The organism is Acidobacteriota bacterium (genome assembly GCA_039683095.1).
Classification (GTDB): Bacteria; Acidobacteriota; Aminicenantia; order Aminicenantales; family Saccharicenantaceae; genus RBG-16-66-30.
On the sequence record JBDKSB010000009.1, the window covers coordinates 57,672 to 115,342 of the forward strand.

Sequence of the window (57,671 nt, forward strand, 5' to 3'; positions counted from 1 at the left end):
CCGAGCGTCGAGCGGTAGTCGTCCGGCCCGAACTTCTCGCCGGCTTCGTGCCGGCCGCCGAGGAGGCCGCTCGCCAGCGGCACCCGGGCCAGGATCCCCAGGTTGTAGCGGCGGGCCGTGGGGAAGACCTCGGTCTCGGCCCGCAGGTCGAGCCGGTTGTAGATGACCTGGAGGACGCCGTAGCCGCGGGCGAAGGCCTCGCGGACCTGGACCTCGCTCCCGGCGCCGCGGATGGACACGCCGAGATTGCGGACCATGCCCGCCCGCCGGGCCTCTTCCAGGGCGGCCGTCAGCCCGTCGTCGAGGAATGCCTCGTCGCCCGACGAGTGGAGCTGGTAGAGATCGATCCGGTCCGTGCGCAGGGCCCGGAGCGAGGCGATCAACTGAGCCCTGACGTCCGCGGCGCCGAAGGCGTTCGTCCGGTCCATGAAGCCGTTGAAGCGGTGGCCGAACTTGGTGGCCACGACCCAGCGGTCGCGCTCGTGGCGGGACAGGTAGTCGCCGATGAGACGCTCGGCCAGATGGTCGCCGTAGCATTCGGCCGTGTCGATGAGGTTGACCCCGGCCTCCGCGGCCCGGTCGAGGATGGCGTCGACCTCGGCCTGGGTGAAGGTCTTGCCCCACTCCCCGCCCAGCTGCCAGGTGCCTATCCCGACGACGGAGACCTTGAGGCTCGTCCGGCCCAGGGTTCGGTATTTCATCGGCGGACCATCCTCTTCATCCCTCCAATGCCCGCTATTTTAGTCGAATGACCCGCATCAGACAACCGGTGCCCCGGGGAAGCCGCCACGGGGGGGCCGGATGCAACCTCCGGGCCCGCGCCCGCGTTGATATCGACGTGGGTGTTAAAATATTAGCATAAGCGCTTGACAGCCCCCTGTCGAGGTGCTAATAATTTAGCATGCTAAGAAATTAGCACTGCAGCCGGGGCCAACCTGACCGGGGAGACGCGCATGAAGAGCGAGAAAAGCCTGAGCCGCCGTGAGCGCGAGATCATGGACATCGTCTACGAGATGAAGGAGGCCTCGGCCCAGCAGGTCCTGGAGCGGCTGCCTTCGCCGCCGAGCTATTCGGCCGTGCGGGCCCTGCTCCGCGTCCTTGAGCAGAAGGGACACCTCCTCCACCGGCAGGACGGCCCCCGCTACGTCTTCGTTCCCTGCCTGCCCAGGGACAAAGCCCGGCGGAGCGCCCTGGCTCACCTCAAGCGGACGTTCTTCGACGGCTCGACGGCCGACGTCGTCGCCGCCCTGCTCGACATCTCCGAAGAGGACCTGTCCGAGGACGATTACCGGGCCCTGGCCGAGATCATCGACAGGGCCCGCAAGGAAGGACGCTGACATGGCCGGTCTCGCCTCCGGAATTCCCGGCCTCGCCGCCGGGTATCTCCTCAAGACCACGGCGGTGATGGCCCTGGCCCTTCTGGCAGCCGCGGCCGCGAAGAGGCGGTCCGCGGCCTTCCGGCATTTCATCCTGTCAGCGGCCCTGATCGGCCTCGTCCTTCTCCCGTTCCTCTCGCTGGCCCCGGTCGGCTGGAAGGCCCCTCTCCTTCCCTCCTGGATGGCGGCGCCCTCGTTCACGCCGGCCGAAGCGGCGAAAGAGCCGGGCGGCAGCGGCGCCGTAGGAGTCCCGATCCCGGGCATCCCGCTTATAACTGCCGTCGGTCCCGGATCCCAGGCCTTTTCTTCCGGCACGGCGCCCGGCGGCCCCGCGATCGACGCGGCGCCCGGCCTTTCGCCCGATCCGGCGTCCGGCCGCAGTCCAGCGACGGATCCATCCCTCCTCGCCGCCGGGGCCGCCGATAGATCGAAAACGCCTTCCCCCGCCCTCGGGCTCCTGCTGGCGATAGCCTGGGGCGCAGGTCTCGCGGCGCTCCTCGTCCGGCTCGCCTTCGGCCTGGCCGGAGCGTCGCGATTGACGGCCCAGGGCGCGCCCCTCGACGGTCCTTCCTGGCGCGCTCTCCTCGAACGCTTCCTCGCGCTCCTGCCGCTCCGGCGCCGGGTCCGCCTCAAGTCGCATCCCCAGGTCCCGGTGCCGCTGACCTGGGGCTGGCGCAGGCCGGTCGTGCTCTTCCCGGACGGCGCGGAGGCCTGGAGCGACGACGAGCGATCGTCGGCCCTTTGCCACGAGCTCGCGCACGTCAAGCGGGGGGATTTCCTGGTCATGCTCCTCGTCCGGGCGGGCCTGGCCCTGTTCTGGTGGAACCCGCTCTGCTGGCTCGCCTACCGCAGGCTCCTCAAGGAGCAGGAGATCGCCTGCGACCAGCTGGTCCTGCGCGCCGGCATCCGGCCGTCGGCCTACGCCGCCAGCCTGCTCGCCTTCCGGCGCTCGGCCGGGCTTCGCTGGAGCCCATCGGCGGCCCTGCCGGGCATCCTGGGGCGGTCGCCGTTCCAGGAGCGCCTGGCGGCCATCCTCAAACAAAAAATGACATTCATGGAGGTCAAGATGAAAACCAAGATCACCGTTGCCCTGGTCCTGGTCGCGGCCGTGGCCCTGGTCGGAACGGCCCGCCCGGCTGCTGGACGCGACGCCGCGGTCCCGAAGACGGTCCTGGCCGAGACGGCCGCGCCCGCGGCGGTTTCGTTGACGCCCGTCCTCGAAGCCCGGGCGACCGCCGGGACGGCCGCGTCGCCCGCCGCCGCCCAGGAAAAGGCGAAGGAACAGGAAAAGGCCCAAGCCGCCGCGAAGGCCAAGGAGGCGGAGAAGGCCGAAAAGGAAAAGAAGGTCGTCGAAGAGACGGTCGTCGTCCGTTCGAAGGGCGACAAGTCGCCGATCCAGATCACCATCAGCGAGGGCGGCCGGGTCAAGAAGCTCCTCCTCGATCACTCGGTGACCATCACCAGGAGCGCGGACGGCGATGCCCTCCTGCTGACGCCCGAAGGCAAGGAGCCCATCGTGCTCGAGGGCGAGCCCCTGCGCATCGAGATCATGGGCGGCCGGCTCGAGTTCGCCAAGGAGGGCCGGCTGCTGGAAGCGAGCGAAGACGGCGGGTTGCGGGTCATCCTGGAGGGCGACGCGAAAGACGGCCGGACTGTCTATCGCGCCGCGCCGGGCGCGAAAACCGAGCCCCGGACGGTCAAGATCGTGACCGAGGACGGCAAGACCGTCGTCCTGACGCCCCGGCCCGGGCACGCCGAGGGCCAGGCCTTCTCCCTCGCCAAGGAGGCCGGCGGGGTCTGGACCGCGGTCGAGGCCAAGCCGAACAAGGCCGTCTGGATCGCCGAACGCGACGAGGAGATGCTGAAGAAGATCCAGGCCCTCGAGGAGCAGGTTCAAGCGATCAAAGCCAGGAAGATGGACATCTCGGCCCTCGAGGAATCGCTGAAGAAGCTCGAGGCCGAGCTCAAGGCCAGGGAAGAGAAGCTGAAGACGCTTGCCCGCAGGATCGAGGAGGAAAACGGCCCGGAGCCGGGCCTCGTCGACGTCAAGAAAAGGGTTGTCCGCGAGGCGCCGGAGAAAGGCGACGCCTCCGAGATCCGGGAGCGGGACGAGGAGGCCGTCAAGAAAGCCAAGGTCATGGTCACGGCCGGGAACGGCGGCGACATCTCCCTGGTTTTCACGGGCCAGGAAGGACCCGAGGGGCGGAAGGCCTATGAGCGGGCCGTCGCCCGGCTGAAGCAGGAGCTTCCCGAAGGCTGCAGGATCACCTCGCAGGAATACGACCCGGAGACGGGCGCCATGACCTTCAAGATCGGGACGCCCAAGGACAAGAAGACCGACGAGGCGCTCGTCAGGAAGCTGGTCGACACCGTCCGTTCCGAGATCGAAAAGAAGTAAGCGCCTGGACCTGTTCGGGCGGCCCCGGCGCCCTTGATTTTTCGCTGGACATTCGGGATCCCTTCCATTATTTTATCCATGTTCAGGGGGTGAGATCGCCCGTCGTCGAAAGAAGGGGCGCCTGTCTCATTTTCAGGCTCTATCCAGCCCGGGCGGCGCCCTGAGCTGATCCGGAGCGAGGGATCTGCCGGGATCGGGATAAGAAGCGAATATCAGGGCGGATATCGCGACGCGAGGAGGTTCTGCGGAGGATTCTCCATGAGAGGGAGCTTCGCATGAGCAGGGCTCCTTGACGCTGACCTTCGTTGTTCGGCCCTTGATCTTCTTTATGTCATCGAAGAAGGAAAGGAGGCCATCAATTGAGGATCAAAGCAATATTCGCGATTGCGCTGGCGCTGGCCGTGATATCCCCTCTCGGCGCCCAGCTGAGCAAGCAGACGGGCACGATCACGGGCTCGATCAGGGACGAGCAGGGCGTCCCCCTGCCCGGCGCCGCCGTCACGGTCGCCGGGCCCAAGCTGCTCGGCCAGGCCACCGACGTCTCCCGCGCCGACGGCACCTACGTCATCCGGGCGCTTCCGCCGGGCGTTTACACGCTGACCATCGCCCTGCCGGGCTTCGCCACGGCCAAGAAGGAGGGCATCGACGTCCACGTCGGCATGACCCTCGAGCTCAACTTCAGCATGAAGCAGGGCGCGCTGGCCGAGGAAGTCACGGTCGTCGGCGTCGCGCCGACCGTCGACGTCAGGAGCACCAAGACGACCCTGATCATGGACGCCTCGTCCCTGACCCAGCTGCCCCTCAACCGCAGCGTCTTCAACGTCATCGCGGCCGCGCCGGGGGCCTACCAGAACCCGGACGACAGCCAGCAGTTCCTGGTCCACGGCGGCACCGGCATCTCCAACACCTTCGACGTCGACGGCGTCAACACGAACTGGGCGGCCGACTACGGCGTCTGGTTCAGCGAGATCGGCTATGACTCCATGGACGAGGTCGAGGTCATCACGGGCGGCATCGCCGCCGAGGACACGGTGCCCGGCGGCGCCCTGATCAACGTCGTCACCAAGTCCGGCGGCAACGCCTTCCACGGCCAGGTCCAGGCCTACTACACCTCGGAGCACCTCAGCCAGTACCAGTTCACCAAGGAACAGCTCGACATCTTCGGCCTGTCCCGGCCGGCCGTGTCCGTCTACGAGGTCGAACCGACCTTCCAGCTGGGCGGCCCGATCATCAAGGACCGGCTCTGGTTCTTCACCGACGTCGGCCTGCAGAAGTCCAACCGCCACAGCGGCTTCGTCCCGACGACGATCCTGGGCAATTCCTACTCGCCCTATGACCAGGCCGAGACCTTCACCAAGGGCTTCCTCAAGCTGACCGGCCGGATCACGGACAAGCTCCGCATCGCGCTCTACGGGTCGTACATCAAGGACCGGGCCCCCCACAACTGGGGCGGCGAATACACGACCGAAGAGGCTTCGTACGACTACACCGACAAGCGCTGGAAGTTCAACGCCTCGGCCAGCTGGTTCCTCGACAAGAACTCGTTCTTCGAGTTCCGCAGCGGGGCCAGCGGCATGGTCGATTGGATGCTCCCCCAGCCCGGCACCGAGGACAGCGCCAGCTACTACGACTATTACACCTACTACAGCTGGGGCCGGAACTGGCGCGAGCGCCACTCGAACAGCACCAACTGGCAGAACACGGTCGACTTCACCCATTTCGCCGATTCCGTCCTGGGCGGCGACCACGAGTTCAAGGCCGGGTTCATCCACCAGTTCATCTTCTACAACTGGCCCTGGTTCCGGAAGAACCCCCTGGACGCCTACTACTGGGACGGCAGCCCCTACCTCTTCGACGCCTGGTACGGCTCGGACGTCTACGGCGACGCGCCCCTGGGCGTCCTCTTCTGCGGCCCCAACGACGGCGACACCTACTCCCGGGGCAACATGCTCCGGCTGGGCGGCTACGTCCAGGACTCGATGACCATCAAGAACCGGCTGACCCTGAACTTCGGCCTGCGCTACGACCACTACATGGGCTACCTGCCCGCGGCCGACAAGAAGGCCGTGGCCGGCATCGGCCTGGCGATCGGCGAGGCCGCCCTGACGCCGCTCTTCGGCTTCAACGCCCTTGACGACATGCACATGAACGCCTGGAAGCCGGCCCTCCAATGGGGCGCCCTGACGCCCCGGCTGGGCTTCATCTACGATCTCTTCGGCAACGGCAAGACGGCCGTCAAGGGCAGCTTCTCCGTCTACTCGGACTTCATGTCGACGATGTATTTCGACACCTCCCACCCCTTCCGGGAATGGGAGATCTTCTTCAGCTGGTGGGACGACAACCACAACGGCGACTACGACGCGCCGGGGATCGACAGCTATGCCTGGCTCGACGGCTGGGGCAAGAATCCCCTCGAGTTCTCGCCGGACTATTACCAGAAGACCGTGGCCAAGCACATCAAGTCCCCGCTCTATTACGAGTACACGGCCGGGCTCGACCACACCCTGGCCCGGGACTGGAGCGTCCGGCTGAAGTACATCCACAAGACCAAGGTCCACACGGTCGACACCGTCTATTACGACCCGGACAGCGACCGGGTCTGGAACACCTACGAGTCGGCGACCGATTGGTGGGTGCCGTTCACGACCGTCATCCCCGCCGTCGGCGGCTACCCGGAGAAGACGGTGACGATGTACTTCATGTCCAACGACGCGCCCGCGCCGTTCTACCAGTTCCGCAACGTCCCCGGGGCCAAGCGCAACTACGACGCCGTCGAGCTCGCCTTCGACAAGAAGATGTCCCGGGGCTGGTCCTTCGGCGGCTCCGTCATCCTCTCCAGGACGAGGGGCAACAACGCCGGCGACTACGGCTCGGTCTGGGGCTACGGCGCGGCCTATGACGACGCCAACTGGTTCGTCAACCGCTATGGGCGGGTGCCCGAGGACGTGCCCCTGGGGATCAAGCTCTACGGCGCCTTCAAGCTGCCCTACGGCTTCATGGCCTCGTTCTTCGCCCAGGCCTTCAGCGGCCAGCCGTACCAGCGCACGGTGACGGTCTACGCCCCGCCCGACTGGGCCGAAGCCCACAACGTCAACACCCTGTTCTACTACACGATCAACGTCGAGACCCAGGGCGCGCGCCGCCGCGAGTCCCGGAACAACGTCGACGTCCGGCTGGAAAAAGAGTTCGCCTTCCGCCGCATCGGCACGCTCAGCTTCTTCCTCGACGTCTTCAATCTCCTCGGCGACAAGCACATCGTCGCCGGACTCGATCCGGCCGGTTACTGGTATCCCGACGCCGAGAACACCAGCTCCGGGTCCTACTCGACGGATTACTACTATGGCAAGGTCACGGGCACGACCGGCCAGAGGGTCGTCAAGCTCTCGGCCCGGTTCTCGTTCTAGCTTCGCGCTCATCCGGGAGGGCGGTCCGGCCCGGGCCGCCCTCCCCTTCCCTGTCCGCTACTTGCGGACGCGGACCGGATAGGGCGGGCGCTTCGGCCTGGCCGGCGGGTTCGCCTTCAGCTCGTCCATGACGACCTTGATGGCCGCCTCGAGCTGCGGATCATGCCCGGCGATGACGTCTTTCGGCGTTTGCTCGACCTCGAGGTCGGGCGGCACGCCGACGTTCTCGACGATGAAGCCGTCTTCCGTCCAGATGGCCAGGTTGGGCGCCGTCACCGAGCCGCCGTCCATCAGCAGGGGGAAGCCGAGCATCCCGACCAGGCCGCCCCACGTCGTCGTGCCGACGATCTTGCCCAGGCCGAACTTCCGCCACATGTAGGGCAGGAGGTCGCCGCCCGAGCCGGCCGACTCGTTGACGATCATGACCTTGGGCCCCTGGATCGAGGCGCTCGGCGTCTTGAGATCGGCGCCGTAGCGCATGGCCCAGTAGGCCGAGACGGGCTTGCGCAGCCAGTCGAGGTAGTAGTCGGCGACCAATCCTCCCCCGTTGAAGCGCTCATCGACGATGATGGCCTCCTTGTCGGCCTGGGGGAAGAAATAGCGCTTGAAGTAGACATGGCCGAGGGTCGCCGTGTTGGGGACGTAGACGTAGGCGACGCGGCCGCCGGTGGCCTCCTGGACCCTGCTGATGTTGCCCTCGACCCAGTCGCGGTTGCGCAGGGCCGATTCGTCGGGGACGGGCACGACCTTGACCGGCCGGGCGCCCCGGCCGTCCGGGGACGGGCCGACCGTGATCTCGACGATCTTCCCGGCCGTGGCCTCGAACCGGGCGAAGAGGTTGTCCGGCGGGACGAGCGGCCGGCCCTCGACGGCCAGCAGGTACTCGCCCGCCTCGACCTCGGCGCCGGGCTCGGCCAGGGGCGCCCGCAGCTCGGGCGTCCAATTGAGCCCGCCGTAGACCTTCTTGAAGCGATAGCGTCCGTTCTCGACGGCGTAGTCCGCGCCGAGCAGTCCGCCGGGCACGCGGGCCGGCGAAGCGGGGAAGTCGCCGCCGGCGAGGCGGTGGTGGCCGACGACCAGCTCCGAGCACATCCACTGGATGAGCCGGTTCAGGTCGGCCCGGCAGGCCAGGTCGGGCAGGAAGGCCGCGTACTTGGCCTTCATGGCCTTCCAGTCTGCGCCGTGGAAATTCGGGTCGTAGAAGAAATCGCGGTTGACGCGCCAGGCCTCATCGAAGATCTGCGGCCACTCGGCCGACGGCACGACGCGGACCTCGACGGCGTCGATATCGAGCCGGCCCTTGCCCGGCTCGGGCTTGCCGGACGCCGGCAGGATGGACCATCCGCCGGCGGAAGCGACGAGCATCTTCTTGCGGTCGGCCGTCAAACGGAAGGAGATGTTGGCCGGCCCGGCGGCTTCGTCCCTGCGGGAGGCGAGGTCGAAGACACGGATGGAGGAATCGCCGGGACCGCCAGAGGTCGAGGTGGGCGGCGGGTCGGCCTTGCGGTAGAAGATCTTGCCGCCCTCGCCCGCCTGGAGATTGCTGTAAACGCCGGCCAGGAGGGGCGCGGCGACGATGCGATGGGAGAAGCCGTCGAAGTCGATGCGGACAAGCGCCGGCCCCGGGGCCGGCGCGGCGGCCTTGGCCTTGTCCGCAGCCGCGGTCCCCTTTCCCGCAAGCTTGTCGGCGGCCGGTTTTTCGTCCTTGGGCTTCTCCTCGTCGCTCTCCCTGGCCAGCGGATTGGGCAGGTCCTGGCGCAGGACCGCCAGATAGAGCGACACGGTCCGGCGGGCGTCCTCTTTCGACATGTCGAACCACTGGTTCGCCGGGCCGGCGTCGGTCGAGGCCAGGAACCAGAGGTACTTGCCCTCGGCGTCGAAGGTCGGCTCGTCGACGTCGCTCAGGCCGTCGGTGACCGGGAAGGACTTGTCCTGGTCGAGCGAGTAGATATGGACGCGGCGGAAGTAGGTCGGCGTGCCCAGGGTGTAGGCGATCCACCTGGAGTCAGGGCTCCAGGACGTGCGCATGGCCGCCACGACGCCGATGCGATAGAGCCCCTCGGAGGCGATCTTCCTGACCGCGCCCGTTTTGATATCGAGCCAGAACAGGGTCAGCGAATTGTCGGCGAAGGCGATCTTGGCGCTGTCGGGCGACCAGTTCGGCGAGCCGTAGAAGCCGGCGCCCCCGAGCGTGAACCTGCGGACCTCGCCCCGGCCGTCCTGGGCCCGGATGTGCAGGGCGTATTCGCCCGATTCGTCGGAGAAGTAGGCGATCAAGCGGCCGTCGGGCGACCAGGCCGGGTTGCGCTCATGGACGCCCGGGGTCATGGTCAGGTTGCGGGGGTCGCCCTGCTCGGCCGGGACGGTGACTATCTCGCCCCGGAACTCGAAGACGGCCCGGGCCCCGGTCGGCGACACGCCGTCGGCGAAGATCCACTGCGGGCCCTTGGCGTAGCGCTCGCGGAGCTCCGGCAGGTCGGCGGCGACGCCGATCTTGAGGCGGCGGTCGCGGCCCTGGGCGACGTCGTAGATGTGGAGCGCGCCGGCCTGCTCGAAGACGACGCGGCCGGCGCCGGCCGAGGCCGAGAGCACGGGGAAGTCCCGGAAATCGGTCAGCTGCTCGACCTTCCCGGCGGCCGGATCGAAGGCGAACAGGTTGAACTCGCCGTTGCGGTCGGAGCGGAAGATGATCTTGCCGCCGACCCACATCGGGTCGACGTCGTTCGACCGGCCAGCCGGCTGGGGCAGCTTCTCGATGCCGTCATCCCGGGTGTCGAAGATCCAGATCCGCGAGAACCGGCCGCCGCGGTAGTTCTTCCACTGGCTGAAGGCCTCGGGGAAGGGGGTGTAGGCGATGAACCGGCCGTCGGGCGAGATCTCCGCGTCAGAGGCGTACGGCACCTTGACCCTCTCGGGCCCGCCGCCGGCCACGGGCACGGTGAAGAGCTGGGTATAGGCCCGGTTGTCCGAAAAGCGGCTGGAGACGAAGAGCACGGACCGGCCGTCGGGCGTGAACCCGGCGACGAGGTCGGCCCCCGGGTGCCAGGTCAGGCGCCTGGGCACGCCGCCGCCGGCCGGCACGACGAAGACGTCCGTATTGCCGTCGTACTGGCCGCTGAAGGCGATGAGCGAGCCGTCGGGCGAGAAGACGGGGTTCGTCTCCGTCCCGGGGTTCGTGGTCAGCTGCCGGACGTCCCGGCCGTCGAGGCCGGCCGTCCAGAGATCGTTGGCGTAGACGAAGACGATGCGGTCGGCCGAGACGGCCGGCTTGGTCAGCATCCTGGTGTCGACGGTATCGACGGCCCCGAGCCCTCCGGCCAGGGCCAGGATGAGCGCCGCGGCCGGGACGAGCGTCGAAACCGGGGCCCTGGGATTCCTTTTCTTCATCGGGACCTCCTCGCGGGACTGGGAATGCAAAGGGGAGACTATACACGGGCCCGGGCGAGCCTGTCAAAGAGAGGCGGCGCGCCAGGCCCGGGGGCCAGCCCAGGGCGCGGATCGTTCAGGCCTGTCCGCTGCGGGGGGCCTTGTCCTGGAGGATGCGGACCACGGTGGAATCGACGAAGGCCATGCCCTCGAGGGAGATCCGGCTGAGGTTGCGGATGGACTCCTCCGCCGACATCCCCAGCACGCCGTCGTCATGGGACAGGCCGTAGCCGGCCAGGGCCATGAAAGCGGAGCGCATGGCCGATTCCGCCCCGGTCGTGATCTTCATGGCGCAGCCGGACTTGGCCCCGTCGCAGATTATGCCGCAAAGGTCGCCGATGACGTTGTCGATCGAGAAGGTGATCCTCTTCATGTCGATCCCCGCCTTCTGGTAGACGATCGCGATCGACGCGGCGATGCTTGCCGCGATGGCGCAGCCGCAGATGACCGAGAGCTCGCCGGTGAAGCACTTGATGTAGGAGTTCACGGCGTGCCCGACGGCGACGCTTTCCTGGATCCGGGCCAGCTCGACATCCTGGTCGCGGCCGACGATGTAGGGGACGAGGGTCGTGAGCACGCCCTGGTTGCCGGACCCGCCGCTGGTCATGACGGGCTCCGGCAGCCCGCCCATGCGGGCGTCGACCGCCGAGGCCACCTTCTCCGTGGCCCGGCAGAAGAGATCGTCCGCCTTGAACCCTTGTTTCATCATCTGCCGGAGCTGATAGGCGTTCCTTTTAAGGTCGACCCCCTTCTCGGCCGCGGCCAGGTTCATGTCGATGCCGCGCTGGATGTAGGCGCGGTCCTCGGCGTCCAGGGCGGCGGCTTCCCGCAGGACCTGGGCCAGGGTCATGGACCTCATGCGGGCCCGGTAGCCGCCGTCCGCGGCGGGGACCCGGGCGGAACCGCCGACGATGATCCGGCCGTCCTTCTCCAGGAGAACGATGTTCGCATGCCCGCCGGCCACCACGCACCGCGACCGCGCCGCGCCGCCCTCGACCCTGGCCTCGATGTAGAGGCCCTTCTCGTCCTCCTTGCAGGCATAGGACGCGGTGCCGCCCTCGACCAGGGCCATCGCCCGGGCCAGGACGCCGGACGGGACCTCCCTGAGGACCTCCAGGCGAAGCCCGGGCCGGGCGATGACCGCGCCCAGGGCCGCCGCGACCAGGTTGCCTTTCCGGCTGCCGCTGTTGGGTATGGTGACCGCGGCGCCGTTCTTGTAGGTGCCGGGATCGACGGTGAGCGCCAGCTTCTCGACCGGAAGGCCGAGCGCGCCGGCCGCTGCGGACATGGCATAAGCGCAGGCCACGGGCTCCGTGCAGCCGACGGCCGGGAAGACCTCGTGGGCCAGGATCTCTTTAAGCAGGGTCATCTTATAATTGTACCGACTCTGCCGCTCCCCGGCAAGGACGGCGCCGCCGAGCCCCCGGCCGGGCCGGGCCCCGGCCGGAGATTGACCGGGCCGGCGGCTTTCGATTAAGATGTCCGAAACGCCATGGCCGGTCCGCCGCGCGACTTCTACGAAATTCAGCAACGGCAACGCCGCCGGAGCCTGCCCCTCTTCGCCGTGGTGCTTCTCTTCCACTTCGCATTGCTCGGGCTCATCGGCCTGGCCCTGCTGGCCACGGTCGGGCTCTTCGCCGGCCTGGGCCTTTTCAGCTCGCCTGGTTTCTGGCCCCGCTTCCTGCTCGGCGACCTGGCCGTCGCATCGGTCGTGGCCGTCCTCCATTTCCAGGACGCGCGCAAGAACGGCCCCCGCGTCATCCTGCGGCGCCTCCAGGCCGCGACGCCCGACGTCGCCGACCGCTACCACGTCCAGTTCCTCGACACCCTCGACGAGATCCGGCTGGCCGCAGGCCTGCCCCGCGTCAACGCCTACGTCCTGCCCTCGTTCGCCGTCAACTCGCTGGCCCTGATCGACGCCGACGGCACGCCGGCCGTGGCCGTCACCGAGGGCCTGCTGGCCGAGGGGACGCGCGACGAGCTCCAGGCGGCGGCCGCCCACGAGCTGGCCCACATCGCCCGGGGCGATGCCTTCTACGTGACCCTCGTCTGCTCGCTGGCCAATCTCTTCGAGACGTTCAAGGACGCCCTCGGCGCCGCGGCCGACGACGACGGGGATCAGCGGCGAGGCCGACGGGGCGCCGGCTTCCCGCCGGTCCTGTTCTACGGCGCCGTGGTCCTGTCCGCCCTGGTCATGCGCCTGCTGAGCATGCTCGTCAGCCGGGAGCGCGAGCTGCTGGCCGACGCCGCGGCCGTCGAGTTCTGCCGCTCCCCCGAGGCCCTGGCCCGCATCATCACCAAGGCCCATCTCAAGAACGCCTTCGTCGGCGATTTCGCCTCGAGCTACGCCCCTCTCTTCATCGTCCCGCCCGGCGCCCGAGACGTGCCCGACACCCTGGCCGGCCGCATCTTCAGCTCCCACCCGCCGCTCATGGCCCGCCTCGGCGCGCTGGCGGCCATGGTCCACAAGAAGCCGCAGGATCTCATCGAGTCGGTGCGTGAGGAAGAGCGGACCCGGGACCGGGCCCGCGGCGTGCTCCATTCCTACGAGGAGCTGCGCCGGCCCCAGCTCGAGCTGTTCGCCGGCCGGGGGGGGGCGCCCGGGGATGCCGCGCCGGCCGCCGCCGAGGAAGCCCGGACCTGGATGCTGGCCGGCGCCGGCGAAGGATCCTGGGAGGGGCCGTTCACCATCGCCGAGCTCCTGGGCCGGCCGCGCTTCTCGGCCATCATGAAGGTCCGGAACACGCAGGAGGGGGTCGAGGCCCTGGCCCGCGAGTTCCCGCAGGTCCGGATCGCCCTCCACGACCTGGCCCGCAAGAAGCCGCTGGCGCCCGGACGGCAGAACCTCTGTCCGCGCTGCCGAGTTCCCCTGGCCGAGGCGTTCTACGAAGGGGTCGGCGTCCGCCTCTGCCCCCGCTGCGGCGGCAAGCTGGTGGACGCGGCCTCGGTCGACCGGATCGTGGCCCGGCGCGAGGTCGATTTCTCCGAGGCGCTGCGCGAGAAGGCCAGGCGCTTCAAAGAGGCGGCCGTGCGCAATCCGCTCCGGCGCCAGAAGATCGAGTCGGACCTGGCCGCGGGCCTGCCCTGCCCGAACTGCGGCTTCAGGCTGGCCGCCCGGCCGTACAGCTACCAGGATTTCGTGCCGGTCGACAAGTGCCTGTCGTGCGGCAAGATCTGGTTCGACGCGGACGAGCTCGAGATCCTCCAGATCCTCATCGAGGACCGGGCGGCGAAGTAGGCGCCGGCCGCCGCGGCCTCAGTCGAAGACCTTTTCCAGGTCCTGATAGCGGCCGTGGATCTTGAGGACCGCCTGCTCGACGGCGGCGCCGTCGGCCTTCGGCCCGAGGCCGGCCAGGACGTCGGCCGCCTTGACCAGCTCGCCCGCGGCCTTGGCGAAGGCCTCGGCCTTGGGCTGGAGCCTGGCCGACAGCTTGGCCTGGGGGATGGCCTCGGCCTTGGCCTTGAGCTCGGGCGCGGCGGCCCGGACGGCCGCCCAGTCCTTGGCCGCGAGGTTCGTGTGGTAGACGACGTAGAGGACCTTGTGGAAGGCGTCCATCTCCTGGAGCACCGGCCGGATGATCCGGACGAGCATCTCGTACTTGGCGTGGAGCGCTTCCGCGGCCTCGAGCATGGCCTTGTCGTCGGAGCCCTTGGCCGCCGCGTCGTAGGCCTCGACGGACCTGCGGAACTCGGCCAGGCCGGCTTCGTACTTGACCTGCTTCTCGCGCAGGATGCCGGGCAGCTTGGCCGCGAAGACCTTGGCCGCCAGCTCGTCGACCTGCGGCGCCAGGCTCTTCAGCATGGCGATGTCCTTGTCGGGATAGGCGGTGTGCCAGACGGGATAGATGACTTCGTGGAAGGCGGCCAGCTCGGGCACGCTGCTCTCGGTCTCCTGGGCCCGGGCTGCGAGAGCGGCGGCGGCGAAGAGAACAAGGGCGATGGCGCATGAGCGACGGAACATCATGAGGTCCTCCTGCGATGGATGATAGCGAGCGGCCATTATATCGGAACAGTCTCAGATTTTGAACTCGCCGGTGTCGATCCAGTCCTTCTTCAGGACCGACCAGAAGTCCTCGGCCAGGCCCTTCTGGACGTAGGCGTAGGGCAGCCAGCCGTAGCCTTTCTCGCCCCAGCCCTTGCCCCAGGAGTTGCGGATGAGCAGGGCGCCGCGCCAGGCCTCGCCGCCGGCCGCGTTGGCGATGGACATCCCGTCGTCATAGCCCATGGCCACGACGGCGTGACCGCCCTCGATGCGCTCGCGGCCGAAGGGCACGGGGATGCGGCCGGTCGCGGCGGCCTGGTCGATCGAGCTGTAGACCGTGAAGCCGAACATGGCCGGGTGGCCGGCGGCGAGGTAGGTTTTAAGCTTCTCGAGCACCTCGGCCCGCGCCGCGCCGGCCGGATCGTGACGATAGTACAGCAGGGTCTTGTAGTTCTGGGCGAACGCGTAGCAGAAAGCGGGCGGCTCCTTGTCGAAGCCGTCCTCGGCGTCGGTGTACGGCCAGTAGGGCTCGGGCGGGACGCCGAAGAGCACCATGGCCCCCATGGTCGTGCGCAGGTAGGCCCCCGAATCGCCCCGGCTCTTCATTAGGTCGCGGGTGGCCTTGTAAAGGAAAAGCCGCGAAGCCTCGACATGGCGGCCGAAGGCTTTCCGCTCGTAATACTCGATGAGGCCCGCGCCGGCCTGGGCGGTGCAGGAGCCGAGCGCGCCCTGGTCCTCGACCGGCGAGGCCCACGGCCTCAGGTCGACGGCGGCCGGCAGCCGCGGCGGCCGTGGCCCGCGCGGCGCGCCGGAGGCGAGGCCGGTCGGCCCGAGGATCGCGCGGACGCCGGGCGTCTCCCCGGTGTAGTCGCGGATATCGGGCAGATCCGGGATCCAGCCCATGGCCCGCGTTTTCGTGTCATCCATCTTCCCCTCCTTAAATTGGGCTCTTACCTATCGATTACGCGATCCGCCCCCGCCGGTTCAGATCGGCGGCTTCCGGGGGCCGTCCCCCGGGGGCGGGGGGGAAATCATCCCCGGAATCATCTATAGGGGTGATTGACCCCGTCAAGGGGTGAGAAAAAAATGGGACCATGCGAAAGCGATCGCCGTCCGAACACGTGTCCGGCGGCAAAAAGCCTTAGGACAAGGGCATGAAAAAGATCCTCATCATCGATTATGACCAGAGCTCGCTGGCCGCCCTGCAGTCGGTCTTTTCGGGGCAGGGCTACCAGGTCGTCACCGCGGCCGACGGGCAGTCCGGCTGGGACAAGTACAACAAGGAGTCCCCGGACCTCGTGCTGATGGAGGCCATGCTGCCCAAGATCCACGGCTTCGAGCTCTGCCAGAGGATCACGTCCGAACGAAATTCCCAGGCCACGGTCTTCATCATGACCGGGGTCTACAAGGACCGGGTTTACAGGACCGAGGCCCTCCGGACCTACGGCGCCGCCGAGTACTTCGAGAAGCCGCTCAAGATGGCCGAGCTTGTGGCCTCGGTCGAGGCCGTCATCGGCAAGCCCGAGCCCAGGCCGGCCGAGGAGCCGCAGGCCGCGGCCGGGCCGGTCCCGCCGCGCCGGTCCGAGCCCCGCCGGCGCGAAAGATCCAGGGACGACGACGCTATCTTCGCCTTGCCGGAGGACCTCGACCGCCTGAGCCGGGAGATCCCCAAGGTCCGCAAGCCGGGCTCCGCGCCGGCGCCGGCGCATCGCGAAACTGCCGACGACGACGCGCGCCTCGACGCCCTGACCGACAACCTTCTCAAGAGCGTCCTTGTCGAGCAGACGCCTCCGGCCAAGACGGTCGTCCCCAAGCCCGCCGGCGGGAACGGCAACGGGAACGGCAAGGGGAGCGCCGATATCGACAACTTCCTGAAGTCCGCCCTGGCCGGCCTCGACCTGACCAAGGAAAAGGTCAAGGTCCCCAAGACGGCGCCACTGCCGCCGGCCCCAGTCAAGTCCGATCCCGCGCCCACGCCGCCCCCGGCTCCGGCCGTCCAGGCGAAGCCCCGGCCGATGACGCCGCCGGCTCCCCCGGTCGAGCCGAAGCCCAGGCCGACGCCCCAGCGGCCGACGCCGCCGCCTCCGGCGCCGAAGCCGGCCGCGTCCGTGTTCGCGCCGGCCAAGACCGACATGAAGAACACCCTGACCCCGGGCGATCCCGGGTCGGACGTCTCGCCCTTCTTCGTTCCCGAAAAGACGAAGCCCGAGCCCGCCGCCGAAAAGCCCAGGGCCCCGCTCCCGGAGAGGAAATCCGCGCCGGTGTCGGAGCCTGTCCGGCGGGAGGCCATCCTGCCGGAGGCCCCGCGGCGCGAGCCGGCGCGGCCCGCGCCCCTCAATCCCGAGCCCGTCAGCCCCGAGCCGCAGAAGCGGGAAGCGGAAGCGATCGCGGCGGCCGACATCTTCGGGGGAATGGCCGAAGAGACCGTGAAGAAGGGCTTCCCGAAGGCCGTGGCCGTCGCCATCGGCGTCGTGGCCGTGGCGGCCGTCGGGTTCATCCTCCTGCGGCCGAAGCACCAGGCCCCGGCCCCGGACGCGAACCAGGCCGCCCAACAGGCCGTGAATCCGCCGGGCCTCGCGGCCCAGCCGGTCGAAACGGCCCCGGCCCCCGAGGCCAAGCCCGCCCCGGTCAAGCCGAAGGCCCAGCCCAAGGCCAAGCCTGCCGCGGCCGAGCCCGCCGGCGCCGAGGCCATCCTGCCGGCCGAGACCAACCCGGCCGCCCTGCCGCCGCTCGCTGCGCCCCCCGATAAGGGAACGGCGTCCGGCCAGCCGGGCCCCGGCTCGGACCAGGCGGCGGCCGACGCCGCGGCGGCGAAGACGACGGAACCCGGCGCGCCGGCCGCGGACACGGCGGCCAACCCGGCCCAGGGAGCGCCGGCCGGCGCCGGGGCCGCGCCCGAGACGGCCGCCCCCTCCCCCGCCCCGGTCAGCGAGGGCGCACTCGTCCCGCTCGGATCGGTCACCGAGCCGCCGAAGCTCGTCAAGTCGGCCAACCCGGTCTATCCGGCCGCGGCCCAGCGCCTCGGTTTCGGCGGATCGATCACCGTCAACGCCCTGATCGATGAGAAGGGCAACGTCATCGACACGGGCATCCTCAAGGGCCTGCAGGACGACAACGGCCTCGGCAAGGCCGCCGAGACGGCCGTGAAGAAGTGGAGGTTCCAGCCGGCGCGCGTCAACGGCGTCGCCGTCAAGGTCTGGAAACCGTTCGTCATCGTGTTCAAGCCGGAAGCCAACCCGGCCAGGAGCATGGCTTAAAGGAGCCGCACATGGGTCTCAGCAAAGATCAAGAGGATCTCTACAAGAAGACGATGTCCGAGGTGAAGAACCAGCTGGACCACCTCGACGAGGAAGTCGAAAGGGAGCTCCAGAAGGTCCGCAAGCGCCTGGCCGAGCTGCAGGAGTCCAAGAAGTCCCTCAAGATGGTCTACGAGGGCACGGCCAAGCTCCTGGGCATCGAGTTCGAGGTCGAGGAAGAGACCGAGGACCAGGCCGCCTCCATCGCCAAGATGTGAGGCGGCGCCCGGTCGTCCGCGCTCCCTCCGTCCGCCGCTTCCGGATCAACCGCCAGCCGTCGATCCCCCTCTCTCCCGGCGCCTGCGCGATTGACGGCCTCCCGACGTTTTGGTAATCTCGACGGGAGATGTTCATCATTCTAGGGATCTCCTTCGGGCTCCTGGCCTCGGTGCCCCTCGGGCCGATCAATCTCTTCGTCGCCTCCCAGGCCCTCAAACGCGACATCCGTCACGGCATCATCGCCGGGCTGACCGCGGCCGTCCTCGACGGCATCTTCTGCTTCGTCGCCCTGGCCGGCCTCTTCACGATCAAGCTGAACCTGCCGCCCTACGCCATGTCCGTCTTCAAGGCCGTCGCGGCGGTCGTCCTCCTGCTGCTGGGCCTCAAGCTCATCAGGGATTCCCGGACGTTCGAGCTGCCCGAGGACCGCGACCACGTCCCGCCGCCTTCGCCCAAGGCCATCCTGGGCGTCGTCCTCCTCTACGTCAGCAATCCGAGCCTCTACGTCTACTGGATCTTCGTGGCCGGCGTCGTCACCGGGCACAACCTCCTCGGGACGAACCTCGTCCGCTACGGCACGTGGACGGCCGTCTGCTTCGCCATCGTGGTCGCGCTGACCTCGTTCGCCTGGTACTTCGGCCTGGTCCGCGTCGTCGGCTATCATCAGAGGCGCATCAACCAGCGGACGTTCCGCTGGATCCTCTACTACCTTGGCCTGGCGCTGATCGCTTTCGCCGCCTACACGGTGGTCCGCATCTTCGTCTGACCCCCATGACCAAGCGCGAGCGGGTCGAGAGGGCCTTCGCCTTCGAGCCGGTCGACAAGATCCCCTTCGTCCCGGCCGTCTACGAGCACAAGGCCCGTCTGGTCGGCCGGTCGCCCTCCGAAATCTGCCGCAGCGCCGACCTCCTCCTCGAGGCCCTGGAGAGGGAGCTCGAGGTCTACGACCCCGACGTCCTCACGGTCGGCGTCGACGTCTACAACGTCGAGGCCGAGGCCGTCGGCTGCGAGGTCCGCTATTTCGGGCCGGCGCCCGACGTCCCGGCCGTGGCCCGGCCCGTCCTCATGGGGCCGGACGGGATCGGCCGGCTGCGGCGGCCCGACCCCGGACGAGACGGCCGGATGCCCCTGTTCGTCGGCGTCGCCGCCCGGCTGGCCCGGGAGAAGGGGCGCGATCTCGTCGTCCGGGGCGCGGTGACCGGGCCCTTCTCCCTGGCCTGCGCCCTGGCCGGGACCGAGGAGCTGCTCGTCGCCACCGTCGAAGCCCCGGGCTTCGTGCGCGAGCTGCTGGCCTTCGCCTCGGCCGTCAGCGTCGATCTCGGCCGGGCCTTTCTGGAGAAGGGCGTCGAGCCGGTCCTGTTCGACTCCAAGGCTTCGCCAGCCGCGGCTTCGCCCCGCGTCTTCCGGGAGTTCGTCCGGCCTGCGTACCGCGACCTGGTCGTCCCGGCCCTGCGCGCGGCCGGGGCCCGGATGCTGCCCCTGATAATCGGCGGCGACACGACGCCCGTCCTCGAGGACCTGATCGCGACCGGCGCAGGCCAGATCCTGTGCGACGCGGGGGCCGACCTCGGCCGGTTCCTCCGGAGATGCGGAGAGGAAAGGCTGGCCCTGCGGGCCAGCGTGGACGCCCGCCTCGTTCATGCCGGCGGGCCGGACCGCGTCCGGGAGGAAGCCCGGGGACTGCTCCTGAAGCTCGGGGGCAGGCCCGGCGTGCTCTTTGGCTGCGGCGTCGTGGCCTACGACGCCGATCCGCGGAACGTCATCGCCCTCCGGGAAGCCCGCGACGAGCTGGCCCGGTCCTAGGCGCCGGCGGGGCCGAGACCGACGCCGCCCGGGCCACCCGCCCTCCCTGCCTGGCGATCAGGGCCTCGACCTTGCCGGCGTCGACGGCCGTCGTCGTCCCGACCCCGGTCGCGCAGACGGCGCCGCAGGCCGAGGCGTAGAGCAGGATGTCCTTCCACTCCGCCGCCGGAAGGTCGCGGCCCCGCGCGCCAGGGCCTTCGAGCCGACGGTGGAGCTTCAGGATGACGCCGGCCGAGAACGCGTCGCCGGCGCCGGTGGGGTCGACGATCCGGACCTTGAACGCGGGCAGGCGCAGGAGCGCGCCGCTCACGGCCGCTATCGATCCCTCCCCGCCGAGCGTCACCAGGACGTTCTTCGCGCCCAGGCGGCGGATCCGGGCCGCGGCCCGGACCGGGTCGGATCCTCCGACGAAGGCGCGGGCCTCGTCGGCGTTGCAGTGGAAGACGTCCGTCCACGGCAGGGCCGGGCGCAGGAAAGCCCAGGTCTTCCGGTACGGGCTGACGACATCGACGAAGGTCAGGGCGCCCATGCTCCTGGCCCGCCGCAGGACCCTGGGGAGGGCGGCGTCGAAGCGGCCCAGGAGCCCGACGCCGCCGGCATAATAGACGAGCGGCCGGTGGCGCTCGAGGAGCTCCAGGACCGGCCCGGCGGTCATCTCACCGTTCGCGCCAGGATCGGCATGGTAGCGGCGGTCCTCGCCGCGGGCCACCAGGATGAGGTCGAGCGAGGTCGGGGCCCGGCGGGTCAGCACGGGCTCGACGCCGAGCCCCCGGCCGCGGAGCTCGCCGGCCAGGTACTCGCCGAAGACGTCCCGCCCGGCCGGGAAGACCGCCCGGAGGCGGGACGGGGGCAGGCCCAGGCGGACGAGGTCGGCGGAGACGTTGCAGGCGTGGCCGCCGATCGACGGCCGGACCGAGCAGAAGACGAGCTCGCCAGGCCGGGCCAGCCGGTCGAGCCCGCTGCCGATCATGTCGACGAGGGCGATGCCGCTGACCAGGACCACGGGGCTTCCTTTCGGGCCTCTAGGCGAAGTGGAGCTTGAGCTGGCCGACGCGCCGGCCGATATCGACGCGGCCGCGGCACCGGGCGACGCAGGTCTCGCACGAGGCGCAGGCGTCGAGGCCCCGGCCGGCCGGCAGGCTGGCGATGGCCTCGCGGGCCTGGAAGACGTTGGGATAATGCAGGTACATGTGGGCCCGCATCAGCGCCGGGGTGTCCACGCCGGACGGGCAGGTGCCGGCGCAATCGCCGCACTGGACGCAGCGGGCCTGGGCCAGCCGGACGCCCCGGCCGGCCAGGAAGGCCTTCTCCGCGTCGGTCAGGGTCGGGTCGCGGGCCACGGAGACGTCCTCCTCGAGCTGGGCGAAGGTCGTGAAGCCGGGCACGGCGCAGGTGATGGCCTCGTTGCGGAGGGCCCACTTGAGCACGGCCGTCTGGCTGATCGATCCGCTGTAGAAGGGCTGGAGCTCGGCCGGCAGCTCCTCCCTGTACCAGGCCTGCATGCACTGGGTCTTCATGGCCACGAGGCCGATGCCCTTGGCCGAGGCTGCCTGGAGGGCCCGCGTCAGCCGGTCGTAGTCGTGCATGGCGTAGTTGTAGGCGACGAGCAGGACGTCGTAGAAGCCGAAGGCCGCCGCCTCCTCGAGACAGGCCGCCATGTTCTGATGGGTGGAGAAACCGGCGAAGCGGACCTTCTTCTGGTCCTTCAGCTCCTGGAAGGCCTCCAGGAACCCGGGCCGGCGGATATCGTCGACCAGGCTGACGTCGTGTATATAGAGGATGTCGACATAATCGGTCTTGACGCGCCGCAGGCTGCCCTCGAAGGTCTTGATGAAGGCGGCCTTGAGGTCGGCCGCCGGGAGGGACCGGCGCTGGGCGGGCGGGATGTTGGCCTTGGTGGCGATGATCGACTGGGACCGGGCGTTGAGCTCGCCCAGGACCGTGCCGACCATCTCCTCGTTCTTGCCGCGCCAGTAGCCGGCGGCCGTGTCGAAGTGGCGCAGGCCCAGTTCATAGGCGCGGCGGACGAGCTCGGGGTTGTCGGCGTTCATCACCCCCATGTTGACGACCGGGAGAACGAGGCCCGTCTTGCCGAGCGCCCGGGTGATGAGGGGCTTGTCCGCGGCGGCGGGAGCGGGATCGGCCGCCGCGGCGGCGGGCGGGCGGCCCGGCTTGCCGGCGCCTCCCAGCAGCGCCACGGCCCCCCCGGCCAAGGACCTGGAGAGGAAGTCCCTGCGGTTGAGCTTGTTCGTCATGTCCGCCTCCCTTTCGTGGGATCCCGAAGGGGGTTTTAGCGGCCCCTGCTCCGGTCCGGCCTATTGTAGCCGACCTCGCTCCGGAAGCCAACCGGGGCCGGTGAACCTTCCGCCGGGGCCGGCCGTATATGCAGGAGAGGAGGCGACCGATGATCAAATTCCTGCTCTGGCTGATGCTGTTCGTGATCTGCTGGCCGATCGCCCTGCTCGCCCTGTTCATGTATCCGATCGTCTGGCTCATGCTCATCCCCTTCCGGCTCCTGGGCATCACCGTCAACGCCGTCCTCGACCTGTTCAAGGCCGTCATCACCTTGCCGGCCCGGCTGCTGCGCGGCCCGAGCCGGGTCTGAGCCGGGCGGCGCCCGGGCCGCGGCCGTTAGCGGCGGTTGCTTTCCGGTCCGCCAAGTTCATATAATCGGCCCATGGAAGTGGGCGAGCACTTTTACGCGGACGACCCGGCCCGCGGGCCGTCCGACGCCAGGACGACGCTGGCCGGCGTCGATTACTTCTTTCTCGGCAACGGGCTCATCCAGGCGGCCGTCCAGGTCGCGCCGGCCGGCGAGGGCTCTCCAGTCGGGCTCCTGGTCATGGACCCCGAGCGCCTCGGCCCCAAGCGGGCCGCCCTGACCTTCGATCCCGAGACCGGGCTGGCCGGAACGGCCCTGTCGATCGTCGACCGGGGCCGGACGCACGCGGCCGCGGCCGGGTCCGTCCGGGCCGGCTGGCTGAGCGGCGCGGCCGATCCGCGCGTCGAGATCGCCTGGCGGTCGGGCCCCTATCGCGTCACGGAGGTCTTCTTCTGCCCCGACCCGGGCTCAGCCCGGCTGGCCCGCCGCGTCTCGGTCACGAGATCCGCGGCCGGCGCCGCGAAGGTCCGGCTCAGGACCGGGGTGAAGGGACGGACGGTCGAGACGGAGATCGTTTTCCGCGGCCGCGCCGCGGCCACGGCCCTCTTCGAGTACCGGCTGGCCGCGACGGCCGGCCAGGCCGCCGTCCGGCTTCGGACCGTCGCCGGCGCTGGCGCCGGGGACGCGGTCCCTGCCTGCTGGACGGACGCGGCGGCCTGCCGTTTCCATGACCCCCTGCTCGACCGCTTCTTCGCGGCCTCCAAGTTCCAGCTACGGGCCGCCGTCGCGGCCTCGGGCCGGCTCGACGGCAGCGTCTGGCAGTACAACCTCGAGTGGGTCCGCGACCAGTCCTTCATCGCCCTGGCCCTGGCCATGTCCGGCCAGGCCGGCGTCGCCCGGACCATCCTGGGCCGCCTCCTGCGCGAGTTCATCAGCGGCGAAGGCGCGCCCATGGATTCGAGCCGCTTCCGCCCCTGGCAGGAAAGCGAGGTCGATCAGAACGGCGTCCTCCTTTTCGCCCTCGAAGCGTACGTCAACTGGACCGGCGACCTGGGCCTGGTGAGGGAGCATTGGGACAGGATCGCCAGGGCCGCCGCCTTCCCGCTCCGGCCAGTCTTCCGCCACGCCCCGTCGGGGCTCCTGCTCAATCGCCGCGAGTTCTGGGAGCGGCACGGGGCCCACGGCATCCAGCCGGGCCTGGAACTGGCCCACCAGCTCTTCATGGTCATGGGCCTGCGCGCGGCCGGCCGCCTGGCGGCCCGGACAGGCCGGCCCGACCTGTCCCGCCGCTGGACGGAAGCGGCCATGGACCTGCGCAAGGCGATGCTCAAGGACCCGGCTTACTCGCTCGTCGAGAACGGGACTCTCATCAAGCGCCGCGGCCCGGACGGTCGGGCGCAAAGGACCATCCGGCCGGAACCCGGCGCGGGGCTGCCGCGCCAGGCCCCGCTCTTCGGGCCCGGCCGCCATAGGCTGGACCCGGACACGTCGGCCGCGCTCGCCGTCGCCTGGTCGTTCGTCGACCCCGGCAGCCGCCTGGCGCTGCGGACGCTGGGCTCCATGGAGAAGCTCTGGAACCAGCGCTGGTCCGGTGGCGGCTGCGGCCGCTATCACGTCACCTCCGAGCCCGACTCGCCGGGCCCCTGGCCGTTCGCCTCGCTCTTCGTGGCCCGGGCCGCCCTCGAGGCCGGTCAGCCGGCCAAGGCGCGCCGCGTCGTCGACTGGCTCGGCCGGGTCCCGGGGGGACGGGCCGGGTCATGGTTCGAGTTCTACGGCCAGCGTCCCGTTCCGCCCTATCCCCAGGCCGGGATCATCCCCTGGACCTGGGCCGAGATGATCATTCTCTGCGTCCACCATCTGCTCGGCGTCCGGCCGGGCGAGGACTTCGTCAGCCTGCAGCCCCGGCTCCTGCCGGGCCTGGACCGGATGGAGGCCGACCTGCCGCTTCGCGGCGGCCGGCTCGAGCTCCGCGTCCGGCGGGCCCGCCGCGGCGAAAAGGCGCGCTTCGAGTCGGGCGGCCGCAAGGCCGCCTATCACCGCTACGGCTTCGGCCTCGAACTGCCGCGGAGCTCCGAGCGCGTCGTCGTGCGCGCCATCATCCCATAAAGAGAGGACCGACATGCCCGCCCGGAAGATCCATCTCGTCGCCAACGCCCATCTCGACCCGGTCTGGCTCTGGGAATGGCAGGAGGGCGCCGGCGAAGCGCTGTCCACATTCCGCCAGGCGGCGGAGTTCTGCGAGAAGCGCCGCGGCTTCGTCTTCTGCCACAACGAGGCCGTCCTCTACGCCTGGGTCGAGGAGAACGAGCCGGCCCTGTTCCGCCGGATCCGCCGTCTGGTCCGCGAGGGGAAGTGGCACGTCATGGGCGGCTGGCACATCCAGCCCGACTGCAACATGCCGAGCGGCGAATCGTTCGTCCGCCAGGCCCTCTCGGGCCGGCGCTATTTCAAGGCCAAGCTCGGGGTCGAGCCGCGGACGGCGGTCAACCTCGACCCGTTCGGCCACACCCGGGGCTTGGTGCAGATCCTGGCCAAGAGCGGCTACGCCAGCTACCTCTGCTGCCGGCCCGGCAACCGGGAGTGTCCGCTCCCGAGCGACGAGTTCGTCTGGGTCGGCTACGACGGCTCCGAGGTCCTGGCCAACCGGGCCTCGGCCCATTACTGCTCGGTCGGCGGCCAGGAGCGGGCCCGCCTGGAAAAATGGCTGGCGGACAATCCCGGGGACGAACCCGTCATCCATCTCTGGGGCATCGGCAACCACGGCGGCGGGCCGTCCCGCAAGGACCTCGACGACCTGGCCGCGCTGGCGGCGGAGAGGCCGGACCTCGAGCTCGTCCATTCGACGCCCGACGCCTATTTCGAGGAGCTGGAAGGGCGGCGGGCGGCGCTGCCGCGCCGGGAGAAGGACCTCAATCCCTGGGCCGTCGGCTGCTACACCTCGATGGCCCGGATCAAGCAGGGCCACCGGCGCCTCGAGAACGAGCTTTTCTCGGCGGAGAAGATGATCACGACGGCCTGGCTCCAGGGGCTCATGCCCTACCCCCAGGACGACCTCGAAGCGGCCAGGCGCGACCTGGCCTTCGTCCAGTTCCACGACATCCTGCCCGGATCGGCCGTCCCGTCCGGCGAGGAAGGGGCCCTGCGGACGATCGGCCACGGCCTCGAGACGCTGGCCCGGCTCAAGGCCAGGGCCTTCTTCGCCCTGGCGGCCGGCGAGGCCGGGACGGCCAAGGACGAGATCCCGGTCTTCGCCTTCAATCCCCAGGCCTACCCCGTGCGCGCCCTGGTCGAGTGCGAGATCGAGCCCTGGGAGCCGAACTTCGGCAAGACGCCCTGGAACCCGCGGATCTACGCCCGCGGCAAGGCCCTGCCCGCCCAGGCCGAAAAGGAAGAGAGCAACCTCAGCGTGGAGTGGCGCAAGCGGGTCGTCTTCGAGGCCGAGCTCGCTCCCGGCCGGCTCAACCGGTTCTCGTGCCGCCTGGAGAAGCCCCCGGACAGGCCGGAGGCCCGGACGAAGGCGAGCAGCGGCGCCGTCAAGGTCGCGACGTCCGATCTCGAGGCCGTGATCAACGCCGGGACAGGGCTCCTCGACGCCTTCATCGCGGGCGGCCGGGACCTCCTCGAGCCCGGCGCGTTCAGGCCGCTGGTCATCCGCGACAACGCCGACCCGTGGGGCATGAAGGTCCGCGGCTTCCGGAACGTGGCCGGGGCCTTCGCCCCGGCCTCGCCGGAGGAGGCGGCCCGCTTCTCCGGCCTGCGCGAGGGCGGGCTCGAGCCCGTCCGCGTGATCGAGGACGGCGAGGTCCGGACGGTCGTAGAGGCCATCTTCGCCTACGGCTCGTCCAGGATGGCCGTGCACTACAAGATCCCCAAACGGGGCGCGGAGATCGAGATCGCGATCCGGGTCTTCTGGGCCGAGCGCGACGCCATGCTCAAGCTCGGCCTGACGCCGAGACTGCGGGCCGCACGCTTCCTGGGCCAGGTCGCCTACGGCGCCGACGAGCTGCCGTCGAACGGCGACGAGGCCGTGGCCCAGAAATGGCTGGCCCTGGTCTCGGAAGCGGACGACGCCGCGCTGAGCGTCGTCAACGACGGCACCTACGGCTCGGATTGGGACGGCCGTGAGCTGCGCCTGTCCCTGATGCGGTCGCCGGCCTACGCGGCCGACACCTGGGAGGACAAGCTGGCCGTGGCCCGGGACCGGTTCGTCCCGCGCCAGGACACGGGCGAGCGGACCTTCCGGTTCTGGCTCAACGGCGGCCCGCTCGCCGGCCGCATGGAGGCCGTGGACCGCGAGGCCCTGGCACATAACGAGGCGCCCTATGTCCTGGCCTACTGCCCTCCCGGCGGCGGAAAGACGGCGGCCGCGGGGATCGTCGTCGAGGGCGCCGCTGTCGAGGTCGCGGCTTTCAAGAAAGCCGAGGACGGCCGGGACGTCGTCATCCGGCTGTTCGAGCCGACCGGCCGGCCGCGCCGCGCCGTCGTCAAGCTGCCGGCGCTCGGCGCCCGGACGGCCGTCCGACTGGGGGCCTTCGAGATCAAGACGCTCCGCTTCAACCGGCGGACGAAGACGTTCGCCGAAACCGACCTCCTCGAGCGGGCCAGAGCGAAGGGATGACCTCGAAGGAGCGGGTCGCCGCCGTCCTCGAGGGCCGCATCCCCGACCGCGTCCCCTACGCCGAGTTCGCCGTCGACTTCGACACGGTCGAGCGCCTGCTCGGCCACGAGACCTTCCTGCGGGCCAAGGCCAAGTCCCAGATCGCCTTCTGGGAGGGCCGGCACGACGAGGTGGCTCAAAGCTGGCTCGAGGACCACATCGCCCTGCAGAGGAAGCTGCCGCTCGACATCGTCACCTTCCCCACGGCCACCTGGGAGCTGCCGCCGCCCGACGCGCCGCCGCCGCCGCGACGGATCGACGCCGCGACCTGGGAGGACCGCGAGGGCCGCGTCTACAAGCTGTCGGAGGCGACCCAGGACATCACCTGCGTCCACGATCCGGTCCGGGACGCCCGGGTCTTCACGGCGGCCGAGTTCGAACGCGAACCCGAGCCGGCCCGCCGCGACGAGAGGTCGTGGGCCATCCTCGACGCGGTCGTGCGGGAGTTCAAGGACGAGAAGTTCATCGCCGGGCCGTCGGGCGGGTCGGTCGGCATCGTCCTGCTCGGCGGGATGGAGCGCGGCCTGCTCGAGCTCGCGGCCAACCCCGAGGCCGTCCGGGCGGCCACGCGGCAGATGGTGCGGCGCGAGAACGCGGCCGACGAGGCCTTCATCCACCCGGATTCCGACGCCGTGCTCTGGGCCGAGGACCTGGGCTTCAAGACCGGGCCGCTCATCGGGCCGGCCATGTTCCGCGACTTCTTCCTCGAGGCCAACAAGGAGCGGGTCCGCCGCGTCCGGGACGGGTACGGCAAGAAGGTCCTCCAGCACTGCTGCGGCAACATCAACCTGCTCCTGGACATCTTCGTCGACATCGGCTTCGACGCCTACCAATCCATCCAGCCGACGGCCGGCATGGATCTCTGCCGGCTGAAGCGGGAGGTCGGCGCCCGGATGACCCTGTGGGGCGGCGTGGCCGTCGAGCACCTGGTCGGGGGCGCGCCGGAGGACGTCCGGGCCGACGTCCGGCGGGCCATGGACTGCGCCAAGCCCGGCGGCCGGTTCATCCTCGGCTCGAGCCACAGCGTCGCCGTCGGCACGAAGTACGACAATTTCATGGCCCTGCTGGACGCGCACGCCGAACTGTGTCAGTATTAGCGCCAAGGAGAGGACGATGGCGGAACCCGTATCTCTCGTCATGGTCGGCGTCGGCGGCATGGGCGCGGTCTATCTCCAGTCGCTGCTCGAGCGCCGGGACGAGGGCCTGTTCCGCATCGCCGGAGCCGTCGATCCTCAGCCGAACCGCTGCAAGCAGTACGTCGAGATGCGGGCCATGGGCGTGCCCTGCTTCGTCAGCCTCCAGGACTTTTACCGGAACCGCAAGGCCGACCTGGCCGTCCTCTCCTCCCCCATCCAGGTCCACATGCCCCAGGCGACGTTCGCCCTGGCCAGGGGCAGCCACGTCCTCTGCGAGAAGCCGGCGGCCGGCACGATCCAGGAGCTGCGGGCGGCGGTGGAGGTGGAGCGGGCCTCTGGTCGCTGGGTGGCCGTCGGCTACCAGTGGTCCTTCAGCCCGGCCGTGCAGGCGCTCAAGGCCGACATCAGGTCGGGGCTCCTGGGCGCGCCGCGCAAGCTCAAGTGCCTCTACCTCTGGCCCCGGGACGAGGGCTATTACGCCCGGAACGACTGGGCCGGGCGGAAGCGCGACGCGGACGGGGGCTGGGTCCTGGACAGCCCGGTCCAGAACGCCATGGCCCACGACCTCCACAACATGTTCTACATCCTCGGCCGGGAGACCGCGGCGAGCGCCCGGCCGGCATCCGTCGAGGCCGAGCTCTACCGGGCCAACGCCATCGAGAACTTCGACACCGCCGCCGCCCGCGTCCGGACGGAGGACGGCGTCGAGCTCCTGTTCTACGTCAGCCACGCCTCGGCGGAAGACCGCGGCCCCGTCGTCCGCTGCGAGTTCGAGAAGGCCGTGGTGCGCTGCGACAGCCGGACCTCCGGCCTCTGGGCCGAGTTCCCGGACGGGAGGCGCAAGGACTACGGCGTCCCGGACGACGAGCCGATGAACAAGCTCTGGCAGTCGATCAGCGGGGCCCGGGAGGGCGGGGCGCGGCCGCTCTGCGGGCTCGAGGCGGCGGCCAGCCAGACGCTGTGCATGAACGGCATCCAGGATTCGATGCCGGACATCCGCGATTTCCCGGCCGGGATGGTCCGGATGGTCGAGGGGCTGGCGGCCCCACGGACGGTCATCGAGACGCCGGGCGCGAAACGGCGGGTCGTCGAGGGCCTCGACGAGGCCTTCGCGGCCTGTTACGAAGCGGAGAAGCTCCCCTCCGAGATGGGACTGCCCTGGAGCGCCAGGGGCGAGCCGATCGACCTCACGGCCTACGCGGCCTATCCCTCGCGCTGAGGGCGGCGCGGCGGGACCGGACACCAGCATGAAGATCAAGATCGAGAAGATCGTCTACCCGGGCCGGCGGCTCGGCCTGGTCGAAGGGAAGGTCGTCTTCACGGACGGCGGCCTGCCCGGAGAGACCGTCGAGGTCGAGGTCTTCAAGGACCGCACGAGCTACGCCGAGGCCCGGACGGTCCGGATCGTCGAGCCGTCGCCGGACCGGGTCGCGCCGCGCTGCGGCCATTACCTGGCCTGCTCGCCCTATCAGGACATGGACTACGGCCTGGAGACCCGCATCAAGCGGGGGCAGGTCGCGGAAGTCCTGTCGCGCCAGCTCAAGCGCCCCTTCGACGCGCTCGAGCTGACGCCGTCGCCCGAGACCTGGGGCTACCGGAACAAGATCGGGCTCCGCGTGCTGCGGCAGGACGGGCAGGCCCGCTTCGTCTACCATGAGCCCGGCGAGCAGGCCTCGTTCGTGCCGGTCGAGCGGTGTTATCTCGTGCCGGACCGGGTCAACGACCTGCTGGCGGCCCTGCTCGGCGCCGTCAACGCCGTCCCGCTGCGGACCGTCGAGGGGGTCGAGATCCGGACCAGCCGCTGGAGCGGCGAATCGCTCGTGCTCTGCGACCTGGCGTCGGAGGCCGAGAGGGAGGCGGTGGCCGGGGCCTGGCGCGGATTCCGGAAGGAGTTCGGGCTGGCCGGCGCGGTCGCGTCGATACGAGACGGCAAGCGGGTCCGGACCGAGCGGCTCTTCGGCCGGGATTTCATCGAGGAACGGGCCGGGGGCCTCGTCTTCCGCATCGGGGCGCGGTCCTTCTTCCAGACGAACGTCCCCATCCTCGAGCGCGTGTTCGAGGACGCGGCCGCGGCGGCCGGGCTCGCGGGCGAGGAGATCGTGGCCGATCTGTACTGCGGCCTCGGGACGTTCGGCCTGTTCCTGGCCCGGCGCTGCCGGGAGGTCTTCGGGGTCGAGCCGGAGGCCGGGAACGTCGCCTTCCTGAAGAAGAACCTGGAGCTCAACGGCATCGGCAACTTCGCCGTCTGCGAGGGCACGGCCGAAGAATGGCTGCCGGAGATCCTGGAGCGGGCCCCCGCCGTCGTCATGCTCGACCCGCCCCGCCGCGGCGTCGATCCGGAGATCGTGCGGCAGCTCGTCGACGACCCCGTCGGCCGGCTCCTCTACCTCTCCTGCAATCCGACGACGCTGGCCCGCGATCTCCAGGGCCTCGGCGCGGCCTACGACATCGCCGCCGTGCGCGTTTACGACTTCTTCCCCCACACCCCCCACATCGAGACCCTGGCCGTCCTAAACCGCCGCCATCCGGATATTCAATGGGGTTAAATGGGGGCATTAAATGGGGGACACAATACCCGTTTCCTATTTTCCCGCCTGTTGAAAAAGCAAGCCGTGATGCCTATTTCCCATTTTCCCGCTTGTCGAGAAATCGGGGTCGGCGCAGAGCGGCGGGGAGCGGAGTCTCAGGAGCGACCATCAGAAGCGCGACGGAGCGACCCGTGGGAGCGCTTCTGAGAAATATCTTCAAAAAGAATAAAAACAGGCCGTGATGCGGGCCCTCGGGAGCGACCGGGCTGGATCGCGGCCGAGCGCTCGGAACAGCGAGAGGGATCCCGACGGCGCCCGGAACCGATGGGTCACGGGCCGCTAGTGTGATAAAATTGGGCGAAATGTCATCTCTCCCCCCCGCTGACATCCGCGACCTGACGCTCGAGGAGCTGCGGGCCGAGCTTGCCTCCCTGGGCGAGAAGCCGTTCCGGGCCGTCCAGATCTTCGACTGGCTTTACAAGAAGAAGGCGTCGCGGTTCGAGGATTTCACCAGCCTGGCCAAGCCGCTCCGCGACAAGCTGGCCGCCCGCTTCTCCATCGGCTCGCCCGAGTTCGCGGACGAACGCTCGTCCGCCGACGGCACGACCAGGTACCTGTTACGCCTGGCCGACGGCCAGCACATCGAGACCGTCCTCATCCCGGCCGGCCGGCGCCTGACGGTCTGCCTCTCGACCCAGGTCGGCTGCAAGTTCGCCTGCGCCTTCTGCGCCAGCGGCCGCCACGGCTTCAAGCGGAACCTGGCCCCGTCCGAGATCATCGGCCAGGTCCTCTTCCTCGAGAGCGCGCTCCGCCGCGACCTGACCAACTACGTCTTCATGGGCATGGGCGAGCCGCTCGACAACTGGGCGAACGTCGAGAAGGCCATCCGCATCATGAACGCGCCCGAAGGGCTGGAGATCGCCGCCCGCCGCATCACCGTCTCGACGGCCGGGTTCGTCGACGCCTTCAAGCGGCTCGAGGCGCTCGACCTCCAGATAAACCTGTCGATCTCGCTCCACGCCGTCACCGACCGGCTGCGGGACCGCCTGATGCCCATCAACCGCCGCTTCCCGCTCGAGCGGGTCGTCGAGGCGGCCGAGGCCTACGTCCGCCGCGGCGGCCGGATGATCACGCTCGAATACATCGTCATCCGCGGCGTCAACGACTCGCTCGACGACGCCGACGGCCTGGCCGCGATTGCCAGCCGGCTCCGGGTCAAGGTCAACCTCATCGCCTACAGCCCGGTCGAAGGCTCGGATTTCCGGACGCCGTCCGAGGCCGACGTGGCCCGCTTCAAGCGCTGGCTCGAGGAGCGCCGGGTCAATACCCTCGTCCGGCTGTCCAAGGGCGCCGACATCGCCGCCGCCTGCGGCCAGCTGGCCGGACGTTTCCTGGAGAAGGCCGGGCCGGCGTCGCGGCCGGCCGGGAGGAAGCCATGAGAAGAATTCCCCGCGCTCGTTCCCTCGCCCTGGCGCTCTTCGCCCTCGCCCTGGCCTCCCCCGGGGCCGGCGTCCCCGCGGCGGCCGGGCCGCGGCCGGCGCCGGACGCCCGGCGCTTTTTCCCCGCGGCCGACCTGATGAAGATCGGCGTCTATTATTATCCCGAGCAGTGGCCCGAATCGCAGTGGCGGCGCGACCTCCAGAGGATGGCCGGCCTCGGATTCGAGTTCACCCATTTCGGCGAGTTCGCCTGGGGCTTCATGGAGCCGTCCGACGGCCGCTTCGATTTCGCCTGGCTCGACCGGGCCCTCGACCTGGCCGCCCGGGCCGGGCTCAAGGTCATCCTGTGCACGCCGACGCCCTGCCCGCCGGCCTGGCTGGGCGAGAAGCACCCGGACATCTATCTCGTCGGCGCCGACGGCCGGCGCCTCGAGCACGGCACCCGGGCCAACGCGTCGCTAGCGGACGACGTCTTCGTCCGCTACGCCCGGCGCATCGTCGCCGAGCTCGGGCGCCGCTACGGGCGGGACCCGCGCGTCTGGGGCTGGCAGCTCGACAACGAGCCCTGGGGACCGCCTGACTACAGCCCTGCGGCCCGACGGAAGTTCCAGGCCTGGCTCGAGCGCAGGTACGGCACGATCGAAAAGATGAACACGGTCTGGGGCGGCGCCTTCTGGAGCACGAGGTACGACTCGTTCGCCCAGGTCCTCATCCCCAACGAGGGCCTCTCCGGCGAGGACGGCCTGAGCCCTCACGCCCTGCTCGACTTCCGCCGCTTCACGGCCGACACCCAGGCCGAATTCCTCAACCTGCAGGCCGACATCCTGCGCGGCCTCGTCCGCCCGGAGCAGTGGATCACGACGAATTACATGAACGTCACGGACTCGGCCGACCCCTGGCGGAGCGACCGGCTCGACTTCATCTCCTTCACGATGTACCCGGTCCGCGGCTCGCGGAACCTCGGCGAGCTCGGTTTCCGGCTGGGCGACCCGTATCGCCTGGCCGCGGCCGTGGATTATTTCCGCTCGTTCCGGGGGGCGACCGGCGTCATGGAGCTCCAGCCCGGGCAGGTCAATTGGGCGGCGGTCAACCCCCAGCCCGAGCCGGGCGCCGTGCGCATGTGGCTGTGGCACGCCTTCGCCGGCGGCCTGTCCTTCGCCTGCACCTACCGCTACCGGCAGCCCCGCTACGGCAGCGAGCTCTACCACGCCGGCATCGTCGGCCCGGACGGGGTGACGCCGTCGCGGGGCGGCCTGGAGTTCGCCCGGGTCATCGGCGAGATGAAGGAGCTGCGGAAGCTCTACGACCCGGCCGCTAAGATGCCGGACGGGCTGGCCGCGCGCCGGACGGCCATCCTCTGGAGCCAGGACGTGATGTGGGACCTCGAGATCCACAAGCAGACCGCGCTCTGGAATACCCGCGACCATTGCAGCAAATGGATGGCCGCGGTCAAGGCGGCGGGGTCGCCCCTCGACTACGTCGACGAGAGCGCCGACTTCGCGGCCTATCCCTTCCTGGTCGCCCCGGCCTATCAGCTCGTCGACGAGGCCCTGGCGGCCAGGTGGACGCGCTACGTCGAGGCCGGCGGGCACCTCGTCCTGACCTGCCGGACGGGTCAGAAGACGAAGGACGGCCAGCTGCCGGAGAAGCCCTGGGCCGGGATGATCGCGCCGCTCGTCGGGGCCGAGGTCGAGATCTTTGACTGTCTCCTCGAGGGCGGCCGGGGCGTCGTCCGCCGGGACGGGCGCGGCTACGCCTGGAACCGCTGGGCCGACGTCCTGAAGCCGGCCCCGGGCACGGAGACGCTGGCAGTCTACGCCGACCAGTTCTACGCCGGGAAGCCGGCGGCCGTGAGCCGCAGGCTCGGGCGCGGCACGGTGACCTACGTCGGGGTCGACACGCTCGACGGCGCCCTGGAGCGGGACATCATGCGCCTCGTCTATGAGAGGGCCGGGGCCGGGCCCGCGTCCTATCCGCCGGGCGTCTACATCGAATGGCGCGACGGCTTTTTCGTCGCCGTCAATTATTCGTCGCGGCCGTACGATGTCCCGGTCGGGCCCGGCGCGCGGATCGTGCTGGGGACCAATCCCCTCCGCCCCGCCGACGTCCTCGTCTGGCATTAAAATGGGGGACACAATACCTATTTCCTATTTTTCTGCCTGTAAATAGCGCGGGACATGATACCCGTTTCCAAATAATTTCCCTGACTGAGCATTCCGGCTCTCCTCGGGCGTCCTTATGAATGGAGAGTGAGAGAATGCCCAGAATCGCCAGGGTTATCGTCCCCGGGTGCCCCCAGGCCGAGGACAGCTTCGCCCGCGGGATAGGAGAACTCCACCGTCGGTACACGCTGGTCGTCAACACGCGCGAAGGCTGGCGCGGTTACCTATGGCAGGGCCGCTTCCTCTCCTACCCTCTCGGCGAGACCCACTGCTATTCCGCGGTCAGGTACGTCGAGAGAAATCCCGTCAGGGCGGGTCTGGTCGCGCGGGCCGAGATGTACGAGTGGTCGAGCGCGAGGGCTCATGTCCGGAGGGAAGCCCATCCGCTCCTGGCGCCCTTCCCGTTGCTGAAGGCTATCCCCGATTGGTCGGCTTACCTGGGTCAGAAAGAAAGCATCGGCGAGATCGACGATTTCCGCCAGCACGAGCGAACGGGCCGCCCGCTCGGCAGCGATGAATTCATCCGGCGGCTCGAGGCTTTGACCGGGCGTGTCCTGGCGCCCAGGCCCAAGGGCAGACACCGAAAAAATGGGAAATAGGTATTGTGTCCCGCTTTTTCAACAGGCGGGAAATTAGGAAATAGGTATTGTGTCCCCCATTTTAGCGGAGGTTCAGAATGAACCAGAGCAGGAAGACGATGACGCCGACGATGACCCAGCAGCCGGCGAAGCCGAGGATGTCGACCAGCTTCGGCTTCATGATCTCCCAATTCGATCCGGGCCGCAGCTTGTGCGCTTCGACCACTTCCTCGTAGTGCTCGACGGCGCGGCGCAGGGCCCGCTCCTCCTCCTCCGGCGTCCGCTGGACCGGGGTGTGGACCTTGGCGAAGAAGCGGTCGAGGTCGGCCTTGGGCGCCGGCCTGGTGAAGGCGCTGAACAGGAAGAGCAGCACGAACGGGAACAGGGCGTCGAAGGCGAACCTCGCTGCGCTCAGCTGGGCCTTGGAGGATCCGGTGAAGTCGATCCCGAGCCCGCTCAGGATCCAGATCTCCGTGTGGAAGCGGCCGAGGCCGATCCTGGGCGAGGCCGGGTCACGGGGATCGACCCGGACGACCTTCTCGTAGAAAACGCCCTCGGGCGGGTTCGTGCGGGTCTTCCGGATGATCTCGCCGACGGCCGACGCCCGGCCGGCCTCGACGTCCTCGCGCACCGCCGGCGTGGTGATGGACACGGTCCGGGCCCGCGTCTCCAGGAGGAAGCCGGGCCGCGTTCGGGCCCAGTCGAGCGACTGGAACACGTTGGGGATGACCGCGATGAGCGCGAAGCAGATGACGACCTGGGCGATGACCGCCGGCTTGGTCAGCCGGCGCCACAGGAACCCCAGCCAGATGGCCGCGCCGAAGATGGCCGGCAGCGAGATGAAGTACTTGTACATGTCGAGGAGGTTGCCGATGAACAGGGCCACGCCCACGCCGCCGACGAGGGTCACGGCGATCGCCGCGCGCCCGACGTTGAGGAGGTGGCGGTCGGACTTGGGCTTGACGAAGGGCTGGTAGAGGTTGCGGATGAACAGGGCCGAGTAGGAAACGCTCGACCCGGCCAGGCTCGACATCTTGGCCGAGAGCACGCCGGCCATCATCAGCCCGATGGCCCCGGGGAAGAGCAGGTCCAGGGTCATGTGACCCCAGATGAGGTCGGGGTCGTGGAGCTTGCCCGCGTAGAGGGCGATGGCCAGGAGGCCGGTCAGGGCCCAGAAGATCATGATGAAGCGCTTGAAGAACATGCCCCCGATCATGCCCACCCGGGCCGTCGTCTCGTTCCTGGCCGAGCCGGCGGTCTGCATGCCCGTGGCCACGGCGATGATGGAGACGAGGTTGGCCAGGACCATGGCCAGGATCGTGTACCAGGCGTACTCGCTCGTCGCCGACGAGCCGAACAGCCGGAACATGTAGTCCGGGACCGCGGCGTGGAGGCCGGCGAAGCCGCCGACGCGCTGCAGACCGATGGGGATGAGAATGAGCGAGAAGGTCGTCAGGAGGATGCCCTGGAGGACATCGGTGATGGCCGCGGCCAGGAAGCCGCCCATCATCGTGTAGACCGCGACGATGACCGTATAGACGAGGTAGATCGAAATGGAATCCGTGTAGGAGATGAAGGACTTGAGCTCGCCCTTCTTCTGCCGCTCGCCGAGCTCGGCCAGGCGCGCGGCCTCGGCCGGGTCCAGGGCCGTCTGGCCGGCCTTGGCCTGGAGGGCCCGGTATTCCCTGAACAGGTCGACGCTCTGCTTTTCCCGGGCCGTGTACGCCGCGGCCGGCTTGGGCGTCAGGGCCATCATGGTCTTGGCCGCGACCATGTAGCCGGCGCCGTTGCCGAGGAAGGCCATGAACAGGGTGAAGACGGCGAAGGCCGCGCCCAGGAAGCGGCTCTTGAAGCGCTCGGTGAAGAAATCGCCGATGGTCACCAGCCGGACGCGGCGGAAGAAGGCCGTGGTGAACCAGTAGAACGGGGTCAGGAAGAGGACGAGGTACTGGATCCACATGCCGCCGATGCCCTGGCGGTAAACCTCGCGGGAGACGACGACGGCCTGGTCGGCGTTGGTCGAGGTGCCCAGGTTGAGGAAGAACTGATAGACCTTGCCCAGGCGGCGGCCGGCGACGAAGAAGTCCTCGGTCGTCCTGGTCCGGCGGGAAGCCCGCCAGCCGAGATAGAGGACGAACAGGATGAAGGCCAGGACGATGGCGAAATCAAGTACGTTCAGACCGAGGATCGTCATCTTAAAAAGGTATCATGTCCCGCATTTCCGTCCCCTGGGAAAATAGGAAACGGGTATCGTGTCCCCCATTTTAAAAGTAGGAGGAGTACTTGAGCCAGAGGTCGTCGCCGAGCTTCCAGTAGGCCTGGACCGCCTGGCTGGCCAGGTTGTGGCAATAGCTCGTCAGGCGCTCGCGGAACCGCTTCGGGTCCTTCCGATAAAGCTCCAGGGCGTCCTTCTCGAACTGGGCCTGGTCGGCTAAGATCTTGTCCTCCATCGGCTTCCAGACCTTCTCGATGTCCCGGGACATCTCCTGGAAGCGGAAGTTGGCCAGCCGGCTGACCGTCCTGAAGGCCCACCAGGCGCAGGCCCGGCTGAAGGCCCAGCGGCCGTCGACCATGTACGAGTCCGGCATCTGGCCGATCCCGATATAGAACGGCAGGTGCGGGGTCGTGGCCGGATTGTCGTAGCCGATCCAGACGACGCCGCCGAGCGGCCCCGGCAGCCAGTCGCGCGACTGGGTGATCTGGAGATACGTCGCGGCGGGCGAGCAGATCGTCCGCTCCCGCTTCAGCCGGAACAGGGCCAGCGTGTCGCCGTTCATGAACGGCGTCGCGACCGGGCTCTTGACGGTCTCCCCTTTCCGGTTGACGGCCGTCAGGGTCCGGGTCATGTCGTATTCCGTCCCGCCGTAGGTGTCGCGGAAGATGGCCAGGACGTCGGCCAGGCCGACCTTCTTTTCTGGCTTGACCGAGAAGGGGTAGTTCTCCGATTCCGGGTTGAGCTTGAGCGACGGAGCGAGCAGGCTCAGGACCCGCCATTCGCGCCGCCGGCAGTAGAGGCTCGTCCGCGAGTCGGGATCGTAGGCATAGGTGAACTCGAACGGCTTGCCGCTCGCCTTCGACCAGTAGCCCATCTCCTCGGCCAGCGACATCACGTTGGCCGAGGCCATGAAGCGGTCGGGGTCGGAAAGGTCGATCTGCAGGATGCGGCCGGCGTTGGCCGAGACCCCGATCTCGTCGTCGGGGACGCGCTGGGCCGCCCAGACGGCGCCCTTCTTGCCCTTGCCCGGGCCATGGATCTCGAATTGCCAGACCTCTTTCGTGTCGGCGAAGGTGAAGCACTCGCCCCAGTCGTTGTAGCCCCAGGCCTTGGTCAGCTCGTCGGCGACGCGGATGGCCTCGCGGGCCGTCTTGGCCCTTTCGAGGACGAGCCGGTAGAGCTCGGGCGCGTCGATGATGCCGGTCTCGCTGATGAGCTCGCGCCGGCTGCCGATCGTCGTCTCGCCGATGGCCAGCTGGTGCTCGTTCATGATCGGGTAGGCCGCGTTGAGGTAGGCGTACGTCTCGGCGACCTGGGGGATCTCGCCCGTCTCCAGCCGGTCGGGGTCGGCCGGGCCCTTCGTCCGCTTGGGATCGTAGTAGACCTTGGCCATCTCCCCCGGCTTGTGCTTCATGTTGGGGACGATGGTCATCCAGGTCCGGTCCGTGCCCGAATCGCAGGAATGCGAGGTCATGGTCGAGCCGTCGACCGAAGCCAGCCGGCCGACCAAGATGCTGGTGCAGGAATCGAACTCGAGCGCCGCGGCCCCCTTCGTCGCCGGGGCCTGGGCCGCGGGAAGCGTCGACAGGGCCAGTACGGCCGCCGCGAGGACCGCAAGGGACAGGGATCGGGATCTCTTCATGGCGCGTCTCCTAAGGGGCGGTTATAGCATGCGCCCCCGACGCCGGTCAATCGCGCATCAAGGGGACCATCCCGAAGGCGGCCGGCGCAGGCGATTGACGCCTGCGGCACTCTCTGCTATAGCATGACACCATGTTGGACGCCGCCCCGACCGCTCCCCGCGCCCTCGGCCAGGTCCTGGCCGCCGGCTCGGCCTTCGCCTGGGCCGTCGCCGTCGTCCTGTTCCGGGTCAGCGGCCGCCGCGTCCATCCCATCGGCCTCAACCTGGCCAAGTGCATCCTGGCCCTGGCCCTCATGGTCCCGACCCTGGCCGTCCTCGGCGAGCCGCTCGCGCCGGCCGTGCCCGCCTCGACCGTGGGCCTTCTCCTCCTCAGCGGCATACTCGGGATCGCCGTCTCCGACACGCTCCTGTTCTACGCCCTCAACCGGCTCGGGGCCAGCCTGACCGCCATCGTCGACTGCTTTTACAGCCCCTTCGTCATCGGCCTGTCCTTCCTCCTGCTCGGCGAGCGGCTGACGCCGGTCCAGCTGGCCGGCGCCGGGCTCGTCGTGTCGGCCGTCCTGACCCTGTCGAAGGAAGGGAAGGTCGAGAGGATCGGGCGCAAGGACCTGGTCCTCGGCATCGTCTTCGGCATCCTGGCCATGTTCTTCGTCGCCTTCGGGATCGTCATGGTCAAGCCCGTGCTCGGCGGCGTGTCGGTGTTCTGGTCGACCTTCGTCCGGATAGTCGGCGGCGCGGCCGCCCTGGGGACGCTCGTCCCCTTCCTCAAGAACAGGCGGGCCATCCTCGCGCCGCTCGGGGAGCCGCGCAACTGGAAGGCCATCGTCCCGGCCTCCTTTTTCGGCTCCTACCTCTCGCTCATCCTCTGGATGGGCGGCATGAAGTACGCCAAGGCGTCGGTCTCGGCCATCCTCAACCAGCTCAGCACGATCTTCATCGTCGTCATCGCCGCGGTTTTTCTCAAGGAGAAGCTGACGGTCTGGAAGGTCCTGGCGGTCGTCCTGGCCTTCGTCGGAGCCTACCTGGCCTCGTGGCCCTTCTGAGCGGCGGCTATTTCGCCGAAGCGGCGGCCAGCTTGACGTCGATCCAGAAGACGTGCTCCCTCGTCTTGGGGTCGTGGGTGAGGTTCGCGCCTCCGCCCCGGGCCTGGTCGTTGCGCTCGCTGGCCAGGTTCCCGTCCAGGCCGGGGGCCCGGCCCGCCCCGCCGCCGCCCGGGCCCATGATGGCCCGCTTCATTTCGCTGGTCAGGCCCCCCCAATCGAAGCCGAGCTTGAGGGTCTGGCCGGGATCCGCGCCGAGGCCGCCGGGCTGGTTCGTCCGGCTGAGGGGGATGCGCAGCTCATAGACGATCTCTCCGGTCTGGGACCGCGCGCCGAAGGCGAGCGGATCGGTCGTCACGGCCGGGTCGGAGGGCGCCGGGACTTTCTTGTCATTGATGACGTCGGCCTCGAGCAGCGTGTATTCCTTCTTCCGCCGGACCTCCGCCTTGCGGGCCTCGGACAGGACCTCCCCCTGTTTCTCCAGATGCCCGATCAGGCCGTCGGCCGAGACGCTTTTCTTCAGGAAATGGACGCCGCGGTCCTTGCTCTTCCTGCCCTCGCCGCCGAAGAAGATCTTCAGGCCCGTGGCCTCGATCGTCGACGCCGCCTCGGGTGTCCTGAAAAGGAAGACGATGTAGAGGTTCCGGCCGTCGTTGCGGAGCGCATACTCGGCCTTTGAGCCCTTGTCGGTCAGGAACGGGGCGCCCTGCCAATCCTGGGCGAGGCCGTCGATCTTGACCGGGGCGGAGGCCCAGGCGCTGTCGATCGCCCTGGCCTCGTCTTTGGGGAACGCGGGCGCGGCCAGCGCCGCCGCCGCCAGGATCACAAGAAGGCGCGTGCTCATCCGGGTCATGCTCTACCTCCCCGGGCCGTGAGGCCCTAAGTACCTCGACCCGGCCGGGCCGCGTCTTTCGACCGGCCGCTCGGCCGCCGGGTCCGTTTCAGGCGGCGATGAGCCGGCCGATCTCCTCGACGGCCGAGGCGGCGTCGGGAGCGTAGCCGCGGGCCCTGATCTTGTCCGCGTAGTCGCGGGTGACGGGCGCCCCGCCGATGACCACCGGGATCTTGAGCCCGTCCTTCTCGACGGCCTCGACCACGCTCTTCATCTGGACCATCGTCGTGGTCAGCAGGGCCGACAGGGCGATTATCCCGGCCCCGTGCGACTTGGCCGCCTCGATATACTTCTCCGGGGCGACATCGACGCCGAGGTCGACGATCTTGTAGCCGTTGCCGCGGAGCATCATGGCCACGAGGTTCTTGCCGATGTCGTGGAGGTCGCCCTTGACCGTGCCGATGACGACGACGCCGCGGGGCTTGATCCCGGCCTTGGCCAGGTGCGGCTCGAGCTTGGCCAGCCCGGCGTTCATGGCCCGGGCGGCCACGAGGACCTCGGGGATGAAGACCTCGTTGTTCTTGAACAGGACGCCCAGGCGCTCCATGCCCGGGATCAGTCCGTCGTTGAGGATGGTCCCGGCGGGCGTGCCGCCGGCCAGGGCCCGGTCGACGAGCGACTCGACCTCGGCCTTCTTCCCGGCGACTAGGGCTTCCTGCATCTCTTTGAGCATCACGACACTCCTCGCGAAAAAATGCGCGGCCCGCGGGCCGGCCTCAACGTATGAATGGGAAACTCAGATAGGCCTGGATGACCGAATTCCGGAGCGGCTGGCCGGCCGAACGGTCCCGGCGCGCGTCCGTCAGCCCGGCCAGGTACCGGACATGAAAAACAAGGCCCGTCCCGCCCCGCGGCCTGGTGATCGTCCAGGAGGCATCGAAGGCCAATCCCAGGTCGGTCTTCCTGTAGCGCTCGGAGACGTCACGGCTGTAGCGCAGGACCTCGCCGGTCCCGGGCTCGGCCTTGAACCGCTCGCTGGCCGAGCTCAGGAAGCTCAGGCAGGGCCCGGCGCCCAGATGGGCGCGGCCCAGCCGGCACTTGACCAGCACCGGCACGTCCGCGTAGCGCAGGGCCAGCTCCGAGGCGGCCGGGTCGGCGAACGCGGCGTCGAGCGCCGGGTCGCCGGTCGGCGCGAACGGGATCGTGGCCACGCCCTTGCTGGAGAAGGGCGTCACCTCGGGGACCAGCGACAGCCGGTCGTTCAGCCGGATCGTGGCCGAAAGCCCGATGTTGAAGCCGCCGGTGTGCTCGGTCCCCGCCGGGGCGCCTTCCAGGTACGAGAAGTTCAGGCCGAATTTCAGGCTGAAATAGAGCTTCTCGGAAGCGGCCTTGTCCCCGGCGATCTGGCTGACGATGGACGACTGGGCCAGGGCCGGGAGCCGGGCCAGGCCGGCGAGGAGGGCAAGGACCGCGAGCGCCTTTTTCATAGGGCGCTAGGATATCCCAAGGCCCCCGCCTTTTCAAGCCCGCCCGGGCATCTGTCAAGCCTCCCGGAAAACTGGTAGAATGGGGCCGCAGGATGGAGCCATGCGAAAGCTCAGGGTGGGAATCGACAGCTACAGCCTGAAGCCGCTCGACCTGTCGCCTTTCGAGCTGCTTGAATGGGCGGTCCTGAACGGGGCCGACGGCGTCCAGTTCTCCGAGGTCAACATCCCGCCGGGCGCGGCCGTGGACCGGCCCTTCCTCCAGGACCTGCGCGGCTACGCCGACGAGAACAACCTCTACATCGAGTGGGGCGGCGGCGAGCATATCCCCCTCCATCTCGATTCCGGCCGGCCCAAGGACATCGCGGCCTCGAACCGCCGGGCGGCCGAGCAGGCCAGCCAGGTCGGCTCGGCGACGGTCCGGTCCTGCTCGGGCGGGCTGATGCGCTGGAAGGCGGGCGGGCCGTCGACCGACGAGCTCCTGCGCCTGACGGCCGCCTCCCTCCGCGGGCAGAAGCCGGCCTTCCGGGACGCGGGCGTCATCCTGGCCATCGAGACGCACTTCGAGTTCACCTCCTTCGAGCTGCTGCGCCTGTTCGAGATGTGCGGCGCCGCGCCGGGCGAATACCTCGGCATCTGCCTCGACACCATGAACCTCCTGACCATGCTCGAGGACCCGCTGCTGGCGACGCGCCGGCTCCTGCCCTGGATCGTGACCACCCACATCAAAGACGGCGGGCTGGCGCCGGCGCCGGACGGCTTCGTCTCGTTCACGGCCGAAGCCGGCAAGGGCGTCGTCGACCTGCCGGCCATCGTCGAGACCCTGGCCGCCGCCCATCCGCAGGTCGCGCTGACGGTCGAGGACCACGGCGGGGATTTCCTCATCCCCGTCAACGACCCGGATTTCCTGGCCCGCTTCCCGGACCTGTCGGTGCCCGAGCTTGTCCGGCTCCAGGCGCTCGCCGGCCGCACCCGGGCCCTCATGGACGCCGGCAAGCTGGCCGTCCTGCCCCGCGACCGCTGGGCCCCGGCCTGCGAGCCGAGGGTCAGGCGGGACATCCAGGCCGTCCGGCGCCTGCTCGGCGGGGGACGGGAGTAGAAGAACATGGCCGTCCACGAGAGATTCCGTCTCCGCTCGGCCGATGGCCTCCGCGACGAGGCCCGGCGCCTGGGGCTCGATATCCCCTGCCGCGACGACGCCTCCATCCTGCTCGAGAAGGCCTCGATCGCGGGCCGCGCGGTCCCCAACCGGCTGGCGGTCCTGCCCATGGAAGGGGCGGACGCCGAGCCGTCGGGGGCGCCTTCCGATTGGACGCGGCGGCGCTACCGGCGCTGGGGCGCTGGCGGAGCCGGCCTCATCTGGTGCGAGGCCACGGCCGTCCGGGCCGACGGGCGGTCCAATCCCGCCCAGCTCATGCTCAAGGAAGGCACGCTCGGCGGCTTCGCCCGGCTGGTCGAGGAGACGCGGGCCGCCGCCCGAAAGGCGCACGGGCCGGGCCACGCGCCGCTCCTCGTCCTCCAGCTCACCCATTCGGGACGCTTCTCCAAGCCGGAGGGAACGCCCCGGCCGCTCATCGTCCAGCACAATCCCCACCTCGACCCGATGCACGAGCTGCCGCCCGACGCGGAGCTCGTCTCCGACGACGAGCTGGCCGAGATCCGGGACGACTTCGTGGAAGCGGCCGACCTGGCGGCTTCCGCCGGCTTCGACGCCGTCGACATCAAGGCCTGCCACGGCTACCTCATCTCGGAAACGCTGGCCGCCCACAGCCGGGAGGACAGCCGTTACGGCGGGCCGTTCGAGAACCGCAGCCGCCTCCTCCTCGAGATCGTCCGGCACATCCGCGAGGAAGCGCCGGGGATCCTCGTCACCAGCCGGTTGTCGGCCTGTGACGCAGTCCCTTTCCCCTACGGCTTCGGCATGGACCCGGACGAGCCCGAGCGCATCGATCTCGCCGAGCCCAAGGCGCTGGCGGGTCTCCTCGGCCGGGCCGGGGTCCGGTTCCTGGCGCTGTCGCTGGGTATCCCGGCCTGGAAGCCCCATATCGGCCGGCCGTTCGACAAGCCCGTGCCCGGCGGAGAGGTACCGCCCGAACATCCGCTCGAGGGGGTGGCGCGCCATCTGGCCGCGGCCACGGAGATCCAGCTCTCGGTGCCCGGCCTGGCCGTCGTCGGCGCGGGATACACCTGGCTTCGCGCCTTCGGCCCCAGGGTCGGCGCGGCCATGGTCGCGGCCGGCCGGAGCGCGGTCTTCGGGCTCGGCCGCGGCGCGCTGGCCTATCCCGACTTCGCCGCCGACCTCATGGACGACGGCCGCCTGGCGCCGGGCAAGGTCTGCACGACCTGCTCGCTCTGCTCCTATCTCCTGCGCCGCCAGAAGCGGGTCGGCTGCGTCGTCCGCGACCCGGCCTTCAAGAGCGCCGTTCTCAAAGGGAGGGATGTATGAACAAGGCAGAATGGAGATGGCTGGCCGGGACGGTGGCCGCGTTCCTGATCATCCTGGCCGCCATCATCGCCTATTCGCTCGTCGTCCGTCCCTGGTTCCCGTTCTGGGGAGCGGCCGAGCGGGACCGGACCCGGCCGCTCGTCGGCGACGACGCCTGGATCGGCGGCGTCGTCACGGGGACGCGGGCCGTCACCATCGCCGCGCCGCCCGACAAGGTCTGGCCCTGGATCGTCCAGATCGGCCAGGACCGGGCCGGGTTCTACAGCTACACCTGGCTCGAGAACATGTTCCTCTCCGATATCCACAACACCTTCGCCATCAGGCCGGAGTGGCAGGGCCTGAAGGTCAAGGACATGGTCCGGTCCGTCAAGCCCGGCTACCTTTTCGGCCTCGTCAAAAGCAAGGACGGCGTCATCGGCTGGAAGGTCTCGTTCGTCGCGCCGGGCCGATCGCTGACCCTCAGGAACTGGGGCACTTTCGCCCTCGAGCCCTACGGCGACGGAGGGACCCGCTTCCTGAGCCGGAGCCGGAGCGAGCCGCTGCCCGGCGTCATCGGCAAGCTGGCCCAGTTCTGGATCCTCGATCCGGCCCACTTCATCATGGAAAAGAAGATGATGACCGAGATCGGGAGGCTGGCCGAGGGCCGGCCCGGGCCGCCCGGCTGGCTGCAGGCCCTGGCGGCCGCGGGCTTCGCCCTGGCCGCGCTCGGCTCGGCCCTCCTGATCGCGACGCGGAAGCGGCGGCGCCTCTGGCTCCTGCTCCCGGCCGTCTACGCCGTCCTGATCATGGCCCAGACCTCCGACGCGAGGGCGGCCCTGGCCGGGTTCACGGCCCTGGCCCTGACGGTCGTCGGCTTCCTCTACTTCCCGAGGCGCTGGTGGGCTTATCTCGGCTTCATCCTCATCGCCGTCGCCGCCGTGCTTTTTCTGGCCGGGGACGCCTGGATCGTCTTCGGCCTCGTCTTCCTCGCGGCCTTCGCCGCCCTGGCCGGCGCGGCCCTGAAGGGGCTCCGGGCCAGATGAGGACGGGCCGCGCCCGGGTCGGCGGGCTGAGCCTGCCCGTTCATTCCCTGAACACCCTCGTCATCGGCAGCGGCGCGGCCGGGCTCAACGCCGCGGTCCGGCTCCACGAGCTGGGCCAGACCGACGTCGCGATCATCACGGAGCGGCTCGGGGCCGGGGCCTCGGCCGAGTCCGGCTCCGACAAGCAGACCTACTACAAGCTCTCCCTGGCCGGCGACGTCCCCGACTCGGCCTTCGACATGGCCCGCGACCTGGCCGCCGGCGGCTCGATGCACGGCGACATCGCCCTGGCCGAGGCCCAGGGCTCGCTCGAGGCCTTCTTCCACCTGGTCGGGCTGGGCGTCCCCTTCCCCCACGACCGCTTCGGCGGATACGTCGGCTACAAGACCGACCACGATCCGCGCCAGCGGGCGACCTCGGCCGGGCCGCTGACGTCGCGTCTCATGGTCGAGGCCCTGTGCGCCGAGGTCCGGCGCCGCGGCATCCCGGTCTTCGACGGCCACGCGGCCATCGCCATCCTGACCGCCGGCCGCGGGGCGGCCAGGAGGGCGATCGGCGCCGTCGCCCTCGACAAGAGGAAGACGGGCGGGCCCGGCCGCGGCTTCGTGCTCTTCAACGCGGTGAACGTCGTCGCGGCGACGGGCGGGCCCGGCGGGATGTACGAGCATTCCGTCTATCCCGAGAGCCAGGCCGGATCGCACGGCCTCGTCTTCGAGACCGGCGCGGCGGCCCAGAACCTGACCGAATCCCAGTTCGGGCTGGCCTCGGTCAAGTTCCGCTGGAACGTCTCCGGGACGTACCAGCAGGCCATCCCCCGCTACATCTCGACGGACGGGCGCGGCGGCGACGAACGGGAGTTCCTCGCCGGCTACTTCCCCGACATGGGAGCCCTGGCCGCGGCCGTCTTCCTAAAGGGCTACCAGTGGCCGTTCGACGCCGGCAAGGCCTCCGGGTCCGGCTCGTCGCTCATCGACGTCCTCGTCTACGAAGAGACCGTGGTCAAGGGCCGCCGCGTCTTCCTCGATTTCCGAAGCGACCCGCGCGGCGGCGGCCGGCTCGCGCCCTTCGATCCGGCCATTCTGGAGGGCGAGGCCCGCGACTACCTGGAGCGCTCCGGCGCCCTGGTGCCGACCCCCATCGCCCGGCTCCGGAAGATGAATCCGCCGGCCGTCGCGCTCTACGGATCGCACGGCATCGACCTGGGCCGCGAGCCGCTCGAGATCGCCGTCTGCGCCCAGCACAACAACGGCGGGTTCCGGGGCTCGATCTGGTGGGAATCGAACGTGAAGGGCCTCTTTCCCGTCGGCGAGCTCTGCGGCACTCATGGCGTCACCAGGCCCGGCGGCTCGGCCCTCAACGCCGGGCAGGTCGGGAGCGGCCGGGCCGCCCTGCTGATCGCCCGGCGCCGGGCCGGCGCGCCGCCCGCCGCCGGCGTCTTCGCCCGGGCCGCGGGGCCGGCCGTCCGTCGGGCCTGGGCCCGGGCCGGCGCGCTGCTCGCCGGACCGGCCGGCGAAGGACTGACGACCGGGGCCTGCCTGGCCGAGGTGAGAAGCCGCATGTCCGGCTGCGGCGCCATCCTCCGGGACCCGGACAAGGTCCATGTCGAGAAGGACCGGGCCCGGGCGCTCTGGCTCCGGGCCAGGCGGGAGATGCGGCTGGACTCGGACCGGGACCTGGCCCGCGGCTTCGAGGTTTTGGGCCTGGCCCTGACCCATGCCGTCTACCTCGAGGCCATCGACGAATACCTGGCCCGCGGCGGGAAGAGCCGGGGCTCCTATCTCGTTCCCGACGCCGCCGGCCGGCCGCCGCACCCGCGCCTCGGCCGGAACTGGGCCTTTTCTTTGACCGGACCGGACGATTTCGTCTCCGGCCGCATCCTGGAGGTCCGGCTGGACGGCCGGGGCCGCGTCCTGAAGCGCTGGGTCCCGGTCCGCCCCGTGCCCCGGCCGGACGGCTGGTTCGAGTCCGTCTGGGCCGATTTTCGCGGCGGCCGGATCGTCGTCGAGGAGGAATGAACGTGCCCAAGTCTCAGCGTTCCGCCGCGCCCGCGGCGGTGGTCACCGGCGCCGGCCGCGGCATCGGCCGGGGCATCGTCCTGGCCCTCGTCAGCGAGGGCTTCGACGTCGTCGGCATCGATGCCGTCTTCGAGCCCCGTAATAAAAAGGCCGGCCTCTTCGAGGTCAAGGCCCGGGCCGGGGAGCTCGGCGGCCGGTTCCTGCCCGTGGCCGGCGACATCTCCCGGATCGACGACCACGACCGCATGCTCGACGCAGCCTGGGGGGTCTGCGGCCGGGTCGACCTCCTGGTCAACAACGCCGGCGTCTCCCCGCTCCAGCGCCTGGACGTCCTCGAGACCTCCCCGGAAAGCTACGACCGGCTCTGGGCCGTCAACGCCCGGGGGCCGTTCTTCCTGACCCAGAACGCGGCCCGGCGCATGGCCGCCCAGAAGGCGCGCCGCGGCGGGCCGGGACCGGCCATCGTCTTCATCACCTCGGTTTCGGCCACGGTCTCGTCGGTGTCGCGGGCCGAATACTGCGTCTCCAAGGCCGCCCTGAGCATGACCGCGACCGTCTTCGCCGACGCCCTCTCGGCCAGGGGCATCGCCGTCTACGAGATCCGGCCGGGCATCATCGCCACGGACATGACCGCCGGGGTCAAGGACAAGTACGACCGGCTTATCGCCGGCGGCCTCGTCCCCCAGGGACGATGGGGCTCCCCCGAGGACGTCGGCCGGGCCGTGGCCGCCCTGGCCCGCGGCGACCTCGGGTACTCGACCGGCGCCGTGATCGAGGTCAGCGGCGGCATGAACATCCGCAGGTTCTGAGCCGGGGCCGGGCCGTTTGGCGGCGCCGGGCCCGTATGATATCCTAGGCGGGATCGGAGGACACCATGAGCGCACAAAAGAGCCAGGGCCGCATCTTCTGGGGCTTCCTGCTCGTCATCCTGGGCTTCCTCTTCCTCTTCGACCAGATGGGCAAGATCGATTTCGGCGACCTCGTCGGCCGCTACTGGCCGGTCGTCTTCATCCTCATCGGCATCTCCATCCTCCTCAGCAACAACTTCAAGAACGTCGGCTCCGGGATCTTCTTCATCCTCTTCGGGGCGTTCTTCCTGCTCCTGCGCCTGAGGATCTTCGAGCGGGCGGTCTGGCACTATCTCTGGCCCCTGGCCATCATCAGCGTGGGCGTCTGGGTCCTCCTCCGCCCCGCCTGGCACCCGGATCGGCGGTCGTTCTCCGAGACGAGCGCCGACTCGCTGGACATCAACCAGATCTTCTCCGGCTCGACCCGCAAGGTCGAGTCCCAGGCGTTCAGCGGCGGCAAGGCCGACGTCGTCTTCGGCGCGGCCGAGATCGACCTGCGGGGAGCCCGGCTCGCCGGCGGCCAGGCCACGCTGGCGCTGTCCGTCGTATTCGGCGGCATCGAGGTCTATGTCCCCCGCGACTGGCAGATCGTCCTCGAAGGCTCGCCCGTCCTCGGCTCGATCGAGACCCACCGGGCGGCGGGCCCCGACGTTCCCAGGACGGCGACCCTGACGATCCGCGGATCGGCCGTGTTCGGCTCGATCGAGGTCAAGGACTAGGCCGGGCCATGCGGAAGGGCATCCTCTGGGCCGCGGCTGTCATCATCACCCTGGCGTCGGCCGTCTATCAGCGGACGACCGGACCAACCCGTCCGCTCCGCGTCGGCGCCGGCTTCGGCGGGGCGGCGGAAAGCTTCCGGCTGCCGCGCAGCGCCGAGACCGTCCGCGACGCCGAGGTAGCCATCCCGGCCCCCGCCACGGCCGAGGGCTGGCTCGATTGGAAACGGTTCAAGACGCCCGACGGGTGGAGCCGCATCCCGCTCGTCCGCGAAGGCGGCCGGCTCGTCGGCCGCCTGCCCCGCCAGCCGGCGGCCGCCAAGATCGTTTACCGGCTCACCCTGCGCCGGTCGCCGGAGGCCGCGGAGGAGACGCTCCCGGACACGGTCCTCCTCCGCTTCAAGGACCCGGTGCCGACATGGATACTCGTCCTTCACGCCGTGGTGATGTTCGCGGGCATGCTCTGCTCGACGGCGGCCGGCCTGGCCGCCCTCGACAGGAACCGGAACCCCCGCCGCCTCGTCCTGTTGACCGTCGCCCTGTTCTTCGCCGGCGGCTTCGTACTCGGACCGCTCGTCCAGAAGTTCGCCTTCGGCGTCGCCTGGGCCGGCTTCCCGGGGGGATCGGACCTGACCGACAACAAGACCCTGGCCGCCTTCCTGTTCTGGGCGGCGGCCCTGATCGCCGGCCGAAAGGGCCGGCCGGCCCGGCCGTTCGTCCTCGCGGCCTCCCTCGTGACGCTGCTGGTCTTCCTCATCCCCCACAGCCTCCTCGGCTCCGAGTACGATTACGGCGCCGCGAGGCCGGGAGAGGCCCCTATTTCCCGGCCATCCTGACGGAGATGCCGGGGGCCGGGACGCCCTCGACCTCGATCGCCGGGTTGTCCTCCGGCTCGACATCGAGCGTGAACCGGACCGTGACGGTGAAGACGATGGGCGTGGCCTTGCCGCCGATCACGGTCGGCTCGTAGACCCACTGCTTGACGGCGTCGATGGCCGCCTGGTCGAGAAGCGGGATGGAGCGCAGGACCATGGCGTCGACGACCCGGCCTGTTTCATCGGCCCGAACCCCGAGGATGACCACGCCGGCCACGCCGGCCTGGCGGGCGGCCTCGGGGTAAACGGCCGCGACCTCCTTGATCAGCCGGGGCGGGTTGATGTCGCCCTCGGCTTTGACCGCGCCCTGGGCGAACTTCTCGAAAGCCCTGTCCCTGTCGCTTTCCCTGAGGGCAAAGCGGACGGTCGCCGTGAAGATGACCTTGCGGGGCTTGCCGTCGACGAGCAGCGGTTCGTATATCCACTGCCTTACGGCCGCTATGGCGGCCTGGTCGAGGACGGGGACGGAACGGAGGATGCGGACGTCGACGACGTTCCCCCGCTCGTCGGCCTTGATTTCGAGGATGACCACCCCCTCGACGCCGGTCTTGCGGGCCTCCTCCGGGTAGACGGGATTGACCTGCTTGATGAGCTTGGGCGGCTGGACATCGCCGACGGCCCGGACGGCGTCGCCGTCGAACTCCTTGGAGGCCTGGTAGCCGATGGCCCCGGCGGTTGCGCCCGCCGCGCCCCCCTCGACCCCGCCCCGAACTCCGCCTTTGACCCCGCCTTCCACGCCTCCCTGGACGCCCCCGGCGACGCCGCCGAGAACGCCTCCGACAACGCCGCCGACGGCCCCGCTGACCTCCGGCTTCTTCTTGTCGTCCAGCCGGAAGCGCATGGTCACGTTGAAGGTCACCGGCTGGGGCTTGCCGTCGATGACCATCGGCTCGTAGATCCATTGCCTGAGGGCGTCGACGGCCGCCTGGTCGAGAAGCGGGATCGACCGCAGAACCTTGACCGCGGAGACGCGGCCGTAGGTGTCGGCCGTAGCCTCCATGATGACGGTGCCCTCCACCCCGGCCTTCCTGGCGACCTCGGGATAGACCGGCCTGACTTCTTGGACGAGCCTGGGCGGCTTGACGTTGGACCCCGCCTGGCTTTGGAGCACGCCGCCGACCGCACCGCCCGCCGCGGCGGCTCCGCCGGCCCCCTTCTTGTCCTGATCGAGGTCGAACCTGACCGTGACGGTGAAGCTGACCGGCTCGGGCTTGCCGTTGACGACGGCGGGCTCATAGACCCATTGCCGGACGGCGTCGATCGCCGCCTGGTCGAGAAGCGGGATCGAGCGGAGGACCTTAACAGCGGCCACCCGGCCTTGGGTGTCCGCCGTGGCCTCCAGGATGACGACGCCCTCCACCTGTGCCTGGCGGGCGATCTCGGGGTAGACCGGACGGACGGACTTGATCAGCTTGGGCGGCTTGACCTTCTCGCCGGTCTTCAGCACGGCGGAGGCCACGCCGCCCGTCGGCGGACCGTCGCCGACCCAGACGCCGGTCCAGCGGGCCACCCGCAGCGTTATGAAATAGGGCTTGAGCTTGCTGTCCTCGAAGCCGAAGACGGCTGCGGCCTTGTCCGGCAGCGAGAACTCCGTGTCCAGCAGGTTCGTCTTCAGCTCGTCGCCGCCCTGCTCGTAGACCTCGATGTGGAAATGGTTGCGCTCAGGCAGCCGGCCCGGGGTGACCACGACCAGGTAGGCCCGCCCGTTGATGCGGAACATGTGGAAGGCCTGGCCGGGCTTCCCTTTCTGCCAGAGCAGGCTGGCCTCGGTCACGAGCCCGAGGTCCTTGAGACTGAAGACCTTCCTGATCTCGTCGTCGGCGGCCAGGTCGGCCTCGTCCTCGAAATTGGCGAACGTCAGGAACTTGAGGTACGACGAGGTCACCGGCCGGCTGGCGGAGGAGGGAACGACCCGGCTGCCCTCGAGGATCCTCATCTGCAGCTCGAAAGACTCGGCCTCGGTCCTGCCGGGCCGGGCCTGGTCCTCGGAGGCCGCCGAGGCGGCCGGGGGAACGATCATCGCCCAGGCGCCGATGGCCGCCACCAGGATCAGGAGGGAAAGCCTTTTGGTCATTTTCATTTCGCTTCTCCTTTCAGGGAGTTCTCGAGGCCCAGACGAAGACGGTGTCCGAGCCCTGAGGCTGATAGACGAAGGTCCGGGCGGGCGCCCCGCCCACGTTGACGTAGTCGATCCGGAACCGGCCGGCCGTCGCGGCGGCCTCGGCGGCGAGATCCGGCCGATCCGCCTGCCGCAGGAGCCAGAACCCGGCCAGGGCCACCACGGCCGCGGTCGCGACGGCCAAGGCCCGTCCCCAAGCCATCTCGCCGCCGCGGGGCTTTGAGGCGGGCGCGGGGACGGCCGCGGCGGCCTGTCGCGAGATACGCTGCCAGAGGCCGGCCTGGTCCCCGACCTGGCCGGGGCCGACGAGCAGCCGCCTCGCCTCCTCGCGGCCGAGGAGCCGGGCCTGGCAGCGCGGGCAGCGGTCCATGTGGGCGCGGATGAGCCCGTCCCTGAGCGGCCTCAGCGGCAGGGCGGCGTAGAGCCGGTCAACAATTTTGCAGAAGTCCATGGTCGTTCTCCAGGAGGGCCTTGACCTTGCGCCGGGCGTTGAAGAGATAGACCCGGGCCGTCGAGGCCGAGCAGCCCAGGACCTCGGCGATGTCCGCGGCCGCGCAGCCTTCGTTGGCCCAGAGAGCGAGCGCCGCCCGCTCGCGGGCCGAGAGGGCGTCCAGCAGCTTCGACGGCAGGGGCGCGGGGTCGGCCGGACCCGGATCCGCCGGCCGGCCGGCGACGGACGGCTCGAAGCGGGCCCGGGCCGAGAATTCCGAGAAGCGGCGCTTCTTCCTGAGCATGTCGAGCGATCTCCTGTAGGCTATGGTCAGGAGCCAGGTTTTGAAGCTCCTCGCCCGGTCATAGCGGTCGAGGCGGCGGAAAACCTGGAAGAAGGTCTCCTGGCAGACATCCTCGGCGTCCTGGCGGTTGCCGAGGACGTTGAGGGCCACGGACAGGACCAGCGTCCCGTACGTCTCGACCAGGAGCCGGCCGGACGAGGCATCCCCCCGCAGGCAGCCGTCGATCATCTCGCGCTCTTCCATACAGGGGGTCGTCCCTTCTTCCATCGAGAATACGCCGGCGCGCCCGGCGCCGTTTAGGGCGCGCCCGGCCGCGTTCCAATTTCTACACCCGTCTTCCCCGCCTGTCATCATAAAATGCGGGCGCTTCCATTTTCTACATTCTCCTTATTATGGATTTTGACAAGGGCTCCGGTGTCTGCTAAATATGGGCGCAAATGAGCCCATCCGACCCGGCCAGGCCCATCCGGTCTTCGGTGCCCCCCCGAAAAGCCGCCGCCCGGCGCGCCCCCCGGTCCGCCCCGGACGGCGAGGACCGCTACAAGGCCCTGGTCGAGCAATTGCCCGTCGGGGTTTACCGCACGACGCCCGAAGGGCTCATCGTCGAGGCCAACAGGGCCCTGGCCCGCATCCTGGGCTTCCGCCGGCCCCGCGACCTCTTCGCCTGCAACGTCAGGGACTTCTACGTCCGGGGCGAGGTCCGGGCCCGTTATCTGGCCCGGCTCTCGTCCAAGCCCACGTTCTTCCAGGAGTTCGAGCTCCGCAAGGCCGACGGACGGCGGTTCTGGGCCAGCGACTATTGCCGGGCCGTCAAGGGCCGGGACGGCCGCATCGTCCACTACGACGGCATCCTGGTCGACATCACCGACCGGAAGACGGCGGAGAGGAAGCTCGAGCGGGCCAACCGCAAGCTCCGGCTGACCAACGAGAAGCTCGAAAGCCAATCCCTGTCCGATCATCTGACCGGCCTCAACAACCGCCGGGGATTCTTCACCTTCGGCCTCCAGCAGATGAAGATCGCCAAGCGGCTCAAGAAGGACAACTTCCTCGTCTTCCTGGACATCGACTATCTCAAGGAGGTCAACGACAACCACGGCCACGCCGTCGGGGACCTTCTCCTGCAGGGCGTCGCCGCGATCCTCAGGACGACCCTCCGCGAATCCGACGTCATCGGCCGCATCGGCGGGGACGAGTTCGCCGTCCTGGCCATGCGCTCGAAGGGCCTGGCCGAGCGGGCCCTCCTGGCCCGGATCGAGGAAGGCGTCCAGGCCTACCGGATCAGGGGCTATCCCCGGCTGCGGCTGTCGGTCAGCATGGGACTCGTCCGCATCGATCCCCAGAAATACCAGCAGCTCGACGATTTCCTGGCCCACGCCGATTTCCTGATGTACCAGGAAAAGCGCAAAAAAGAGCGACAAGGAACAACGCCATGATCAAGCTCCGCTTTCTCACGGTCCCCGTCATCATCCTGGCCCTTATGAGCGCCGGCGCCGCGGGCGCCGTCCAGGACCGGCCGGCCGCGAAGCCGGCCGCCGGCGCGGCCCCTGCCTCCGGCCCCGCGACGCCCCCGCGCCCGATCGCCCTCCAGGACATACTGGACTGGAGATCGATCGGCGCGGCCGAGCTCTCGCCCGACGGCGGCTGGTTCATGTACCGGCTGAGCCCGCTCGAAGGCGAAAGCGAGGTCGTCGTCCGCCAGGTGGCCGGGACCAGGGAATACCGCTTCCCGATCGGCCAGGCGCCCCGCTACGCGGCCGGCGTCCGGCCTGGCTTTTCGGCCGACTCCGGGTGGGCGCTCTTCCTGTCCTATCCCGGCTCCAAGGAGACGAAGGCCCTGCGTAAGGATAAAGGACGGGTCCAGACGACGGCCGTCCTGGTCAACCTGGCCACGGGCGAGAAGTCGGAGTTCGAGAAGGTCCGGGGCGCCGCGTTTTCCGGCGACGATCCCGGCTTCGCCGCCTTCCACCGCTACGCCCCCGAGAGCCAGGACAAGGAGAAGGACAAGTGGACCGGCTCCGACCTCGTCCTGCGCGAGCTCGCGACCGGCCGGGAGATCAACATCGGCAACGTCGCCGAGTATGCTTTCGACAAGCCCGGCGCGCGGCTGGCCCTCCTCATCGACGCCCAAGGCCAGGCCGCGAACGGCGTCCAGATGCGCGACATGGCCTCCGGAACGGTCGTCTCCCTCGACAACGACAAGGCCTCCTACAAGTCCCTGGCCTGGTCCGAGAAGGGCGAGGCCCTGGCCCTGCTCAAGGGCAAAGAGGACAAGTCCTACGAGGACAAGCTCTGGAGCGTCATCGGCTTCAGCGGGTTCCAGGCCGGCCGGGCGCCGCGGAAGGTCGTCTACGATCCGGCCGCCGACAAGTCCTTCCCCGCCGGGATGACGGTCAGCCCGGACCGGGCCCCGGAGTGGACCGAGGGCTTCGACGCCATCCTGTTCGGCATCCACGAGGCCAGGAAGAAGACGGACGCCGACAAGAAGGACGCCGGCGAGTCCAAGCCCGGCGACGCGCCTCCGGCCCCGAAAGACGAGGGACCAGCCGACGAGGACATCCCCGATCTCGTCATCTGGCACGGCCGGGACAAGCGCCTCCAGTCGGCTCAGCAGGTCCAGGAGTCGCGGGACAAGAGCTTCAGCTATCTCGCGGAGTACCGGGTCGCCGAAAAGAAATTCCTCCGGCTGGCCGACGACGATGTCCGCGACGTCGAGCCCGCGCCCAAGGGGCGGTTCGCGGTCGGCCAGGACGCCCGGGCCTACGAGCTCGACTCGAACCTCGACGGCCGCGGCTTCCAGGACATCTACGTCATCGACCTGGCGACCGGGAAGCGGACCAGGGCCCTGGGGAAGAACGAGCACTATTTCGGACCGCTCTTCGACGGGACCCGTTTTCTCTATTACGACGACGGGCACTTCTTCGCCTACGACATGGCCGCGGGGAAGTCCGTCAACATGACCAGGGACGTGCCCGCCTCGTTCGTCGACGAGGACGACGACCACAACGTCGTCAAGCCGCCCGACTACCCGGTCGGCGCCACAAAGGACGGCCTGGACGTCCTGCTCTCGGACGGCTGGGACGTCTGGTCCGTGCCCCTGAGCGCCGCCGGGAAGGCCGTCAACCTGACCGGCAACGGCTTCCGCGACAAGATCCGCTACCGCCGGCTGCGCCTCGACCCCGAGGAGAAGGCCGTCGATCTCGGCCAACCCCAGTATTTCAGCGCCTACGGCGAGTGGACGAAGAAGGCGGGCATCGCCCGGCTCGAAAAGGGCAAGGCGCCGGTCATGCTCCTCTGGGACGACGCCGGCTTCGGCACGCTCCTCAAGGCCCGCAAGGCCGAGACCTATGTCTATACGAGGGACACCTTCAAGGACTTCCCGGATTACTTCGCGGCCGACGCGCTCCTCAGGAACGGCAAGCGGCTGACCGAGGCCAATCCCCGGCAGAAAGACTTCCTCTGGTCGAGCGGCGTCATGCTCCTCGACTACAAGACGGACCCCAAGAGCGGCATGGACAAGCCGCTCCAGGCGGCCCTCTTCCTGCCCGCCAACTACGAGAAGGGCAAGCGCTACCCGACGATCGTCTACTACTATGAGAAGATGTCGCAGCAGCTCAACCGCTATGCCCAGCCCTCGGCCAACGGCTTCAACAAATCCGTCTACACCAGCAACGGCTACGCCGTGCTCATGCCCGACATCACCTACAAGATCAACGACCCCGGCATGTCGGCGGTCTGGTGCGTCCTGCCGGCCATCGACGCGGCCGTCGCCGCCGGCGTAGTCGACCGGGCCAGGGTCGGGCTCCATGGCCATTCCTGGGGCGGCTACCAGACAGCCTTCCTCGTCACCCAGGCCGACTTCGCCGCCGCCGTGGCCGGCGCGCCGCTGACCAACATGATCAGCATGTACAGCTCGATCTACTTCAACAGCGGCATGGCCAACCAGCCGATCTTCGAATCGAGCCAGGGCCGGTTCAAGGGCGGCTACTGGGACAACCTCGAGGCCTACCAGCGGAACTCGCCGGTCTATTACGCCGCGAACGTCAAGACGCCACTCGTCATCCTCCACAACGACAAGGACGGCGCTGTCGTCTGGAACCAGGGCATCGAGTACTACAACACGCTCCGCCGGCTGAAGAAGACCGTCCTCATGCTCCAGTACGTCGGCGAGAACCACGGCCTGCAGAAGCCGGCCAACCAGAAGGATTACACGGTCCGGATGAAGGAATTCTTCGACCACTATCTCATGGGCAAGCCGGCCCCGGCCTGGTACACGGACGGAGTCCCCTACCTCGATCTGAAGGAGCACCTGAAGGAGAGAGCCAGGGACCTCAGGCCGCGCGAGCCCGCTCCGGCGGAGAAAACCGAGAAGAAGGACCCGTCGAAATAAAAGGCCCTGCATTTCCCAGAAGCATGGCTGCGAGTCGCTCCGCCGTGCTTCTGATGGTCGCTTCGAGGACTCCGCTCCCTGCCGGCCGCCGCGAGAGGGAATCCCGGAGATAGGAGAAGAACCAAACAAAAGGCGCCTATCGCCAGCCCGGCGGGTTCGCAAGAAAAGGCTGGCTGGCGAGGCGCCAAGGTTTCAAAGGAAAAGGAAGCGGGGCTAAGGAGGATCCCTCTCCAGCCAGCAAATTCATTATATGGCCATGTTTTCGGTCTTGTCAATCGGAAAGTGTCCAA

42 protein-coding genes (1 of these 42 only partly in view) are annotated in these 57,671 nt (G+C 69.3%); 27 read left to right on the forward strand and 15 right to left on the reverse strand.

Going from position 1 to position 57,671, the window contains the following annotated elements:
• Nucleotides 1-701: the 5' portion of an aldo/keto reductase gene (locus ABFD52_06200; GenBank protein MEN6560345.1), read on the reverse strand. The gene continues 202 nt to the left of window position 1, outside the view; only the first 701 of its 903 coding nucleotides appear in the window; its start codon is at nucleotides 699-701; its stop codon lies off the left edge, out of view.
• A 252-nt stretch (nucleotides 702-953) separates the two neighbouring features.
• Here ABFD52_06200 and ABFD52_06205 point away from each other — a divergent pair, with 252 nt between their 5' ends.
• From ABFD52_06205 to ABFD52_06215, 3 genes are all read left to right on the forward strand, one after another.
• Nucleotides 954-1,337: a BlaI/MecI/CopY family transcriptional regulator gene (locus ABFD52_06205; protein MEN6560346.1), complete on the forward strand. Its 384-nt coding sequence runs from the start codon at nucleotides 954-956 to the stop codon at nucleotides 1,335-1,337.
• A 1-nt stretch (nucleotide 1,338) separates the two neighbouring features.
• Nucleotides 1,339-3,774 carry a M56 family metallopeptidase gene (locus tag ABFD52_06210; protein ID MEN6560347.1) on the forward strand — a complete coding sequence of 812 codons (2,436 nt, stop codon included), beginning with the start codon at nucleotides 1,339-1,341 and terminating at the stop codon, nucleotides 3,772-3,774.
• A 359-nt stretch (nucleotides 3,775-4,133) separates the two neighbouring features.
• On the forward strand, nucleotides 4,134-7,178 hold the full coding sequence (locus ABFD52_06215) for a carboxypeptidase regulatory-like domain-containing protein (GenBank protein ID MEN6560348.1): 3,045 nt from the start codon (nucleotides 4,134-4,136) through the stop codon (nucleotides 7,176-7,178).
• 57 nt (nucleotides 7,179-7,235) lie between these two features.
• Here ABFD52_06215 and ABFD52_06220 read toward each other — a convergent pair whose 3' ends face one another.
• Both ABFD52_06220 and ABFD52_06225 read right to left on the reverse strand, forming a co-directional pair.
• Nucleotides 7,236-10,565, reverse strand: coding sequence for a PDZ domain-containing protein (locus ABFD52_06220; GenBank protein ID MEN6560349.1), 3,330 nt, complete (start codon nucleotides 10,563-10,565; stop codon nucleotides 7,236-7,238).
• Nucleotides 10,566-10,680: 115 nt separating this feature from the next.
• Nucleotides 10,681-11,973 (reverse strand): L-serine ammonia-lyase, iron-sulfur-dependent, subunit alpha, encoded by a 1,293-nt coding sequence (locus tag ABFD52_06225; protein MEN6560350.1) that lies wholly within the window; start codon nucleotides 11,971-11,973, stop codon nucleotides 10,681-10,683.
• Between the two features lie 123 nt (nucleotides 11,974-12,096).
• On the opposite strand from ABFD52_06225, the gene ABFD52_06230 reads away from it, so the two are divergent.
• Entirely contained in the window at nucleotides 12,097-13,842 is a 1,746-nt protein-coding gene (locus ABFD52_06230) for a zinc metalloprotease HtpX (GenBank protein ID MEN6560351.1), read from the forward strand.
• An 18-nt stretch (nucleotides 13,843-13,860) separates the two neighbouring features.
• On the opposite strand, the gene ABFD52_06235 is transcribed toward ABFD52_06230, so the two are convergent.
• Nucleotides 13,861-14,568 (reverse strand): hypothetical protein, encoded by a 708-nt coding sequence (locus ABFD52_06235; protein ID MEN6560352.1) that lies wholly within the window; start codon nucleotides 14,566-14,568, stop codon nucleotides 13,861-13,863.
• 51 nt (nucleotides 14,569-14,619) lie between these two features.
• Nucleotides 14,620-15,513: a C1 family peptidase gene (locus ABFD52_06240; GenBank protein ID MEN6560353.1), complete on the reverse strand. Its 894-nt coding sequence runs from the start codon at nucleotides 15,511-15,513 to the stop codon at nucleotides 14,620-14,622.
• A 227-nt stretch (nucleotides 15,514-15,740) separates the two neighbouring features.
• Between ABFD52_06240 and ABFD52_06245 the strand changes: the two genes are divergently transcribed.
• From ABFD52_06245 to ABFD52_06260, 4 genes are all read left to right on the forward strand, one after another.
• Nucleotides 15,741-17,843: a TonB family protein gene (locus ABFD52_06245; protein MEN6560354.1), complete on the forward strand. Its 2,103-nt coding sequence runs from the start codon at nucleotides 15,741-15,743 to the stop codon at nucleotides 17,841-17,843.
• 11 nt (nucleotides 17,844-17,854) lie between these two features.
• On the forward strand, nucleotides 17,855-18,100 hold the full coding sequence (locus ABFD52_06250; GenBank protein ID MEN6560355.1) for a hypothetical protein: 246 nt from the start codon (nucleotides 17,855-17,857) through the stop codon (nucleotides 18,098-18,100).
• Between the two features lie 128 nt (nucleotides 18,101-18,228).
• A complete protein-coding gene (locus ABFD52_06255; protein MEN6560356.1) occupies nucleotides 18,229-18,867 on the forward strand; it encodes a LysE family transporter in 639 nt (212 codons plus the stop codon).
• A 5-nt stretch (nucleotides 18,868-18,872) separates the two neighbouring features.
• Entirely contained in the window at nucleotides 18,873-19,904 is a 1,032-nt protein-coding gene (locus ABFD52_06260) for a uroporphyrinogen decarboxylase family protein (GenBank protein ID MEN6560357.1), read from the forward strand.
• Here ABFD52_06260 and ABFD52_06265 read toward each other — a convergent pair.
• Nucleotides 19,861-20,907 carry a carbohydrate kinase family protein gene (locus ABFD52_06265; GenBank protein MEN6560358.1) on the reverse strand — a complete coding sequence of 349 codons (1,047 nt, stop codon included), beginning with the start codon at nucleotides 20,905-20,907 and terminating at the stop codon, nucleotides 19,861-19,863. The two genes, ABFD52_06260 and ABFD52_06265, sit on opposite strands and share 44 nt — an antisense overlap.
• 19 nt (nucleotides 20,908-20,926) lie before the next feature.
• Nucleotides 20,927-22,159 carry an aldo/keto reductase gene (locus ABFD52_06270; GenBank protein MEN6560359.1) on the reverse strand — a complete coding sequence of 411 codons (1,233 nt, stop codon included), beginning with the start codon at nucleotides 22,157-22,159 and terminating at the stop codon, nucleotides 20,927-20,929.
• Nucleotides 22,160-22,308: 149 nt separating this feature from the next.
• On the opposite strand from ABFD52_06270, the gene ABFD52_06275 reads away from it, so the two are divergent.
• The 9 genes from ABFD52_06275 to ABFD52_06315 all read left to right on the forward strand — a co-directional run bounded on the left by ABFD52_06275 (nucleotide 22,309) and on the right by ABFD52_06315 (nucleotide 35,027).
• Nucleotides 22,309-22,509: a hypothetical protein gene (locus tag ABFD52_06275; protein ID MEN6560360.1), complete on the forward strand. Its 201-nt coding sequence runs from the start codon at nucleotides 22,309-22,311 to the stop codon at nucleotides 22,507-22,509.
• A gap of 72 nt (nucleotides 22,510-22,581) precedes the next feature.
• Entirely contained in the window at nucleotides 22,582-24,612 is a 2,031-nt protein-coding gene (locus ABFD52_06280) for a hypothetical protein (GenBank protein ID MEN6560361.1), read from the forward strand.
• Between the two features lie 13 nt (nucleotides 24,613-24,625).
• Entirely contained in the window at nucleotides 24,626-27,124 is a 2,499-nt protein-coding gene (locus tag ABFD52_06285; protein MEN6560362.1) for a glycoside hydrolase family 38 C-terminal domain-containing protein, read from the forward strand.
• Nucleotides 27,121-28,260: a uroporphyrinogen decarboxylase family protein gene (locus ABFD52_06290; GenBank protein MEN6560363.1), complete on the forward strand. Its 1,140-nt coding sequence runs from the start codon at nucleotides 27,121-27,123 to the stop codon at nucleotides 28,258-28,260. Before ABFD52_06285 ends, ABFD52_06290 begins: the two co-directional genes overlap by 4 nt.
• A gap of 16 nt (nucleotides 28,261-28,276) precedes the next feature.
• Nucleotides 28,277-29,518, forward strand: coding sequence for a Gfo/Idh/MocA family oxidoreductase (locus ABFD52_06295; GenBank protein MEN6560364.1), 1,242 nt, complete (start codon nucleotides 28,277-28,279; stop codon nucleotides 29,516-29,518).
• A 28-nt stretch (nucleotides 29,519-29,546) separates the two neighbouring features.
• Nucleotides 29,547-30,845 (forward strand): TRAM domain-containing protein, encoded by a 1,299-nt coding sequence (locus ABFD52_06300; protein MEN6560365.1) that lies wholly within the window; start codon nucleotides 29,547-29,549, stop codon nucleotides 30,843-30,845.
• Nucleotides 30,846-31,189: 344 nt separating this feature from the next.
• Nucleotides 31,190-32,266: a 23S rRNA (adenine(2503)-C(2))-methyltransferase RlmN gene (gene rlmN, locus ABFD52_06305; GenBank protein ID MEN6560366.1), complete on the forward strand. Its 1,077-nt coding sequence runs from the start codon at nucleotides 31,190-31,192 to the stop codon at nucleotides 32,264-32,266.
• Nucleotides 32,263-34,389 carry a beta-galactosidase gene (locus ABFD52_06310; protein MEN6560367.1) on the forward strand — a complete coding sequence of 709 codons (2,127 nt, stop codon included), beginning with the start codon at nucleotides 32,263-32,265 and terminating at the stop codon, nucleotides 34,387-34,389. The genes rlmN and ABFD52_06310 overlap by 4 nt, the downstream gene beginning before the upstream one ends.
• A 134-nt stretch (nucleotides 34,390-34,523) precedes the next feature.
• Nucleotides 34,524-35,027 (forward strand): transposase, encoded by a 504-nt coding sequence (locus tag ABFD52_06315; GenBank protein ID MEN6560368.1) that lies wholly within the window; start codon nucleotides 34,524-34,526, stop codon nucleotides 35,025-35,027.
• Between the two features lie 61 nt (nucleotides 35,028-35,088).
• Here the strand turns inward: ABFD52_06315 and ABFD52_06320 are convergent, their stop codons facing one another.
• Together ABFD52_06320 and ABFD52_06325 are read right to left on the reverse strand one after the other, a co-directional pair.
• Nucleotides 35,089-37,200 carry a sodium:solute symporter family protein gene (locus ABFD52_06320; protein MEN6560369.1) on the reverse strand — a complete coding sequence of 704 codons (2,112 nt, stop codon included), beginning with the start codon at nucleotides 37,198-37,200 and terminating at the stop codon, nucleotides 35,089-35,091.
• A 70-nt stretch (nucleotides 37,201-37,270) separates the two neighbouring features.
• Nucleotides 37,271-38,863: a C69 family dipeptidase gene (locus ABFD52_06325; GenBank protein ID MEN6560370.1), complete on the reverse strand. Its 1,593-nt coding sequence runs from the start codon at nucleotides 38,861-38,863 to the stop codon at nucleotides 37,271-37,273.
• Between the two features lie 131 nt (nucleotides 38,864-38,994).
• Here ABFD52_06325 and ABFD52_06330 point away from each other — a divergent pair, with 131 nt between their 5' ends.
• On the forward strand, nucleotides 38,995-39,906 hold the full coding sequence (locus ABFD52_06330) for a DMT family transporter (GenBank protein ID MEN6560371.1): 912 nt from the start codon (nucleotides 38,995-38,997) through the stop codon (nucleotides 39,904-39,906).
• Nucleotides 39,907-39,913: 7 nt separating this feature from the next.
• Here ABFD52_06330 and ABFD52_06335 read toward each other — a convergent pair whose 3' ends face one another.
• The 3 genes from ABFD52_06335 to ABFD52_06345 form a co-directional block, all read right to left on the reverse strand.
• Entirely contained in the window at nucleotides 39,914-40,756 is an 843-nt protein-coding gene (locus tag ABFD52_06335; GenBank protein ID MEN6560372.1) for a hypothetical protein, read from the reverse strand.
• Between the two features lie 88 nt (nucleotides 40,757-40,844).
• Nucleotides 40,845-41,456 carry a corrinoid protein gene (locus tag ABFD52_06340; protein MEN6560373.1) on the reverse strand — a complete coding sequence of 204 codons (612 nt, stop codon included), beginning with the start codon at nucleotides 41,454-41,456 and terminating at the stop codon, nucleotides 40,845-40,847.
• 55 nt (nucleotides 41,457-41,511) lie between these two features.
• Nucleotides 41,512-42,222 carry a porin family protein gene (locus ABFD52_06345; protein MEN6560374.1) on the reverse strand — a complete coding sequence of 237 codons (711 nt, stop codon included), beginning with the start codon at nucleotides 42,220-42,222 and terminating at the stop codon, nucleotides 41,512-41,514.
• Nucleotides 42,223-42,322: 100 nt separating this feature from the next.
• On the opposite strand from ABFD52_06345, the gene ABFD52_06350 reads away from it, so the two are divergent.
• The 7 genes from ABFD52_06350 (at nucleotide 42,323) to ABFD52_06380 (ending at nucleotide 50,102) form a co-directional block, all read left to right on the forward strand.
• Entirely contained in the window at nucleotides 42,323-43,318 is a 996-nt protein-coding gene (locus ABFD52_06350) for a sugar phosphate isomerase/epimerase (GenBank protein ID MEN6560375.1), read from the forward strand.
• Between the two features lie 6 nt (nucleotides 43,319-43,324).
• On the forward strand, nucleotides 43,325-44,665 hold the full coding sequence (locus ABFD52_06355; GenBank protein ID MEN6560376.1) for a hypothetical protein: 1,341 nt from the start codon (nucleotides 43,325-43,327) through the stop codon (nucleotides 44,663-44,665).
• A complete protein-coding gene (locus tag ABFD52_06360) occupies nucleotides 44,662-45,687 on the forward strand; it encodes a hypothetical protein (GenBank protein ID MEN6560377.1) in 1,026 nt (341 codons plus the stop codon). Before ABFD52_06355 ends, ABFD52_06360 begins: the two co-directional genes overlap by 4 nt.
• Complete coding sequence (locus tag ABFD52_06365) at nucleotides 45,684-47,702, forward strand: FAD-binding protein (GenBank protein MEN6560378.1); 2,019 nt, start codon at nucleotides 45,684-45,686, stop codon at nucleotides 47,700-47,702. The genes ABFD52_06360 and ABFD52_06365 overlap by 4 nt, the downstream gene beginning before the upstream one ends.
• A gap of 2 nt (nucleotides 47,703-47,704) precedes the next feature.
• Nucleotides 47,705-48,511 carry a 3-ketoacyl-ACP reductase gene (locus tag ABFD52_06370; protein MEN6560379.1) on the forward strand — a complete coding sequence of 269 codons (807 nt, stop codon included), beginning with the start codon at nucleotides 47,705-47,707 and terminating at the stop codon, nucleotides 48,509-48,511.
• A gap of 65 nt (nucleotides 48,512-48,576) precedes the next feature.
• Nucleotides 48,577-49,269, forward strand: a complete 693-nt coding sequence (locus ABFD52_06375; protein MEN6560380.1) for a DUF5668 domain-containing protein — start codon at nucleotides 48,577-48,579, stop codon at nucleotides 49,267-49,269.
• Nucleotides 49,270-49,277: 8 nt separating this feature from the next.
• Entirely contained in the window at nucleotides 49,278-50,102 is an 825-nt protein-coding gene (locus ABFD52_06380; protein ID MEN6560381.1) for a hypothetical protein, read from the forward strand.
• On the opposite strand, the gene ABFD52_06385 is transcribed toward ABFD52_06380, so the two are convergent.
• Genes ABFD52_06385 through ABFD52_06395 form a run of 3 tightly spaced genes read right to left on the reverse strand, consistent with a single transcriptional unit; the run spans nucleotide 50,083 to nucleotide 53,237 of the window.
• Nucleotides 50,083-52,221 carry an energy transducer TonB gene (locus ABFD52_06385; protein MEN6560382.1) on the reverse strand — a complete coding sequence of 713 codons (2,139 nt, stop codon included), beginning with the start codon at nucleotides 52,219-52,221 and terminating at the stop codon, nucleotides 50,083-50,085. The two genes, ABFD52_06380 and ABFD52_06385, sit on opposite strands and share 20 nt — an antisense overlap.
• A gap of 13 nt (nucleotides 52,222-52,234) precedes the next feature.
• A complete protein-coding gene (locus ABFD52_06390) occupies nucleotides 52,235-52,711 on the reverse strand; it encodes a hypothetical protein (protein ID MEN6560383.1) in 477 nt (158 codons plus the stop codon).
• Nucleotides 52,689-53,237: an RNA polymerase sigma factor gene (locus ABFD52_06395; protein MEN6560384.1), complete on the reverse strand. Its 549-nt coding sequence runs from the start codon at nucleotides 53,235-53,237 to the stop codon at nucleotides 52,689-52,691. Before ABFD52_06395 ends, ABFD52_06390 begins: the two co-directional genes overlap by 23 nt.
• 194 nt (nucleotides 53,238-53,431) lie before the next feature.
• Between ABFD52_06395 and ABFD52_06400 the strand changes: the two genes are divergently transcribed.
• The gene (locus ABFD52_06400) at nucleotides 53,432-54,427 is read left to right on the forward strand and encodes a sensor domain-containing diguanylate cyclase (GenBank protein ID MEN6560385.1); all 996 of its coding nucleotides are present in this window, start codon (nucleotides 53,432-53,434) and stop codon (nucleotides 54,425-54,427) included.
• Nucleotides 54,424-57,381, forward strand: coding sequence for a prolyl oligopeptidase family serine peptidase (locus ABFD52_06405; GenBank protein ID MEN6560386.1), 2,958 nt, complete (start codon nucleotides 54,424-54,426; stop codon nucleotides 57,379-57,381). The genes ABFD52_06400 and ABFD52_06405 overlap by 4 nt, the downstream gene beginning before the upstream one ends.
• The last annotated feature ends 290 nt before the right edge of the window (nucleotides 57,382-57,671 follow it).

Bases quoted from the DNA above. Each gene is read 5' to 3' on its own strand.
- ABFD52_06205 (MEN6560346.1), top strand. From the start codon at position 954: ATGAAGAGCGAGAAAAGCCTGAGCCGCCGTGAGCGCGAGATCATGGAC.
- ABFD52_06210 (MEN6560347.1), top strand. From the start codon at position 1,339: ATGGCCGGTCTCGCCTCCGGAATTCCCGGCCTCGCCGCCGGGTATCTC.
- ABFD52_06220 (MEN6560349.1), bottom strand. From the start codon at position 10,565: ATGAAGAAAAGGAATCCCAGGGCCCCGGTTTCGACGCTCGTCCCGGCC.
- ABFD52_06225 (MEN6560350.1), bottom strand. From the start codon at position 11,973: ATGACCCTGCTTAAAGAGATCCTGGCCCACGAGGTCTTCCCGGCCGTC.
- ABFD52_06230 (MEN6560351.1), top strand. From the start codon at position 12,097: ATGGCCGGTCCGCCGCGCGACTTCTACGAAATTCAGCAACGGCAACGC.
- ABFD52_06235 (MEN6560352.1), bottom strand. From the start codon at position 14,568: ATGATGTTCCGTCGCTCATGCGCCATCGCCCTTGTTCTCTTCGCCGCC.
- ABFD52_06240 (MEN6560353.1), bottom strand. From the start codon at position 15,513: ATGGATGACACGAAAACGCGGGCCATGGGCTGGATCCCGGATCTGCCC.
- ABFD52_06245 (MEN6560354.1), top strand. From the start codon at position 15,741: ATGAAAAAGATCCTCATCATCGATTATGACCAGAGCTCGCTGGCCGCC.
- ABFD52_06250 (MEN6560355.1), top strand. From the start codon at position 17,855: ATGGGTCTCAGCAAAGATCAAGAGGATCTCTACAAGAAGACGATGTCC.
- ABFD52_06255 (MEN6560356.1), top strand. From the start codon at position 18,229: ATGTTCATCATTCTAGGGATCTCCTTCGGGCTCCTGGCCTCGGTGCCC.
- ABFD52_06260 (MEN6560357.1), top strand. From the start codon at position 18,873: ATGACCAAGCGCGAGCGGGTCGAGAGGGCCTTCGCCTTCGAGCCGGTC.
- ABFD52_06270 (MEN6560359.1), bottom strand. From the start codon at position 22,159: ATGACGAACAAGCTCAACCGCAGGGACTTCCTCTCCAGGTCCTTGGCC.
- ABFD52_06275 (MEN6560360.1), top strand. From the start codon at position 22,309: ATGATCAAATTCCTGCTCTGGCTGATGCTGTTCGTGATCTGCTGGCCG.
- ABFD52_06280 (MEN6560361.1), top strand. From the start codon at position 22,582: ATGGAAGTGGGCGAGCACTTTTACGCGGACGACCCGGCCCGCGGGCCG.
- ABFD52_06285 (MEN6560362.1), top strand. From the start codon at position 24,626: ATGCCCGCCCGGAAGATCCATCTCGTCGCCAACGCCCATCTCGACCCG.
- ABFD52_06290 (MEN6560363.1), top strand. From the start codon at position 27,121: ATGACCTCGAAGGAGCGGGTCGCCGCCGTCCTCGAGGGCCGCATCCCC.
- ABFD52_06295 (MEN6560364.1), top strand. From the start codon at position 28,277: ATGGCGGAACCCGTATCTCTCGTCATGGTCGGCGTCGGCGGCATGGGC.
- ABFD52_06300 (MEN6560365.1), top strand. From the start codon at position 29,547: ATGAAGATCAAGATCGAGAAGATCGTCTACCCGGGCCGGCGGCTCGGC.
- rlmN (MEN6560366.1), top strand. From the start codon at position 31,190: ATGTCATCTCTCCCCCCCGCTGACATCCGCGACCTGACGCTCGAGGAG.
- ABFD52_06310 (MEN6560367.1), top strand. From the start codon at position 32,263: ATGAGAAGAATTCCCCGCGCTCGTTCCCTCGCCCTGGCGCTCTTCGCC.
- ABFD52_06315 (MEN6560368.1), top strand. From the start codon at position 34,524: ATGCCCAGAATCGCCAGGGTTATCGTCCCCGGGTGCCCCCAGGCCGAG.
- ABFD52_06320 (MEN6560369.1), bottom strand. From the start codon at position 37,200: ATGACGATCCTCGGTCTGAACGTACTTGATTTCGCCATCGTCCTGGCC.
- ABFD52_06325 (MEN6560370.1), bottom strand. From the start codon at position 38,863: ATGAAGAGATCCCGATCCCTGTCCCTTGCGGTCCTCGCGGCGGCCGTA.
- ABFD52_06330 (MEN6560371.1), top strand. From the start codon at position 38,995: ATGTTGGACGCCGCCCCGACCGCTCCCCGCGCCCTCGGCCAGGTCCTG.
- ABFD52_06335 (MEN6560372.1), bottom strand. From the start codon at position 40,756: ATGACCCGGATGAGCACGCGCCTTCTTGTGATCCTGGCGGCGGCGGCG.
- ABFD52_06340 (MEN6560373.1), bottom strand. From the start codon at position 41,456: ATGCAGGAAGCCCTAGTCGCCGGGAAGAAGGCCGAGGTCGAGTCGCTC.
- ABFD52_06345 (MEN6560374.1), bottom strand. From the start codon at position 42,222: ATGAAAAAGGCGCTCGCGGTCCTTGCCCTCCTCGCCGGCCTGGCCCGG.
- ABFD52_06350 (MEN6560375.1), top strand. From the start codon at position 42,323: ATGCGAAAGCTCAGGGTGGGAATCGACAGCTACAGCCTGAAGCCGCTC.
- ABFD52_06355 (MEN6560376.1), top strand. From the start codon at position 43,325: ATGGCCGTCCACGAGAGATTCCGTCTCCGCTCGGCCGATGGCCTCCGC.
- ABFD52_06360 (MEN6560377.1), top strand. From the start codon at position 44,662: ATGAACAAGGCAGAATGGAGATGGCTGGCCGGGACGGTGGCCGCGTTC.
- ABFD52_06365 (MEN6560378.1), top strand. From the start codon at position 45,684: ATGAGGACGGGCCGCGCCCGGGTCGGCGGGCTGAGCCTGCCCGTTCAT.
- ABFD52_06375 (MEN6560380.1), top strand. From the start codon at position 48,577: ATGAGCGCACAAAAGAGCCAGGGCCGCATCTTCTGGGGCTTCCTGCTC.
- ABFD52_06380 (MEN6560381.1), top strand. From the start codon at position 49,278: ATGCGGAAGGGCATCCTCTGGGCCGCGGCTGTCATCATCACCCTGGCG.
- ABFD52_06385 (MEN6560382.1), bottom strand. From the start codon at position 52,221: ATGAAAATGACCAAAAGGCTTTCCCTCCTGATCCTGGTGGCGGCCATC.
- ABFD52_06390 (MEN6560383.1), bottom strand. From the start codon at position 52,711: ATGGACTTCTGCAAAATTGTTGACCGGCTCTACGCCGCCCTGCCGCTG.
- ABFD52_06395 (MEN6560384.1), bottom strand. From the start codon at position 53,237: ATGGAAGAGCGCGAGATGATCGACGGCTGCCTGCGGGGGGATGCCTCG.
- ABFD52_06400 (MEN6560385.1), top strand. From the start codon at position 53,432: ATGAGCCCATCCGACCCGGCCAGGCCCATCCGGTCTTCGGTGCCCCCC.
- ABFD52_06405 (MEN6560386.1), top strand. From the start codon at position 54,424: ATGATCAAGCTCCGCTTTCTCACGGTCCCCGTCATCATCCTGGCCCTT.